This window comes from Virgisporangium ochraceum (assembly GCF_016863655.1).
In the GTDB taxonomy this organism is placed as follows: Bacteria; Actinomycetota; Actinomycetes; order Mycobacteriales; family Micromonosporaceae; genus Virgisporangium; species Virgisporangium ochraceum.
This window is the reverse complement of the sequence record NZ_BOPH01000110.1, coordinates 1-46,837: the sequence shown is the minus strand read 5'-3', so window position 1 is coordinate 46,837 and position 46,837 is coordinate 1. Positions and strand designations below refer to the sequence as shown.

Annotated in this window: 40 protein-coding genes; 19 read left to right on the top strand and 21 right to left on the bottom strand. The window is 72.7% G+C overall.

Features of this window, described 5'->3' with window-relative positions; genetic code table 11:
* The first annotated feature begins 128 nt into the window (after nt 1-128).
* The 3 genes from Voc01_RS40400 (at nt 129) to Voc01_RS40390 (ending at nt 2,796) form a co-directional block, all read left to right on the top strand.
* A complete protein-coding gene (locus Voc01_RS40400) occupies nt 129-1,031 on the top strand; it encodes a hypothetical protein (protein WP_203932997.1) in 903 nt (300 codons plus the stop codon).
* Between the two features lie 81 nt (nt 1,032-1,112).
* A complete protein-coding gene (locus Voc01_RS40395; protein WP_203932996.1) occupies nt 1,113-1,670 on the top strand; it encodes a sigma-70 family RNA polymerase sigma factor in 558 nt (185 codons plus the stop codon).
* Complete coding sequence (locus Voc01_RS40390; RefSeq protein ID WP_203932995.1) at nt 1,654-2,796, top strand: hypothetical protein; 1,143 nt, start codon at nt 1,654-1,656, stop codon at nt 2,794-2,796. The genes Voc01_RS40395 and Voc01_RS40390 overlap by 17 nt, the downstream gene beginning before the upstream one ends.
* 75 nt (nt 2,797-2,871) lie before the next feature.
* Here Voc01_RS40390 and Voc01_RS40385 read toward each other — a convergent pair whose 3' ends face one another.
* Together Voc01_RS40385 and Voc01_RS40380 are read right to left on the bottom strand one after the other, a co-directional pair.
* The gene (locus Voc01_RS40385; protein WP_203932994.1) at nt 2,872-5,859 is read right to left on the bottom strand and encodes a 3-keto-alpha-glucoside-1,2-lyase-like domain-containing protein; all 2,988 of its coding nucleotides are present in this window, start codon (nt 5,857-5,859) and stop codon (nt 2,872-2,874) included.
* A 191-nt stretch (nt 5,860-6,050) separates the two neighbouring features.
* Nucleotides 6,051-8,471 carry a tetratricopeptide repeat protein gene (locus tag Voc01_RS40380; RefSeq protein WP_203932993.1) on the bottom strand — a complete coding sequence of 807 codons (2,421 nt, stop codon included), beginning with the start codon at nt 8,469-8,471 and terminating at the stop codon, nt 6,051-6,053.
* Nucleotides 8,472-8,691: 220 nt separating this feature from the next.
* Between Voc01_RS40380 and Voc01_RS40375 the strand changes: the two genes are divergently transcribed.
* Nucleotides 8,692-9,819: a HesA/MoeB/ThiF family protein gene (locus tag Voc01_RS40375; protein WP_203932992.1), complete on the top strand. Its 1,128-nt coding sequence runs from the start codon at nt 8,692-8,694 to the stop codon at nt 9,817-9,819.
* Nucleotides 9,812-10,981, top strand: coding sequence for a hypothetical protein (locus Voc01_RS40370; RefSeq protein ID WP_203932991.1), 1,170 nt, complete (start codon nt 9,812-9,814; stop codon nt 10,979-10,981). The genes Voc01_RS40375 and Voc01_RS40370 overlap by 8 nt, the downstream gene beginning before the upstream one ends.
* Here the strand turns inward: Voc01_RS40370 and Voc01_RS40365 are convergent.
* Together Voc01_RS40365 and Voc01_RS40360 are read right to left on the bottom strand one after the other, a co-directional pair.
* Complete coding sequence (locus Voc01_RS40365; protein ID WP_203932990.1) at nt 10,967-11,398, bottom strand: EVE domain-containing protein; 432 nt, start codon at nt 11,396-11,398, stop codon at nt 10,967-10,969. The genes Voc01_RS40370 and Voc01_RS40365 overlap by 15 nt on opposite strands.
* The gene (locus tag Voc01_RS40360; RefSeq protein WP_203932989.1) at nt 11,395-12,864 is read right to left on the bottom strand and encodes a DNA polymerase domain-containing protein; all 1,470 of its coding nucleotides are present in this window, start codon (nt 12,862-12,864) and stop codon (nt 11,395-11,397) included. Before Voc01_RS40360 ends, Voc01_RS40365 begins: the two co-directional genes overlap by 4 nt.
* Nucleotides 12,865-13,064: 200 nt before the next feature.
* Between Voc01_RS40360 and Voc01_RS54300 the strand changes: the two genes are divergently transcribed.
* Genes Voc01_RS54300 through Voc01_RS40350 form a run of 3 tightly spaced genes read left to right on the top strand, consistent with a single transcriptional unit; the run spans nt 13,065 to nt 16,817 of the window.
* Nucleotides 13,065-13,193 carry a hypothetical protein gene (locus Voc01_RS54300; protein WP_275423808.1) on the top strand — a complete coding sequence of 43 codons (129 nt, stop codon included), beginning with the start codon at nt 13,065-13,067 and terminating at the stop codon, nt 13,191-13,193.
* Nucleotides 13,194-13,197: 4 nt separating this feature from the next.
* Nucleotides 13,198-15,363 (top strand): glycoside hydrolase family 3 N-terminal domain-containing protein, encoded by a 2,166-nt coding sequence (locus Voc01_RS40355; protein ID WP_203932988.1) that lies wholly within the window; start codon nt 13,198-13,200, stop codon nt 15,361-15,363.
* Nucleotides 15,360-16,817: an MFS transporter gene (locus tag Voc01_RS40350; protein WP_239160843.1), complete on the top strand. Its 1,458-nt coding sequence runs from the start codon at nt 15,360-15,362 to the stop codon at nt 16,815-16,817. Before Voc01_RS40355 ends, Voc01_RS40350 begins: the two co-directional genes overlap by 4 nt.
* A gap of 162 nt (nt 16,818-16,979) precedes the next feature.
* Here the strand turns inward: Voc01_RS40350 and Voc01_RS40345 are convergent, their stop codons facing one another.
* Together Voc01_RS40345 and Voc01_RS40340 are read right to left on the bottom strand one after the other, a co-directional pair.
* The gene (locus Voc01_RS40345) at nt 16,980-18,422 is read right to left on the bottom strand and encodes an MFS transporter (protein ID WP_239160842.1); all 1,443 of its coding nucleotides are present in this window, start codon (nt 18,420-18,422) and stop codon (nt 16,980-16,982) included.
* Nucleotides 18,423-18,459: 37 nt separating this feature from the next.
* Complete coding sequence (locus Voc01_RS40340) at nt 18,460-19,002, bottom strand: TetR/AcrR family transcriptional regulator (RefSeq protein WP_203932987.1); 543 nt, start codon at nt 19,000-19,002, stop codon at nt 18,460-18,462.
* Nucleotides 19,003-19,106: 104 nt separating this feature from the next.
* Between Voc01_RS40340 and Voc01_RS40335 the strand changes: the two genes are divergently transcribed.
* The 4 genes from Voc01_RS40335 to Voc01_RS40320 all read left to right on the top strand — a co-directional run bounded on the left by Voc01_RS40335 (nt 19,107) and on the right by Voc01_RS40320 (nt 22,035).
* A complete protein-coding gene (locus Voc01_RS40335) occupies nt 19,107-19,694 on the top strand; it encodes a sigma-70 family RNA polymerase sigma factor (RefSeq protein WP_203932986.1) in 588 nt (195 codons plus the stop codon).
* A complete protein-coding gene (locus tag Voc01_RS40330) occupies nt 19,657-20,805 on the top strand; it encodes a hypothetical protein (RefSeq protein WP_203932985.1) in 1,149 nt (382 codons plus the stop codon). Before Voc01_RS40335 ends, Voc01_RS40330 begins: the two co-directional genes overlap by 38 nt.
* Nucleotides 20,806-21,018: 213 nt before the next feature.
* On the top strand, nt 21,019-21,363 hold the full coding sequence (locus Voc01_RS40325) for a hypothetical protein (RefSeq protein ID WP_203932984.1): 345 nt from the start codon (nt 21,019-21,021) through the stop codon (nt 21,361-21,363).
* 114 nt (nt 21,364-21,477) lie between these two features.
* Nucleotides 21,478-22,035 carry a hypothetical protein gene (locus tag Voc01_RS40320; RefSeq protein ID WP_203932983.1) on the top strand — a complete coding sequence of 186 codons (558 nt, stop codon included), beginning with the start codon at nt 21,478-21,480 and terminating at the stop codon, nt 22,033-22,035.
* Here the strand turns inward: Voc01_RS40320 and Voc01_RS40315 are convergent.
* Complete coding sequence (locus Voc01_RS40315) at nt 22,018-23,400, bottom strand: dihydrolipoamide acetyltransferase family protein (protein WP_239160841.1); 1,383 nt, start codon at nt 23,398-23,400, stop codon at nt 22,018-22,020. The genes Voc01_RS40320 and Voc01_RS40315 overlap by 18 nt on opposite strands.
* Nucleotides 23,393-25,558, bottom strand: coding sequence for an alpha-ketoacid dehydrogenase subunit alpha/beta (locus Voc01_RS40310; RefSeq protein ID WP_203932982.1), 2,166 nt, complete (start codon nt 25,556-25,558; stop codon nt 23,393-23,395). Before Voc01_RS40310 ends, Voc01_RS40315 begins: the two co-directional genes overlap by 8 nt.
* Before the next feature lie 109 nt (nt 25,559-25,667).
* Here Voc01_RS40310 and Voc01_RS40305 point away from each other — a divergent pair, with 109 nt between their 5' ends.
* Both Voc01_RS40305 and Voc01_RS40300 read left to right on the top strand, forming a co-directional pair.
* Nucleotides 25,668-26,150, top strand: coding sequence for a VOC family protein (locus Voc01_RS40305; protein ID WP_203932981.1), 483 nt, complete (start codon nt 25,668-25,670; stop codon nt 26,148-26,150).
* The gene (locus Voc01_RS40300) at nt 26,143-26,781 is read left to right on the top strand and encodes a GntR family transcriptional regulator (RefSeq protein WP_203932980.1); all 639 of its coding nucleotides are present in this window, start codon (nt 26,143-26,145) and stop codon (nt 26,779-26,781) included. The genes Voc01_RS40305 and Voc01_RS40300 overlap by 8 nt, the downstream gene beginning before the upstream one ends.
* On the opposite strand, the gene Voc01_RS40295 is transcribed toward Voc01_RS40300, so the two are convergent.
* The 11 genes from Voc01_RS40295 to Voc01_RS40245 form a co-directional block, all read right to left on the bottom strand.
* Nucleotides 26,771-28,147, bottom strand: a complete 1,377-nt coding sequence (locus Voc01_RS40295; protein WP_203932979.1) for an NADP-dependent succinic semialdehyde dehydrogenase — start codon at nt 28,145-28,147, stop codon at nt 26,771-26,773. The two genes, Voc01_RS40300 and Voc01_RS40295, sit on opposite strands and share 11 nt — an antisense overlap.
* Nucleotide 28,148: 1 nt before the next feature.
* Nucleotides 28,149-29,498: a M24 family metallopeptidase gene (locus Voc01_RS40290; protein ID WP_203932978.1), complete on the bottom strand. Its 1,350-nt coding sequence runs from the start codon at nt 29,496-29,498 to the stop codon at nt 28,149-28,151.
* Between the two features lie 21 nt (nt 29,499-29,519).
* Nucleotides 29,520-30,632, bottom strand: a complete 1,113-nt coding sequence (locus tag Voc01_RS40285) for a zinc-dependent alcohol dehydrogenase (RefSeq protein ID WP_203932977.1) — start codon at nt 30,630-30,632, stop codon at nt 29,520-29,522.
* Nucleotides 30,629-31,498: an NAD(P)-dependent oxidoreductase gene (locus Voc01_RS40280; protein ID WP_203932976.1), complete on the bottom strand. Its 870-nt coding sequence runs from the start codon at nt 31,496-31,498 to the stop codon at nt 30,629-30,631. Before Voc01_RS40280 ends, Voc01_RS40285 begins: the two co-directional genes overlap by 4 nt.
* A complete protein-coding gene (locus Voc01_RS40275) occupies nt 31,495-32,421 on the bottom strand; it encodes a cupin domain-containing protein (protein WP_203932975.1) in 927 nt (308 codons plus the stop codon). The genes Voc01_RS40280 and Voc01_RS40275 overlap by 4 nt, the downstream gene beginning before the upstream one ends.
* A 471-nt stretch (nt 32,422-32,892) precedes the next feature.
* Entirely contained in the window at nt 32,893-35,370 is a 2,478-nt protein-coding gene (locus Voc01_RS40270) for an ATP-binding cassette domain-containing protein (protein ID WP_203932974.1), read from the bottom strand.
* A complete protein-coding gene (locus tag Voc01_RS40265) occupies nt 35,370-36,527 on the bottom strand; it encodes a substrate-binding domain-containing protein (protein WP_203932973.1) in 1,158 nt (385 codons plus the stop codon). Before Voc01_RS40265 ends, Voc01_RS40270 begins: the two co-directional genes overlap by 1 nt.
* Nucleotides 36,528-36,598: 71 nt before the next feature.
* Nucleotides 36,599-37,606, bottom strand: a complete 1,008-nt coding sequence (locus tag Voc01_RS40260; RefSeq protein WP_203932972.1) for an ABC transporter permease — start codon at nt 37,604-37,606, stop codon at nt 36,599-36,601.
* Nucleotides 37,603-38,988, bottom strand: a complete 1,386-nt coding sequence (locus Voc01_RS40255) for an amidohydrolase family protein (RefSeq protein WP_203932971.1) — start codon at nt 38,986-38,988, stop codon at nt 37,603-37,605. Before Voc01_RS40255 ends, Voc01_RS40260 begins: the two co-directional genes overlap by 4 nt.
* A gap of 209 nt (nt 38,989-39,197) precedes the next feature.
* Complete coding sequence (locus Voc01_RS40250; RefSeq protein ID WP_239160844.1) at nt 39,198-39,884, bottom strand: helix-turn-helix domain-containing protein; 687 nt, start codon at nt 39,882-39,884, stop codon at nt 39,198-39,200.
* A 111-nt stretch (nt 39,885-39,995) separates the two neighbouring features.
* Nucleotides 39,996-40,157 (bottom strand): hypothetical protein, encoded by a 162-nt coding sequence (locus Voc01_RS40245; protein ID WP_203932969.1) that lies wholly within the window; start codon nt 40,155-40,157, stop codon nt 39,996-39,998.
* A 53-nt stretch (nt 40,158-40,210) separates the two neighbouring features.
* Between Voc01_RS40245 and Voc01_RS40240 the strand changes: the two genes are divergently transcribed.
* A complete protein-coding gene (locus Voc01_RS40240; protein WP_203932968.1) occupies nt 40,211-40,396 on the top strand; it encodes an antibiotic biosynthesis monooxygenase family protein in 186 nt (61 codons plus the stop codon).
* Nucleotides 40,397-40,435: 39 nt separating this feature from the next.
* Here Voc01_RS40240 and Voc01_RS40235 read toward each other — a convergent pair whose 3' ends face one another.
* Nucleotides 40,436-43,513, bottom strand: a complete 3,078-nt coding sequence (locus Voc01_RS40235) for an AfsR/SARP family transcriptional regulator (RefSeq protein ID WP_203932967.1) — start codon at nt 43,511-43,513, stop codon at nt 40,436-40,438.
* Nucleotides 43,514-43,829: 316 nt separating this feature from the next.
* Between Voc01_RS40235 and Voc01_RS40230 the strand changes: the two genes are divergently transcribed.
* Together Voc01_RS40230 and Voc01_RS40225 are read left to right on the top strand one after the other, a co-directional pair.
* Entirely contained in the window at nt 43,830-44,297 is a 468-nt protein-coding gene (locus Voc01_RS40230; protein WP_203932966.1) for a hypothetical protein, read from the top strand.
* Nucleotides 44,298-44,379: 82 nt separating this feature from the next.
* Entirely contained in the window at nt 44,380-44,604 is a 225-nt protein-coding gene (locus tag Voc01_RS40225) for a CDGSH iron-sulfur domain-containing protein (RefSeq protein WP_203932965.1), read from the top strand.
* A 59-nt stretch (nt 44,605-44,663) separates the two neighbouring features.
* Here Voc01_RS40225 and Voc01_RS40220 read toward each other — a convergent pair whose 3' ends face one another.
* Nucleotides 44,664-45,656 (bottom strand): iron-containing redox enzyme family protein, encoded by a 993-nt coding sequence (locus Voc01_RS40220; protein ID WP_203932964.1) that lies wholly within the window; start codon nt 45,654-45,656, stop codon nt 44,664-44,666.
* Between the two features lie 141 nt (nt 45,657-45,797).
* Between Voc01_RS40220 and Voc01_RS40215 the strand changes: the two genes are divergently transcribed.
* Both Voc01_RS40215 and Voc01_RS40210 read left to right on the top strand, forming a co-directional pair.
* Nucleotides 45,798-46,544 carry a hypothetical protein gene (locus Voc01_RS40215; RefSeq protein WP_203932963.1) on the top strand — a complete coding sequence of 249 codons (747 nt, stop codon included), beginning with the start codon at nt 45,798-45,800 and terminating at the stop codon, nt 46,542-46,544.
* A 26-nt stretch (nt 46,545-46,570) separates the two neighbouring features.
* Complete coding sequence (locus tag Voc01_RS40210) at nt 46,571-46,744, top strand: hypothetical protein (protein WP_203932962.1); 174 nt, start codon at nt 46,571-46,573, stop codon at nt 46,742-46,744.
* Nucleotides 46,745-46,837: the final 93 nt, after the last annotated feature.

The window sequence follows — 46,837 nt, the reverse complement described above, 5'->3', positions numbered from 1 at the left end:
AACGATCGACAGACACCACTTGTGAAACACGGCCTGGCCATCCACCGGAAAGAATCTCGACCTCCCGTGCAACCCCGTCGGGCGCTGCGGTGTGTAGGGCGCGTCCATCGACGAACGGGGAGGAAACAGTGATCCGAGTCAGCAGGGTGATCGCGGTCGGCGGTGCCGTCGCGGCACTCACGCTCGCGGGGGCGGCACCGGCCGTCGCCGACCAGCCTTCGCTGTCGGTCGGTACCGGCACCGCGGTCCTGACGCCGGCGGCCGGGGGTGGGTACGCGGGCCAGCTCGCGGTCCGGATCCGGGCCACCGGCGGCGACGTGTCCGGGGTGTCGGTCACGATCGTGCAGCCCGCCGGGCTGCGGTTCGCGGGCGAACGGAACGGCCAGTTGCACACGTGCGTCCCGGCTCCGGCCGTGGCGCCGCGGGCGCTGGAGTGCTACCTGCCGGTGACGATCGCCGCCGGACGTCACCACGACCTGTCCATCACCCTCACCTCGTTGGCCGGGCCGCAGCGGCGCTCGCGGTTCAGCGAGGAGGGGGCGGTCACGGTCGGGTCCGGGTCCGCGACGGCCACCGCGCGGTTCCGGGCGCTGCTGGTCGGCACCGGTCCCGGCGTCGACCCGGCGCCGTACCGGCCGGCGACCGAGCCCGACCTCGCCGTGACGGCCGGCCCGGCCGCGTTCGTCGACAACGGCGACGGCACGTGGAGCGGGCGACTGCCGGTGACGCTGAACGCCGCCACCGACGCCGAGCACGACGAGGTGGGGCTGACGGTCACCGGGCTGCCGGCGGGCAGTGGCGTCAAGGTGGAGGGCCAGCCGATCGGCTGCATGTACGGCGAGTGGGCGTGCCGGCTCGACGCCGTCGCGCAGGGTGCCCGGCGCACCTCGACCCTCCTGGTGTGGACCACCGAGCCGCCGCTCACGGGCTCGCCGCTCACGGTCGCGGTCGTTCCGGTGCGCGCCCTCCAGCCGGTCGCCGACGTGAACCCGGTGGACAACACCACCACGACCACCGTCACCATCAGCTGAACCGATACGTCGGAGCGGCGGCGGGCGTCTGCCCGTCGCCGCTGCGGCGTCCGATGCCTTACGGGGGAAGGTAGTGCTGACGTGTCACCGCCGCTGAGAGACCGGGGGACGCTCGAACCCGTGCCGGCGACCGGCACGACGGCGTCCGCCGGTTTCGACGAGTTCTACGCCGCGACCTTCGACAGCCTCACGCTGCAGCTGTGCGCGTACACCGGCGACCTCGCGTTCGCGCAGGACCTGGTGCAGGAGGCGTTCTGCCGGGCGCTGCCGCGGTGGCAGACGATCTCGATGTACGACAACCCGACCGCGTGGGTGCGCCGCGTCGCCTGGAACCTGGCCAAGAACCGGTTCCGGCAGGCGCGGCGCGCGCTCGCGGCCGCCGCACGGATGCGTCCGGCCACAGTGGACGCACCGACCGCCGACCGGGTCGACCTCGTGCGCGCCCTGTCGAAGGTGCCGGCGCGTTCGCGGCGGGTGTTCATCCTGTACCACATCGCCGACATGTCCATCGCGGACATCGCCGTGCAGGAGCAGGCGGCCGAGAACACCGTCAAGTCGTGGCTGCGCCGCGCGCGGCTGGTGCTGGCCGACGAGTTGGCGGAGAAACGGACGGAGGACGACGGTGCCGGATCACGATGAGCCGCGCCACCTCCGGGTCGCGCTGGACGACTTCCACTCCCGGGTCGCGCCGCGGATCGTCCGCCCGGGGGCGGCGCAGGTGCACCGGACCGTGCGCCGAAGGCGCCGCGTGCGCGCGGCCGCCGCTGTGGCCGCCGCCGTCGCCGTCGTCGCGGGGGCGGTGGCCCTGCTCGGCGGGCCGGTTCAACCGCCCGACACGGGAACTCCCGCGGAAACACCGGCGACGACTCCGACCGGGGCGCCCACCGCATCGGCGTCACATATGCCTTCGAGCCCGGGCCCGACGGCGGCCGCGCCCATGAGCGGAGCGGAACTGGCGGCGGCGACCGTCGACCTTCCGGCGTGGACGCAGCGCGCCTGCCCGACGGGCCGCCACACGATCGGTGGCGGCGGCGCGGTGACCATCGGCGCACTTGCACACGTCGATGTCGACCGCGACGGCGCCGCGGAGACCGCCGCGGTGCTCACCTGCCAGGGCGACGCCCAGGTGGTGGTGTTCGACCGCGGCGCGGCCGGTGCGGTGACGACCGTGGGCCAGGTGGTGCGCACCGGCGGCGCCATCAGGGCGGTGTACGGCGTCGTGGCGGCCGGTTCCCGCGTGCGGGTGGAGGTCGGCGACGCGGCCCGGCCGCCGCAGCGGCAGTGGCGCGGCTACGACTGGACCGGCGGCGCCTTCCAGCAGGCGGAGGGGCCGACGTCGTTCCCGCCCGACCCGAACGTCGCCGACCTGTCGGTGTCGGCGACCGACCTCGTGTGGGGCCCCGACGACGGCGGTGTCCAGTACGGCACCGTCACCGTGACGGTCCGCAACGACGGGCCGGGCACGCCGGCGCGGGTGGCCCTGTCGTTCGCCCTGGGCGGCGACACCTACCTCTACCAGGAGACCCTGCACGAACTCGACGGCTGGAACGGCTGCACCGTCGGTTCCGAGAACACGAAGGCCACCTGCCCGGTGACCGTGCCGCCGCCGGGACAGTCGCGCACGCTGACGTTCGAGCTCCGGCACGGGACCATCCACGGCACCGGCTTCACGTCGACGGTGCGGGTGACCGCCCTGCTGCCGGACGGCTCACCCGCCACCGACCCCGACGGCGGTGACAACGCCACGACGTTCACGACCCGCTGAACACCGCGCGACCGCGCCGTCGACGCGCCGCGCGGGTCAGGCTGCGTCCGGACAGCCTGACCCGCGACGGTCGCATCAGTTCAGCGGCTCGACCCAGACGTTGCGGTACTGGACCGGGTTTCCGTGGTCCTGCAGGCGGATCGAGCCCGTCGCCGGGCCCTCCGGGATGTTGCCACCGGTCGGGCCGGTGATGGCGAACCGGTCGTGCACCCGCTTGCCGTTCCACACCAGGGTCACCTGGGCGTTCTCGGTCTTGTTGCCCGCGGCGTCGTACCGGGCCGCGCGATACCAGATGTCGTAGGTCTGCCAGGTCTCCGGCGGCCGGGAGGCGTTGATGTCGGGCGCCTTCAGCGTGTAGATGGCGCCGGCCTCGTTGGTGTCGTTGGTGGGATCGCCGTAGGAGTCCAGGATCTGGATCTCGTAGCGCTCCTGGAGGTAGACACCGCTGTTGCCGCGGTTCTGGCCGGTGACCTCCGGTGGCAGCAACGGAACCTTGAACTCCACGTGCAGCCGGAAGTCGCCGAACGCCTGCTTCGTGCGCAGGTCCCCGCCGAAGACCTCCATGGCGTTGCCCGGCCTGCGCTGCCAGCTCGCCGGACGCCCGTCGGTGTGCTGCCACTCCGCGAGGTCGCCGCCGTCGAACAGGTCGATGCGCTGGCCCGGTCTCCGGACGGTGACGAGGTCGAGGTTGACGTTTCCGGTGTCCTCGGCGTCGAACCGGTACTGGATGGTGTTGTGGCCCGCCTTCAGGCGCAGCCGTTCGTTCTTCGTGGCCCACTCGTCCCAGGTGATCGTCGAGGGCAGCGCGCTCTGCGTCACCTTCGCGCCGTTGACGTAGACGCTCACCGTCTTGGTGCCCTGGAACGGGTTGGGGCCGTTGCTGTACCGCAGACCCACGTCGTACTCGCCGCCGTGGCGGACATCGACCTTGATCGTCGTGGACGCGTTCGGGTTCCAGTACCCGGCGACGAACCCGACGCCGCCGTAGCCGCGGTGGTCGGTCGCGATGGTGGCGCCGTTCTCCCGCTGGCCGGCCTCGGCCTCGTAGAAGACCTCGTCCCCGTGCTGGCCGGGGATGGCGTTGAGCGTGTACCAGGCCTCGGTGCTCCACAGTTCCTCACCGCCGCGGGCGGCGAAGGGACGCGGCGAGCGCAGATGCACCACGAACCCGGGCCGCAGCCCGTCCACCTTCAGCTCCACGGTCTTCCGGTCGCGCGAGACGCTCGCCTTCGTGACCGTCAGCTTCTCCTCGTCGACCTTCGGCCCGCCGTACTGCGGGGTCGCGACGTACCGCCACTGGGTGAGGCGGTACTTCTGCACCAGGTTCTCGATCGTCGCGTCGGACAACGGCTTGGTGTACTCGACCCGGAAGCCGTCCCTCGTGGCGCTCATCGACTTCATGTCGAACGCGGTGGTGCCGTTGGGCGTCAGCTTCTGCAGCCCGTGCCAGAGCTTGCCGGCCTGTCCCCAGTTGCCTTCCGCGCCGAGGCCGCCGATGTAGATCGCGCCGTCCGGCCCGATCGTGACCCGGTTGACGCCGGCCTCCAGGCCCTGCGTGTGCCGGAACACCGCGCCCTGGTACTCGCCGTCGACCTTCTCCAGGTACGCGCGCTGGAGCCCGCCGTAGGTGACGTCACCGATGAGCATCTGCCCCTTGAACGGCCCCTCCTTCAGCAGGACGGGCGTGCTCGGCGAGTTCGCGATCTCGTTCTGCGGCAGCCACAGCACGGGCTTCGTCACCGGGTTGGCGTCGAACGGACCGGTCGGGTTGGTGTAGTGGTTGAAGAACCGGTTCTGCTTGATGTGCACCAACTTCGACGAGGGCAGCCAGCCGCCCTGGTTGTCGGTCACGAAGAGCTCTCTGTCGGGACCCCAACCGAGGCCGTTCGGCGTGCGCAGCCCGCCCGCGACGTAGGTCACCTTGCCCGTGCGCCTGTTCACCACGACGCTCGTGCCGCGGTTCTCCGCCGGCTGCGGGTCGGTGGTGGCGCCACCGTAGTTGATCGACACCGACAGGTTCAGGTGGAAGTCGCCGTCGCGGTACAGCAGGCCGAACGCGAACTCGTGGAAGTTGCCGCCGAACGGCCACGTGGCGACCGTGCGGTACTCGTCGGCGACCTCGTCGCGGTTGGTGTCGCGCAGCTCGGTCAGCTCGTGCTTCTGCGAGACGAAGATGGTGCCGTCGACGACCGCCAGCCCCATCGGCTCCTTGAGCCCGCTGGCGACCTTCTTAGACCGCACGCGGCCGGCGTTGGTCTTCCCGGTGACGCGGTCGACGATGTAGACCTCGCCCTCGCTCTTGTTGCTGGCGCCCCACGTGGCGATGACGAGCCGGCCGTCGCGGGTCCAGTCCATCGCCGACACCTTCGGCTCGAACCCGTCGGGGCGCAGGTCGGTCAGCGTGTAGCCGGGGTTCACCGCGTCGAGCGGAAGGCCGTCGCCGGGGGCGTCGTTCACACCCTGGCACTGCTTGTAGCCGGGCGCGGTCACGCGGACGACGCCGGCGTCGGTGCTGAGGACCGAGTTCGGGACCACGACGAAGTCGGCCGCGCCCGGCGGCTGCCACGCCAACGTGAGCTGCTGGCCGCCGCCGGCCTCGAACATCTCCACGCGGACCGCGTGGTAGCCGGCGGTCAGCGTGGCGGAGCCGTCCTTGGAGGTGGCGCCGTGCAGCCCGTCGTGGTCGACGACGAGCGTGTCGTCGATGTACAGGCGGGAGCCGTCGTCACTGGTGAGCCGGAACGTGTAGGTGCCGTCGGCGGGAACGTCGAGGTTGGCGATCGCGTGGGTGAGGAAGTTGTCCTCGAGCCCGAAGTCGGCGTTGGACCAGTCGATCGTCGGCATCAGCTTGTCGACGTTGGGCGTCTGGCCGGGCTTGAGGGTGCAGATCGCTTCGAGCGGCACGCGGGTGTCGTACGTGCGCAACGTGACGCCGGGTTCCTGGGGCGGAAGCTCGGCGGCGTGCGCCGTGGCCGGTGCGGAGACGACGGCGGCGAGCGGGCCGAGGAGCGTGGCGCCGATCAGGGCCGCGAGGCGGCGCGTTCGTAACGGGCGGGGGGACATCCGGTCCTCCTTGGACGGTGCGCTGTCTGGGCGTGTCCGCGGGTGGGGGCGCGCGGGAACCGCTGTCGGGCCGGTGCTGGAGGGGTGGTAGCCCGGTGACGGCAGTGCGCAAATCATCGATGACATTCGTCCGCGGCGCTAGACCTTTCGAACGACGAATGCAAACTTTTGCCAGAATGAATAAAAGGGCCCTACGGCCGTCCGGCCGCGGTGACCGCGGCGTCCAGACCGGCCCGGGCGCGGGTGTTCTGGTCGCGGCAGTGGACGTCCGTCGCGGTGTCGAGGGCCGCGGTGAACCTGACGATGGCCGTCTCCGGGGTGCCCTGGGCGAGCGCGATGTCGCCCAGGGAGTTCAGCGTCCGGGCCTCGCCGGGCTGGTTGGCGACGGCGCGGAACAGGTGAAGGGCCCGGTCGAGCGCGGCGACCGCCCGCTCGTACCGGCCGAGCCTGGCGTGCAGGACACCCAGGCCCTCCAGGGCGTTGGCCTCGATGATCGGGTTGCCGGTCCGGCCGCTGAGGTCGACGGCGCGCTCGAGGTGGCGGGCGGCGCTGTCGTACCGCCCGAGGTCGCACTCGGCGGCGCCGAGGTTGGTCAGCGACCGGGTCTCGCCGGAGACGTGCCGGGTGTCGCGGTACCGGCGCAGGGCCTCCTCCAGGGGCGCGAGCGCGTCGGCGGGACGGCCGAGCCGGATGTTGATGTACCCGATGCTGTTCAGCGTGTTGGTCGCGCCGGGCTCGTTGCCGGCCCGCTCGAACACCGTCAGCGCCCGCTTCATGTACGTCAGGCCCGTGGCGAAGTCCTCGCGCCAGCAGGCGATGATGCCGAGGTTGGCCTGCGCCCGTGCCTGGCCCAGCCGGTCGCCGTACGCCTGGAAGAGGGTCAGCGCCCGGCGGACGTCGGTGGCGCCCTCGGCGTCGTGCCCCTGCTCGCACCGCGCGGCGCCCGATCCGAGGAGCGCGTACGCCTCGCCGACCGCGTCGCCGGCGTGCCGGGCCGCCTCGCGGGCCGCCGTGTGCGCCTCGAGCGCGTCGGAGGGGAAGTCGACCAGGTAGCGGTAGAACACGGTCGACAGGTCGACAGCGTGCCGCGGCCACCCGTGACCCGCGGCGACCCCCGTCGCCGCCACGATCGCCGGCCGTTCGACGTCGAGCCACGCCCGGGCCGCCAGCACGTCGTCGAAGGGCGGCGTCGGCATCACGGGCGGGTCGAGCGGCGGGCGGAGATGGACGTCGGTCGGGTGCAGGTGCCGCATCGCGGCGGTGCCCGCGCGGAGGTAGTAGTCGAACAGCCGGGTGGACGCGTCGTGCCGCGCCGTCTCGCTGTCCTCGTCGACGCCGCGTTCGAGGACGAACGCGCGGACGAGGTCGTGCAGCAGGAACCGGTCGGGCGCCGCCGGCCGCAGGAGATGGTCGTGGACCAGGTGGTCGAGGATCGTCCCCGCCGTGTCGGGGTCGGTGCCGGCCATGGCGGCCGCGGCGTAGCGGTCGATGTCGGGTCCGGGGTGCAGCGCCAGCAGCCGCAGCAGGCGCCGCCGTTCCGGCGACAGGTGCTGGTACGACAGGGCCAGCGCGGTCTCCACGTCGGAGTCCAGCCGGCGCGTGTCGTGTCGGCGGTCGAGCCGGTCGGCGTGGTCGGTCAGCGTCCACTCGGGCGCGCGTCGCATGTGTCCGGTGACCAGGCTGAGGGCCAGCGCCAGCCCGCCGCACCGCTGGACGATCCGCGCCACGGCGGCCGGGTCGGCGCCGGCCGCGACGTCGGGGTTCGCGCGGGCCAGGTACTCCCGCGCCTCGTCGACGGTGAAGACGTCGACGGCGACGTTCACCGCCGGCAGACCCGCCAGCCGGCGCCGGCCGGTGACGAGGGTGACCACGCCCGGCACGGCGGCCACCAGCGGCCGGACCTGCTCGAGGTCGGCCGCGTCGTCGAGCACGACCAGCGCGCGGGTGCCGGCCAGCCGGGTCCGGAACGCGACCGACCGCTCGGCGAGACCGAGCGGGATCCGGTGCGCGGGCACGCCGAGCAGCCGCAGGAAACCCTCGAGCACAGCGCCCGGATCGGCCGGTGGCTGGTGCGGGTCGGGATGGAACCCGCGCAGGTTGACGAACAGCACGGTGGCGAACGGCTGCCGCCGGGCCAGGAGGTGCCCCAGGTGGACGGCGAACTGGGTCTTGCCGGCACCGGCCATGCCCTCGATCGCCACCACGAGGCCCGCCGCGCCCTCGGACGCGGCGACCACCCGCTCGATCTGGGCGTGCCGGCCGGTGAACTCGGCGAGGTCGCGCGGCAGCGCGTCCATCACCCGGACCTGTGAGGCCGCCGTGGCCCGGCGGCCGACGACGCGCAGCGCCTGCTGCCACTGCGCGACATAGCCGGGGTCGTCGTGCAGCGCGCGGACGATGGACGTCAGCAGTTCGGCGTCCAGGCGGCGCCGGCCGGCCTTGAAGCAGTCCACGACCGTTCCCCGCCGCACCGTCACGCCGGCGGCCCGGTTGATCCGGGCGCAGATCACCGTGAACGAGGGGTCGCCGGCCCAGACCTTCAGGGCCCGCAGGTGACCGGTGAGCTCGTCGACGGTGACAGCCGTGCCCGGGTCGGGAATTGTCGCGTCCACCGGGCCCTCCGTCCTCTGTCGGGGCCCGAGCGTACATCGACGTATGGGATCGTTTGGAATTCGCGACCCACCCGCGTCGCTGCTGCAGGATCGTCTCCGCCGGCGCGGACGTGCCGGCGGACGGTCCTGACAGAGGGGAGTCACGAGATGACGATCGAGGTCGAAGAGATCGAGCCGGTGAAGACGACCGACATCGTGTGGTGCTGACCGGCGCCACCGGATGAACAGGCACGCCGGCGTGCCGCTCGCCACCGGCCGCTCCGTGGTTCTCAAGGAGTGCTCCTGGCGGCGGGTCGGCACGTCGCTGCTGGTGATGTTCGACCCTGCCCGCACGGTGCGCCTCGCCGACCCGGACGGCCGGGTCGAGCGGCTGCTGGAGGAGCTGGCGGCCGGGCGGCGCCAGCTCTCCGCGGTGCACGCGGCGCTCGTCGAACGGGGGGATGTCGCGGCCGACGAGAGCATCGACGCCGCGATCGCGACGCTCGACGGGCTCGGGCTCGTGGAGGACGGCGCGACGGCGTCGCTGGAGCCCGGTGAGGACCCCGAGCGCCACGCCAGCACGCTCGCGTTCTTCTCGTCGTTCGCGTCGCTGGAGCGGGGACGGGCCGACTTCGTCCGACGGTTGCGCGGCGCGCACGTCCTGCAGCTGGGTGCCGGCGGCATCGGGTCGGCGGTCGTGCAGGCACTGTGCGGGATGGGAGTGGGCGGCGTCACGATCGTCGACCACGACACGGTCGCCGTCGGCAACCTGGCCCGGCAGTTCCTGTACCGGCGCGCGGACCTCGGGCGTCCCAAGGTCGAGCGGGCCGTGGAGTGGATCGACGAGGTCCACCCGACCACGACGGCGAACGGGGTGATGCGCCGGGTGCGCTGCGCCGACGACGTCGCCGACCTGCTCGACGGCGTCGACGTGGTGGTCTGCGCCATCGACGTGCCGTCGGACGTGGGGCTGCGGGTCGGCGAGGCAGCGACGCCGCGCCGGGTGCCGTCGGTGCACGCGGGTGTCGGTCCGTTCGGCGTCCGGTACGGGTCGGTGCTGCCGGGACGCTCGGCGTGCCTGTCGTGTGTCGACAGTGGACTGCGCCGCCGCCAGCCACCGGACCGGGCGTCGGCCGAGTACGACCTCGCCGCGCGGCTGCACCGGCCCAACCCGTCCACGGCGTCGCTGGTGATGCTGGCGGGTTCGCTGGTGAGCCTGGAGGTGGTCCGGTTGCTCACCGGGTTCCAGGCGCCGCAGGCGGCCGGTGCCCGGGTGACCGTCCGGCTCGACGACGGGCTCGTGCCGCACGTGGACCGCTTCGACCGCGACGCCGGATGCCCGGTCTGCGGCGGGCTCGGCGATGGATAGTTCGACGGTCGCGCTCAAGGAGCTGAGCTTCCTGGAGGAGGGCGGGCGCGTCGTCGTCGGCGACCCGGCCGTCGGGCGGTTCATCGCGGTCCCACCGGTCGGCGCCGTGGTGATCCGCGCGCTCCGCGACGGCGCGACGGTGGGCGAGGCCGCCGCCGCGGCCGAGCGCGTCGCGGGCGAACCGGTCGACGTCGCCGCGTTCGTGGAGACGCTGCGGAAGGTCGGCTTCGTCGACGACGAGAGTCCGGAAGGGGGGCACCGTACGGCGGCCGTGCACCTGTCCGGGTGGCGCAGCGGGCCGCTGTTCCGCCCGCTCTTCGGGCGCGTCGCCTGGACCTGCTACGGCCTGTCCTACGTGGCCGTCGCCGTCGCGTTCGCGTGGGATCCGGGACTGATGCCCCGGCCGTCGGACGCCTTCGTGTCCGACGACGTGGGTCTCAGCCTGGTCGTGTTCCTGGCCCTGACGACGCTGTCGACCGCCGTCCACGAGTGCTGGCACTGGCTGGCCGCGGCCGCCGCCGGCGTGCCCGCCCGCTTCGGCGTCGACCGCCGCCTCTACTTCGTGGTGTTCGAGACCGACCTCAGTCAGCTCTGGCGCCTGCCCCGGCGCGGGCGCTACGGTCCGGTGCTCGCCGGCCTCGCCGTCGACGGCGTCGTGCTCGCCGCGTTGACCGGCGCGCTGGCGGCCGCGGGCGCGGGCCTGTGGGCACCCTCGCCGTGGGTGCTCGCGCTCGTCCGGGGACTGCTGCTGGCCAAGCTGCTGACCGTCGGCTGGCAGGCGATGGTGTTCCTGCGCACCGACCTGTACGCGGTGCTGGTGATCGCCACGGGAACGCTGAACCTGTGGCGGGTCAAGACGCTGCTGCTGCGCCGCGCGTTGCGCCGCTTGGACGCCGACGGGCGCGCCGAGCTCGACCGCGCGAACCCGCGCGACCTGGCGGTAGGTGCCTGGTTCCGGTGGGTGTGGCTGGCCGGGTTCGCCGTGGCCGCCGCCTATCTCGTCGGCTTCTACGTACCGGCGGCGGCCGTCGTCGTGCGGTACGTGCTCGACGGTCTCGCGGCCGGTCCCGGCGCACCGTCGTTCTGGTACGCGGCGGTGGTCGCGGCGCTCGTGCTGTGGCCGCACGTCGCCGTCGTCGTCGCGCCCCTACGGAGACGGTGACAGGTGCGCGCGGATCGCCTCGTACTCCGCGCGGGTGGCGACGGACGGGTTGGCCGCCATCGGCTGGCGGAGCACCTCGAGGTCGCCCAGGCGCGGGTCGGTCCGTAGCGCGTCACGGGGGACGGGTTCCTCGAGCCACCGCAGGGCCACCGGGACGTGCTGCCGCCGACCGTCCCCTGTGGACACCCGACCGGTGAGCGTCCCGACGGCCCAGACGCCCGGTGTGACCCGGCGGCTGCCGCTGACCCACAGCAGCACCGGCTGCCCGGGCGCCATGAGGGCGGTGCGGTAGGAGCGCTGGACGCACCACCGTGCCACGTCGTCGCGGCGGGCGGCCCGCTCCGCGACGTCGGAGTGGTCGCCGTTGGCCTTCAGCAGCCAGGCGCCGAGGTCGTCGAGGGACACGCGCGCGGTCATGTCAGGGCCGGCAGGCGTTGCGGGTGGGTGAGGAGGTCGGCGAACAGGTCGCCGCGCTCGGCGACGCGCGCGGGGAGGGTCCGGATGGTGAAAGCGTCGGGGCGCAGGTCGGGGTCGTCGAGCTCGTCCCAGTCGATGGGCGCGGAGACGGGCGCGCCGGCGGCAGCCCGCGGGCTGTAGGGCGCGACGAGGGTCTTGTTGACGGCGTTCTGCGTGTAGTCCAGGCGCGCGCGGCCACCGCGCTCGTTCACCTGCCACTTCCAGCTCACCAGTTCGGGGACCACCGCGCCGACGGTACGCGAGAGCTGCTCCACCCACGCCCGGGTGGCGGCGAAGTCCGGACCGGGCCGGATCGGCACCCAGATCTGGATGCCGCGGCGGCCGGTCACCTTGGCCCGGGCGCACAGCCCGAGGTGTTCGAACGCGGTGCGGTGCAGGCGCGCCAGGGTCAGCAGGTCCTGCCAGTCGGTGCCGCCGCCCGGGTCCAGGTCGATGAGCGCGTACGTCGGACGGTCCGGCGCGTCGACCCGGGACGTCCACGCGTGCCACTCCAGCGCCCCGAAGTTGGCCGCCCACACCAGTGCGGCCGGCTCGTCGACGACGAGGTACGTGTGGGTCCCGTCGGGATCGGTCCACCGGGGCAGCCACTCCGGCGCGTGGGTCGGCACCTCCCGGTGCCAGAAGCCCTTGGCCTGCGCGCCCTGCGGGAACCGGTGCATGTTCAGCGCGCGCCGGGTCAGGTACGGCAGCACGGTCGGCGCGATCCGCGCGGCGTACCGCAGGAGGTCGCGCTTGGTGACGCCGCCGGGGAACAGCACCTTGTCGAGGTTGGTCACCGCCAGCTCGCGGCCGAAGACCCGCCACGTGCCCCGCGTGCGCAGCGCGTCCAGGTGTCCCAGCTCCTCGGGCGAGGCCGCGACCGGCGACGGCTTGAGCGGAACCGACGCCCGCGCCGCCGGGAGGTCCGACCGCCACAGACGGTCGGGGTCGGCCTTGACCTCGTCGCTGGTGCGTCCACTGAGGACGGAGCGGGGATGGTCCTCGGCGTCCCACCCGTCGACGGCGAATCCGTCGTTCTTGTGCAGCAGCAGCCAGTCCTCCCGACGGGACGACCGTCCGGATGAACCGCGGCCGGTGCGCACGAGCACGAACCGGCCGCGCAGCTTCTCTCCGAACAGGTCCACGTGGTACTCGCCGTCGGTGGGCGGTCTCGCCGGCTCCCACGTGCCGGCGTCCCAGACGATGACGTCGCCGCCGCCGTAGGTGCCGGCCGGGATGACGCCCTCGAAGTCGATGTACTCCAGGGGATGGTCGTCGACCTTGTACGCGGCCCGCCGCACCGACGGGTCGAGCGTCGGGCCCTTCGGCACCGCCCAGCTCACGAGGACACCGTCGACCTCCAACCGGAAGTCGTAGTGCAACCGACGCGCCCGGTGCCGTTGCACCACGAACCGCGGGGTCGACATGCCAACCCCGATACCCAGCGACACCGGCGGATAACGCCACGGTGGTGGAGTAGGGCGTATCGACCGAATCGCCGGGCCGCGCGGTCAGCTGATGACCGGATGATCGAAAGTGCTGGCGACTTTCTGCTGTTTCGGGCGAGGGGCGGACCGCGAAAAGTCGCCACCACTTTCGATCTTGGTCGGGTTCCGGGTCGGCCCCCGTGATCGGCACGGCACCGCTGGCGGTTTCGAGCGCCGGCAACCAGAATTACGATCTTCTGCTCTACAGCGCCGGCGTGGCGGCGCTGATCGGCGCGCTCGTCGTGCTCCCGATCAGGAAGGTGAGGTGACGGCGTGGACATCGAGGAGCTCCTCGGCCGGATGACGCCAGCGGAGAAGGCCGGCCAGCTGACGCAGTACTTCTACTTCACGCTCCCGGACACCGGTGACACCGAGCCGGCGCCCGGCGTCGACCGCGAGGAGCAGCCGCACGCGGTGGAGGCGGCACTCGCCCGCGGCGGGGCGGGCTCGCTCCTGTTCGTCACCGACCCGGCCGAGACGAACCGGTTGCAGCGCCTGGCCCTGGAGGGCGGCGGGGTGCCGCTGCTGTTCGGGTTCGACGTCATCCACGGGCTGCGCACCATCTTCCCGGTGCCGATCGCGATGGCCGCGTCGTGGGACACCGACCTCATCGAGCGCGGCCAGGCCGTCGCCGCCCGCGAGGCCCGCGCGGTCGGCATCCACCTGACGTTCGCGCCGATGGTCGACATCGCCCGCGACCCCCGGTGGGGCCGCATCATCGAGGGCGCGGGGGAGGACCCGTTCCTGGGCGCGGCCGTCGCGGCCGCTCAGGTCCGCGGTTTCCAGCGGGACCTCATCGCGGGACCCAAGCACTTCGCCGGCTACGGCGCCGCGGTCGGTGGCCGCGACTACGACGAGGCGAACATCTCCGAGTACGAGCTGTGGAACGTCTACTTCGAGCCGTTCCGGGCGGCGGTCGAGGCCGGCGCCGGGAACATCATGACCGCGTACATGGACCTCAACGGCGTCCCCGCGTCGGGCAGCCACTGGCTGTTCACCACCGTGCTGCGGGACACGTGGGGTTTCCGGGGCTTCGTGGTCAGCGACGCCAACGCGGTCCGCAACCTGGTGACGCACGGCTTCGCGAAGGACCTGCCCGACGCCGCCGCGCGGGCCGTGACCGCCGGCGTCGACCTGGAGATGGCGATCTCCGACCCGGCCTACGACCACCTGCCCGACACCGACGTGCCCGCCGACGTCATCGACACGGCCGTCCGGCGGATCCTGGAGGCGAAGCAGCGCCTGGGCCTGTTCGACAACCCGTACGTCGACGAGGACCTCGCCCGCGTGACGCTCGCCGACCCCGCACACCGCGAGGCGGCCCGCGAGGCCGCGCAACGGTCGGCCGTGCTGCTGCGCAACGAGGGCGGCCTCCTGCCGCTGGCGCCCGACCGGTCGGTCGCGGTGATCGGGCCGCTGGCGGACTCGAAACGCGACACCCTCGGTCCCTGGGTCTTCGACTTCGACCTCGACGAGACGGTGACCGTTCTCGACGGCATCCGGCGGGTCGCCGGAGACCGGGTGACGTACGCGCGCGGGATCCCGGTCGCGCAACGGGTCTTCCCGTCGATGTTCGACATGTTCGGCGGCAACCGGCCCGAGGACCCGGAGGGCTTCGACGCCGACGCCGCCTTCGCCGAGGCGGTCGAGGTCGCCACGGCGGCCGACGTCGCGGTCGTCGTGCTCGGCGAGTGGCAGAACATGATCGGCGAGGCGGCGTCGCGGTCGTCGCTCGACCCGCCCGGCCGGCAGCTGGACCTGTTGAAGGCGGTCGTCGCGACCGGCACGCCCACCGTGCTGCTGCTGATGAACGGACGCCCGCTCGACCTGCGCTGGGCCGCCGCGCACGTGCCGGCGATCCTCGACATCTGGTACCCCGGCACCCAGGGCGGCAACGCCGTCGCCGACCTGCTGTTCGGCGCCGTGTCCCCGGGCGGGAAGCTGCCGTTCAGCTGGCCCCGTACCGTCGGCCAGATTCCGATGACGTACTCGCATACGGTCTCGCACGAGCCGCAGAACCAGGCGCGCCGCTACTGGGACGAGGAGAGCACGCCGTTGTTCCCGTTCGGCCACGGGCTGAGCTACGGCCGGTTCGGCTACTCCGACCTGACGGCCACCGTCGACGGCGACGACGTGCGGGTGTCGGTGACGGTCACCAACACCTCCGGCGTCACGGCGCCCGAGGTCGTGCAGCTGTACCTGCACCAGCGCCACGGCCGGGCGTCACGCCCGGTCCGCGAGCTGAAGGGCTTCCGGCGCGTCGTTCTCGACGGCGGCGCCTCCGAACGCGTGGAGTTCGCCGTGACCCCGGAGCACCGGAGCTACTGGCACGCCGCCGTCCGCGACCGGGTCCTCGACGACTCCGTCTTCGACGTCTACGTCGGCGGCGACTCCACGGCGTCGCTCGCGACGACGTTCGAGATCACCACGCCCGGGTGAGACGGCGGTGGCACGCGTTGTCGGTCGCGCTCGTCGCGGCGTTCACGACGCTGCTGGACGTCAGCATCGTGAACATCGCGCTGCCGGCCATCCGCGCCGACCTCGACCTCAGCCCGGGCGAGATCCAGTGGGTGCTGTCGGGCTACGCGCTGACCTTCGGTCTGCTGCTGGTGCCGGCCGGCCGGATCGGGGACGCCCGCGGCCGGCGCGGCGTGTTCGTGGTCGGGGTGGCCGCGTTCACGGTCGCCAGCGCGGCCGCCGGCCTCGCGACGGGCCCACTGTGGCTGGTCGTGGCGCGCCTCGTGCAGGGAGCCGCGGCCGGCATCGTCAACCCGCAGGTGTCGGGCCTCATCCAGCAGCTGTTCCGGCCCGAGGAGCGGGGCCGGCCGTTCGGTCTGCTGGGCGCGACCATCGGCGTGTCCGCGGCCGTGGGCCCGTTGCTCGGAGGTCTGCTCATCGCGGTGTTCGGCGCCGAGGACGGGTGGCGCTGGGTGTTCTACATCAACGTGCCGATCGGGGTCGCGGCGATCGTCCTCGGGTACCGGTGGATGCCGGCGTCGCGCACCCGGGAGTCGGCGGTCCGCGGCTCCGCGCCGGCCGGTCACCGTCGGGAGTCGCTCGATCCGGTCGGGGTCCTCCTTCTCGGGACCGGCGTGCTGCTGCTCCTTCTCCCGCTCGTGCAGGAGCGGGAGTGGCCCGGTACGGACAAGTGGCTGCTGGTCCCGGCCGCGGCCGTGGTGCTGGCCGGTTTCGTCGCGTGGGAGCGGCGCTTCGCGTGGCGGGGCACGGCGCTCGTGGACCTGAACCTGCTCGCCGTGCGCTCCTACGGGCTGGGCGCGTTGATCGGGCTGCTCTACTTCGCCGGGTTCACCACGCTGTTCTTCGTCTACACGCTGTACCTGCAGAGCGGACTGGGCTACTCGGCGCTGGCCGCGGGCGTGTCGGTGACGCCGTTCGCGGCCGGCTCGGCGGTCGCCGCCGCCGTGAGTGGCCGCTTCGTCGGCCGGTTGGGGCGGTCGCTCGTCGCGGCCGGTCTGGTCGCGGTGACGGTCGGCTTCGTCGCGACGTACGTGGCGGTGACGCTCGTTCCCGGTCACCGCGCCGGCTGGGCCACGGCGGTCCCGCTGCTGGTGGCCGGCCTCGGCAGCGGCCTGGTCGTGAGCCCGAACCAGACGTTGACGCTGTCGGAGGTGCCGGTGCGCCGCGCCGGAAGCGCCGGTGCCGTCCTGCAGACCGGTCAACGCGTGGGCACGGCGACCGGCATCGCCGCGGTGGGCGCGGTCTTCTTCAACCGCCTGACCGCCAACGGCGGCGACTACGCCGCCGCGTTCCGCGCCGCCCTCCTGGTGACGACGGCATTCGTGGTGGTGGCGCTGGCGGCCGCCCTGTGGGACGTCCGCGGCGGCCGGCGGCAGGTGCCCGAGCACGTCGCCGCCCACCGCGCCCCGGCGTAGCACCTCCCGTACCTTCGCCTTTGCCCAGCGCCGCCCAGCGCCGTGGTGCGTGGAGTGGTTGTGGCAGTGCCCGTGCGCGGTGCGCGTGGGCGTGGGGCGGGTGGGCGTGGGCGTGGGTGCGCGGTGCGTGGGTGCCGGGCGTGGGGCGTGTGGGTGGGCGGTCTAGCGGGTCGGGTCGAGGTCGCGGTCGACCAGGGTGAAGACCACGACGGCCACGACGAGCATGATGAGGCCCGCCACCAGGCTGGTGTCGGCCATCGCCGTCACGAAGGCGTCGCGGGCCCGCTCGGCCAGGGCCGGTTGCCCGGTCTGTGCGGCGATCTCCACCGCCGCGCCGAGGGACTCGCCGGCACCGGGGGCGGCGGCCCCGAGTCCATCGCGGTAGAGGGAGGCGGCCACGCTGCCCAGCACCGCGACGCCGATCACGTTGCCCAGGTCGTAGGCGGTCTCCTCGACGGCGGCGGCGTTGCCGGCGCGTTCCGGGGGTGTCCCGCCCATGATCATCGCCGAGGCGATGGCCAGGGCGCCGGTGCCGGCGCCGACCAGGAACATGGCGACCGCCACCACCGGGTAGCGCGTCGACACCGGGACCAGCAGCAGCCCGGCCCCGCCCACGGCCAGCCCTCCGGCGAGCACGGCGCGGGCGCCGATCCGGGCGGCGAGGGCCGGCGCCAGCGGCGACCCGACGAGCCCACCCGCGGCCACCGGCAGCAGGTGCACGCCCGACTCCAGCGGCGACTGTCCCAGCACGAGTTGCAGCCACTGGGCGAGCAGCAGCAGGGCCGCCGCGAGCGCGGCCGTGGACCCGAACGCCGCGACGACGCCCGCGGTGAACGGTCGGTTCCGGAACAGCCGGACGTCGAGGAGCGGGTCGGTGCGCCGCAGGCACCGCAGCACGAACCGCCCGAGCAGCGCTAGCCCGGCCACGAAAGCGGCCACCCCGGCCGGGTCGCCGATGTGCTTGACCGCCCAGACCACCAGCACCATCCCGGCGATCGACAGGGCGGTGCCCACGAGGTCCCATCGACCCGGACGCGGATCGCGCGCCTCCGGCAGCACCAGCGCCCCGGCGACCAGCGCGACCACCATGCACGGCACGTTGACCAGGAACGCCGCCCGCCACCCCGAGTGCTCGAGCAGCAGCCCGCCGACGATCGGTCCGACAGCCGCGCCCAGGGCGGCGACGGCCGACCACACGCCGAGCGCGGTCGCCCGTTCGCGCGGGTCGGTGAAGACGCTGCGGATCAGCGACAGCGTCGTCGGCATGATCATCGCGCCGCCGACGCCGAGCAGCGCCCGCACGGCGACCACCACCTCGGCCGATCGCGCGACCAGCACCAGCGCGGACGCGCCGCCGAACACGACGAACCCGGCGAGCAGCATGCGCCGGCGGCCCCAGCGGTCGGCGAGCGCGCTCACCGTCACCAGCAGTCCGGCGAGCACGAGCGAGTAGCTGTCGATGATCCACAGCTGCTGTGTGGCGGAGGGCCGCAGGTCGGCGGCCAGGTCGGGCAGGGCGATGGTGAGGATGGTCAGGTCCATGACCACGACGAGCAGGCTCGCCGACAGCACGGCCAGCGCGCCCCACCGCCGGGCCGCGCTCACGCGCGTCCCCGTGGCGCGCTCCCCGCGAGGGCCGCGCTCACGCCGGTCCCCACAGAAGGGTGACCGTCGCGGTGAGCCGGTCGAGGTCCATCGGTGCGCCGTCGAGCACCGCGTGCAGGGTCGCGCCGTCGAGGAACACGGCGACCGCGCGCGCGGTGGCGGGGTCGGTGTGCCGCGACAGCATCGCCACGAAGCCGTCGAACCAGCGCCGGACCAGCGGTCGCAGCGCCGGGTCGCGGATGGCGGCGGTGTAGAGGACGGTCTCCAGCCGCACGAGGTCGCCGGTGGACATCCACTCGTGCACCAGCCGGGCGATCATCTCCGCCGGCGAGTCGGCCGTGTCCAGCGCGAGCCCGATCCGGCCCAGTTCGGCGTCGTACCCCTCGACGAGGATGGCCAGCGCCGCCTCGCGGAGGTCGTCCAACGTCGCGTAGTACTGCGTGGTCGACCCGAGCGGCACCTCCGCCCGCCGGGCCACCTGCCGATGGGTCACCGTGCTCGTTCCGGTCTCCATGATCAGCTCTGCCGCCGCCTCGGCGATGCGGCGCCGCCGCCCCTCCGGGTCCCGTCGCGCTCTCACGCTCTTAATGTACTTGCGTACATGTACAAACGTACAGGAGGACCGGTGCATCGTTTGTGGGGTGCTGCACCGTCCTATCCCCGGCGGAGCGGAGGGAGCCCGGTTTGACACCAGATGACCAGGAACGCTTCCGGGAGTTCGTGGCGTCGCGGATGGCGTCGTTGCGCAACCTGGCGTTCGTGACCTGTGGAAACTGGCACGCCGCGGAGGACGCGGTGGCCAACACCCTGGCGAAGCTGTACCCGCGGTGGCACAAGCTCGACCGGCCCGACCTGTACGCGCAGACGATGGTCGTGCGCGCGGCGATCGACGAGACCCGCCGGCCGTGGTGGCGGCGGGAACGGTCGGCCGGCGACACCATGCCCGACGTCGAGCTGGCCGACCCGAGCGGCGCCACCGACGAGCGGCTGCGGGTGCGGGCCGCGCTGCAGTCCGTGCCGGCCCGCCAACGCGCGGTGCTGGTGCTGCGGTACTACCTCGGCATGTCGGGTGAGGAGGCCGCCGAGGCCCTGGGTGTGCGCGCGGCGACCGTCAGGAGCCAGACCAGCCGCGGTCTGGACAGTCTTCGGGCGGCACTGGCCGCGGGAGGTGTGGTGCTGGATGAGCAGGAACTTGGAGGAGCGATCAATGCGGATGCGGGACGTGGTGGACACGGTGACGCAAGACCCACCGCCGCTGCGGTACGGCGTTGACGACATAGTCGCGTCGGGCGAGCGGGCGCAGCGGCGCCGGCGGTTCGTCCGCGCGGGGGCGGGCGCGGCGTCCGTCGTGGTCGCGCTCGGTGTCGCGGCCGCGGTGGTGGTCCCGTCACTGTCGGCAGGACCCGATGGGACCGGCGTGAGCACGCCGGATGCCCCGGCCGCACCGGCCGCGGCCCCGGCCGGCCCGGCGGCGCCCTTCACGTTCACCTTCACCGCCTACCAGGTGGGTCGGTTGTCGGTGGCGGCGCCGATCACGGTGTCGACCTCGTACCAGCTGGCGTCCGTCTACGCCGAGGGGCTCGTGTCGAACGACAAGCCGGTCGAGCCGTCCACCGAGGAACCGTCGGGACCGCAGAAGGGTGACCCCGGCTACCGGCCCGACCCGAACCCGACGAAGCAGCTGTCGGCCTACCTCGCCGTCTACCGTCCCGGCGCCTACGACGCCACGAAGCTGGCCGGCGCCACGCCGGTGACGGTCGCCGGCCGGCCCGGCCTCGAGGCGACCTCCACCGGCGGCAGCTGGGACATGGAGCGCACCCTCGCCTGGCAGTACGCCGACGACGCCTGGGCGGTGATCTCGTCACTGTCCGACGACGTGAACCACCCGTCGGCCGACGCCCTGCGGCAGCTGGCCGCCGGGCTGCGCACCGAGCTCCGCACGCCGGCGAAGCTGCCGGTCAAGCTGTCCTACGTGCCGGCCGGCTACGGCCTGACCGAGGTCGGCATGAAGGCCACCACCGGTCTGAACGGTGTGGTGTCGGCCCGCAGCGGCGACTTCGGCGGCCTGCTGTTCAGCAAGCCCGCCCTGCCGACGACCGGCCTGACCGGTCCGTACACCGGCCCCGACGGCGGCAACCCGGCCGGCAGCTTCGCGATGTACATCGTGCCGGCGCGCAACTCCAACCAGCAGCCGGCGCCGGGCATCACGTGCCTCAACGGCTTCTGCAACCGCTGGTTCGCCGGCAACACGGTGAAGGTGCAGGTGTCGAGCGAGGGCCTGCTCCCCAACGCCGAGATGCGGCGGATCCTGGAGGGCGTCACGCTGGCCGACGTCCAGAACGTGACCACCTGGACCGAGGCCACCGCGTCGATCCCGGCGTGAGCGCCGCGGCGGCCGCCCGCACCCCCGTCGGGCGGCCGCCGCGGTAACGGCTCCCATCGGCCCGGGGCGGCACCGGGCGCGGGGGACCGATGCCGCATCCTCCGATCGGCTGGCCTGGGCCGACTAAAGCATTGTTTGGAGCGTTTTGGGTAGTTTAGGGCTCCTCATGGCGGAACATACTCTGTGTAGTTGAAACATCACGGAGGGGAAATCATGAGGACGATGCAGCGCGCGATCGCCATGGTCGGGCTCACTCTGATGACGGGGGGCATGCTCGGCGTCACCGCGACCGCGGCGTCCGCCGCACCCACGCAGGAGAAGGCCACCCAGAGCGTCGAGCGGCACCGCGACCACGACGGAGACCGGGACCGCTGGCGTCACCGCGACCGCCGGGTCTTCAAGGGCATCTACCCGAGCGAGCGGATGTGCCGGTTCATCGGCCGGACCGGCGACTGGGAGGGCCGGTGGGACGACCCGGAGTGCGTGCAGGTCGGACGCCGCGCCTGGGCGCTGTGGGTCGAGCCGGACAACGACCGTCGCTGGCGTGGTCACCGCTAGGGGCATAGCGGGGGAGTAGAGCGGGTGGCGCGACGCGCCACCCGCTTTTCCGTGGTGTGCGGTTGAATGCTCCGGGACCAGAGTGCGATCGACCCGCGACCAGGGAGCTGACCCGTGACCGATCCCGTTCCGACCGAACCCGTCCCGCCGTCCGATCCGGTGTCGACCGACGGGCGGCACTGGAACCGGCAGTACCTCATCGCTGTCGCGCTGCTCGTCGCGTTCGCCGGTTTCGTCGTCGTGATGGTGGTGCTTGCCGACCGGTCCTCCGACCAGGTGTGGCAGCGGCGCATCTACCTGTTCAGCGCCGTCGAGGCGATCGTGTTCACCGCCGTCGGCTGGCTGTTCGGCCGGGAGGTGAACCGTACGGCCGTCGAGTCGGCGCGGCAGGACGCCACGGCGGCCCGGCAGACCGCAGCCGTGGCGCGCGAGGAGGCGCGGCGCAGCGCGGAGGACGCCGCGGCCGCCGAGCAGCGTGCCGCGGCCGAGCGCGCCCGCGGTGAGACGGTCGCGGCGGTCGTCGAGCACTCGCGTCCGACCGGCGACGACCGCGACGCCGGCCCCCGACCGGCCGGCGCCGGCCTGCCGGGGACGGGCGGCACCGGCACCGTCGTGGACCTGCGTGCCCTGATGCGGGACCTGTACGGGCGGCGGTCAGATCAGGATTCGTAGCGGGTGCTCGAGCAGGTCGAGGAACGCCCGCATCCAGCGGGCGGCCAGCGCGCCGTCGATCGCACGGTGGTCGACCGACAGCGTGACCCGCAGGACGGTGGCCGCGGCGAGGCCGCCGTCGGCGGTGACGACCGGCTCGCGGCGGGCGGCGCCGACCGCGAGGATCATCGACTGCGGCGGGTTGATGATCGCGGTGAACTCCTCGGTGCCGTACATGCCGAGGTTGGTGACGGTGGCGCTGCCGCCCTCGAGCTCGTCCTGGCGCAGGGCGCCGCGCCGGGCCCGGTCGGCGAGGTCGCCGGTGGCGGCGGCGACCTGGCTGACCGGCAGGCGGTCGACACCGCGCACCACCGGGGTGACGAGCCCGCCGTCGGTCGCCACCGCCACGCCGATGTCGACCGTGTCGAACCGCCGCATGCCGTCGTCGGTCCAGACGACGTTCGTCTCCGGGACGGCGCGGTGCGCGGCGGCGACGGCCTTGACGACGAGGTCGTTGACCGAGATCTTCGCGGCGGTGCCGGCGGCGTTGATGTCGGCGCGTAGCGCCAGGAGGGCGTCGACGGTGGCGCTGCCGCGCAGGTAGAAGTGCGGCACCGTCGCCTTGCTCGCGGTGAGCCGTCGGGCGATGGCCCTGCGCAGCCGGGAGTGCGGCACGAGGTCGGACCGTCCACTGTCGACCGGCACGGCTGCCGGTGGAGAGGCCGGCGCGGTGGCCGGTGGGGCGGCCGGTGGGGCGGCCGGTGCTGCGGACGGTGCTGCGGACGGTGCCGGCTGGACCTCCGGTTCGGTGGTGGCGCGGTCGGCGATCGCGGCCTCCACGTCGGCGCGGACGATGCGGCCGTGTGGTCCGGTGCCGGTGAGGGTCTCGAACGGGATGCCGGCCTCGCGGGCCAGCTTCCGGGCGAGCGGGCTCGCGAAGACGCGGCCGTTGGCCGGTCCGCCGGACGCCACCGCAGCCGACGGCTCGCCGGCACCCGCAGCCGACGGCTCGACGGCACCCGGAGCCGGTGGCGTACCGGCGGCCGGCGTCGGCGGCGTGTCGACAGCCGGTGTGCCCGCGGCCTGCGTCGGTGCGGGGCCGACGCCCAGGCCCGCCAGGGCTCCGTCCACATCGGACACCTGCTCGCCCTCGGCGCCGAGCAGCGCGATCGGGTCGCCGACCTGCACGGTCGTGCCCTCGGGCACCAGCACCCGCAGGATCACCCCGGCCGACGGGGCCTCCACGTCGACGTTGGCCTTGGCCGTCTCCACCGTGGCGATGACGTCGCCGGCGGCGAACGGGGCGCCGGCGGCGACCGGCCAGCCCGACAGCACGACCTCCTCGTCGCCGGCGGCGATTCCCGGCATCCGCAGCAGCTCAGGCATCGGAGCCTCCGGCGAGGGCGCGGGCCACGTCGTCGGCGTTGGCGATGGCGGCGTGTTCCAGCACCTTGCTGATGCTGGGCGACGCGACCCCGCCGGTGACGCGTTCGATGGGGGCGTCGAGCCAGTCGAAGAGGCGCCGCTGGAGCTCGTCGGCGAGCCAGCCGCCGTACGAGGTACCCAGTGCTCCCTGTTCGGCGATCAACACGCGGTTGGTCTTCCGCACGCTCGCGGAGATCGTGTCCCAGTCGAGGCTGGCCCGGTCGAGCCAGCGCAGGTCGATGACCTCGGCGTCGACGCCGGTCCGCTCGACGGCGTCGAGCACGCGTGAGGTCATCGCCAGGTAGGTGAGGACCGTGACGGCCGCGCCGGAGCGGCGTACGGCCGCGCGGCCGACGGGAAGGCAGAAGTCCCAGTCGTCGCCGGGGCCCTCGCCGGTGGACGCGTACAGGTCGACGTGCTCGAGCACCAGCACCGGGTCCTGGCAGCGCAGCGCGCTGTTCATCAGCCCGACGTAGTCGCGTGGCGTGGACGGCGCGACGATGCGCCACCCGGCGGCGGTGGCGAAGACGCCCGCCGGGTCCATCGAGTGCTGCGAGCCGTACCCGGTGCCCATCGCGACCTTCGACCGCAGCACCAGCGGCACCGGGTCGTCGCCGCCGAACATGTGGCGGGCCTTGCCGATCTGGTTGAACAGCTGGTCGGCCGCGACCCACATGAAGTCGGCGTACATGAACTCGACGACGGGCCGGTACCGGCCGTCGAGGGCCATGCCGCCGCCGAGACCGGCGAACGCGTTCTCGCTGATGGGCGTGCCGAGCACGCGGTCGGGGAAGGCGTCCTTGAGCCCTTTCGTGGCACCGTTCGTGCCGCCGCCGAGCCGGTGGATGTCCTCACCGAGGACCACGATGCTGTCGTCCGCGGCCATGCGGCGTTCCATCACGCGGGCAACCGCCTCGATGAACCTGATCGGCTCACCCGGTGACGACGGTTCCGCAGCGGCGTCGGAGAACTCGGAGAGATCGCCGCGCACACCCACGTCGACGAACGCGGGATCGGGCCACTCCGACGGCTTGATGCGGCGCTCCTGCGGCTTGCCGCCGGGTGCCGGTTCGAGGAGCGCGTCGCAGGTGTCGGCCATCAGCTTGTCGACGCGCGCGACGGCCGCCTTCCGGTCCACTGTGGACAGGATGCCGCGGCGCTCGAGGTGGCTCTCCAGCTGCGTGATCGGATCACGGGCGCGCCAGGAGTCCTCCTCCTCGCGGGTGCGGTACTTGAACGCGCTGCCGGGGAACGGGCCGTTCTGGTGGTAATAGCGGTACACGTCGGCCTCGACGAGCGTCGGCCCGTTGCCCGCGCGCATCGACGCGACCGCCTCGGCCATCGCGAGGTGCACGGCGAGCACGTTCATTCCGTCGACCCGCCAGCTCGGGATGCCGAACCCGGGGCCGCGCGCCGACAGGCGCGGCTCGGCCGTGGACTCGTCGACGGTGGTGGAGACCGCGTAGTGGTTGTTCTCCACGAAGAAGCACAGCGGCAGCTTCCAGGCGGCGGCGAGGTTGAACGTCTCCAACGTGGACCCGATGTTCGTGGCGCCGTCGCCGAAGTACGTCACCGCCACCGCGTCGGTCCCCGCATGCCGGTGCGCCCAGGCGGACCCGGCGGCCAACGGCACGCCGCCACCGACGATCGCGTTGGTGCCGATGGCACCGGCCTGCTTCCACTGCAGGTGCATCGACCCGCCGCGGCCGTGGCTCCACCCGCGGTCGAGGCCGCAGATTTCGGCGAGTGTGCGCAGCACGATCTCGCGGACCTCGGGGGAGTGGTCGGTCAGCGGGTCGATGCCCTTCGGCTCGACGTGCGCGAGCACCTTGGCGAGGAACTGGTGGTGGCCGCGGTGCGAGCCGTTCACGGTGTCGCCCGGCCGCAGGGCGAGCACCGAGCCGACCGCGCCGCCCTCCTGGCCGATGCTGGAGTGCGCGGGACCGTGCACCAGGTTCTCCGACGCGAGCTTCAGCACGGTCTGCTCGAACGCCCGGATGAGGATCAGCTGCGTGTACATCGACGTCAGTAGCTCGGGAGCGGCGGCGTCCCAGTCGGCGTCGGTGACGGTGAGCTCGACCCACGGCTGGTCGGGGGCGAGCCGGCGGTGCTCAGGCATGTGAGCCAGTCTCGCAGCGATTGGATCCAATCACAAGAGATCTTCCGCTCCGAACTGCGACGATGCATGCTGTGATCGTAAGATTGGATCCAAAGAAGGGCCCTATCCCATGCTTCCCGGACTCGCCGGCGTCGACCACATCGGCTTCACCGTTCCCGACCTCGAGCAGGCGAAGAGCTTTCTCGTGGACGTGCTGGGCTGCGAGTACCTGTACTCGCTCGGCCCGTTCGACCGCGGCGACGACTGGATGCGCGAGCACCTGAACGTCGGCCCCGGCACGGTCATGCGCGAGCTGCACTTCTTCCGCTGCGGGAAGCAGGCCGTCTTCGAGGTCTTCCACTACGAGGCGCCCGACCGCAACCCGGTGCCGCCACGCAACAGCGACGTCGGCGGTCATCACGTGGCGCTCTACGTCGACGACCTCGACGCCGCCGTGGACCACCTGAAGAAGCACGGCGTGACCGTGCTCGGCGCGCCGACCGCCAGCGGTGGCCCCAGCGCGGGGCAGCGGTGGGTGTACTTTCTAGCCCCGTGGGGCATGCAGTTCGAGCTGGTTTCGTACCCGGGCGGCAAGGCGTTCGAGCGTGAATGAGAGCCTGCGGATCGCCGCGTCGCTCCGGCAGTCGATCCTCGACGGGGAGCTCCGGCCCGGGCAGCGCCTGCGGCAGGAGGAGATCGCCGAACGCCTCGGGGTCAGCCGGCTTCCCGTCCGCGACGCGCTGCGCATCCTCACGGCCGAAGGGCTCACCGAGCACGAGCCGAACAAGGGCGCGCGGGTCCCGTTGCTCAGCGCCCGCGAGGTCGACGTGCTGTACCAGATGCGCGAGAAGCTCGAACCGCTCGCGCTCGCCGAGAGCCTGCCCCTCCTCGACGACGCCGTCCTGGCGGAGCTCGACGCGGTGCAGGACGCGATCGAGCGCCACACCGACGTCACCGAGTTCCTCCGCCTCGACCGCGAGTTCCACCTCCTCACCTACTCGCGGTGCGACGTGGAACCGTTGGCGGGCACGGTCGTACGGATGTGGAACTCCACCCAGTACTACCGACGGCTGTTCATGACGCTCAGCGGCGAGCCGCGGCGGTGGGTCGTCGACGCCGAGCACCGGCTGCTGCTCGACGCGCTGCGCCGGCGTGACGCGGTCGACGCCGGCCGGGTGCTGGAAGGCCACATCCGCCGCACGCGGGTGGAGCTGTCCCAGCACCCGTCCATCTTCAGCTCTTGACCCACACGGCTTTCAGGTTGCAGAACTCGCGGATGCCCGCGGCGGACAGCTCGCGACCGTAGCCGCTGCGCTTCACGCCGCCGAACGGGAGCGCCGGGTACGACACGGTCATGCCGTTGATGGTCACCGCTCCGGACGCCAGCTCGGCGACGCACCGCTCCTGCTCGGCCTCGTCGCGGGTCCAGGCGACCGCGCCGAGCCCGAACGCGGTGGCGTTCGCGACCTCGATGGCCGCGTCGAGATCGGCCGCCCGGTACACGACCGCGACCGGTCCGAACGTCTCCTCGTGGTAGAGCCGCATCGACGGGTCGACGTCGACGAGGACGGTCGGCGGGTAGAACCAGCCCGGCCCCTCGGGGACGTCGCCGCCGGTGAGCACCTTGGCGCCCTTCTCCACCGCGTCGGCCACGAGCTCGACGAGGTCGGTGCGGCCCTGTTCCGTCGCCACCGGTCCCACATCCGTTCCCTCGGCCGCGGGATCGCCGACCTTCAGGTTCGCCATGCCGCGGGTGAACGCGTCGAGGAACTCGTCGTACACGTCGGCGTGGGCGATGAACCGCTTCGCGGCGATGCACGACTGGCCGTTGTTCTGGCACCGCGCGGTCACAGCGGTCTCGGCCGCCTTCGCCACGTCGGCGCTCGGCAGCACCAGGAACGGGTCGGACCCGCCGAGCTCCAGCACGGTCTTCTTCAGCGCGTCGCCGGCGATCGCGGCGACCGAACGGCCCGCGCCCTCGCTGCCGGTGAGCGTGGCCGCGGCGACCCGGTCGTCGCGCAGCACCTTCTCCACGCCGGCCGACCCGATGCGCAGGTTCGCGAACGAGCCGGCGGGGAAGCCCGCCCGCTCGAAGAGCGTGCCGAGGTACTCGGCGGTCTGCGGCACGTTGGAGGCGTGCTTGAGCAGACCCACGTTGCCCGCCATGAGCGCCGGCGCGGCGAACCGCAGCACCTGCCACACCGGGAAGTTCCACGGCATCACCGCGAGCACCACGCCGAGCGGCTGGTAGACCGAGTACGCCCGGTCGGCGCCGACCGCGTCCGGGTCGACCGGCTCGGGTGCGAGGAAGGACTCCGCGTGCTCCGCGTAGAACCGGCATCCCGTGGCCGACTTGCGTACCTCCGCCTCAGCGGACTTCACGGTCTTGCCCATCTCGCGCGTCATCGTCTTCGCGAGCTCACCCGCGTCGGCGTCGAGCAGGTCGGCCGCGGCCCGCATCCACTCCGCCCGCTGGGCGAACGTGGTGCGGCGCAACGCCGTCACCGCACCGGCCGCCGCCGCGAGCGCGGCCTCGACCTCGGCGTCGGACATCGGGGTGAACTCGCGCTCGACGGCACCGGTGGCCGGGTTGACCGTCGCTATGGCCATCTCAGCTCTCCTTCTCACTCCGGTTGTTGATGTGGGACTGGGCGTGACGCTGGGTCGGCAGCGGGCCGGCGGTGGTGTAGTAGCGCCGGCCGGCGACGAGCAGCTCCTCGGCCGGGAACTTCGTGATGACCTCGGCGCCGTCGGCGGTCACGACCAGCTCCTCCTCGATCCGTGCCGCGCCGACCCCGTCGGCCGACGGCCAGTAGGTCTCCAACGCGAACACCATGCCCTCCTCCAGTACCTCCGGGTGGTCGAGGGAAACCAACCGGCTGAAGATCGGCTTCTCCCAGATGGAGAGGCCCACCCCGTGACCGTACTGCAGCGCGAACGCCGCCTCCTCGTCCGCGAAGCCGAACTCGCGTGCGGTCGGCCACACACTGACGATGTCGGCGGTGGTGGCGCCCGGCCGCACCAGCTCGATGGCCCGGTCCATGTACTCGCGGCAGCGCTTGTACGCGTCGACCTGCGCGCGCGAGGCGCTACCGACCGCGAACGTGCGGTAGTAGCAGGTGCGGTAGCCCATGAAGCTGTGCAGGATGTCGAAGAACGCCGGGTCGCCGGGCCTGATGAGCCGGTCGCTGAACACGTGCGGGTGCGGCGAGCAGCGCTCACCGGAGATCGCGTTGACGCCCTCGACGTGCTCTGACCCGAGGTCGTACAGGCGCTTGGCGACCAGTCCCACGGTCTCGTTCTCCCGCACGCCCGGGCGCAGGAACCCGTACAGGTCGTCGTAGGCGGCGTCGACCATCGAGGCGGCGGTGGTGAGCAACGAGATCTCGTCCGGCGTCTTGATGCGGCGGGCCTCCAGGAACACCTGCTGCCCGTCGACCACCTCGATGCCCTTGGCCCGCAGCGCGTTGAGGATCGGCAGCTCCAGCAGGTCTACGCCGAGCGGCTCGTTCTGCAGCCCGTAACGCTCCAGCTCCTCGTAGATCTTCTGGGCCACGTTCTCCGCCACCGACGAGTCGGGGTGGAACGCCCCGCGCAGCACCGAGATGCCGGCGCGTGCGCCGCTCGTGCCGCGGGCCCTGTCCGCCACGCCCGCGGCGTCGCGGTAGTCGAGCCACGGCGCGTAGAGCTGGTGGTGACGGGCCGCCGAGCCGAAGTCCCACAGCACCGGCTCGCCGCCGCGGGGCAGGAGGGCGAAGCGGATCAGCTTGTCCATCGCCCAGGTGCCGATGTGCGTGGCTGTCATGTAACGGATGTTGTGGAAGTCGAAGGTGAGCAGCGCGCCCACCTCGGAGTCCGCCAGGTGCTTCTTCAGCCGCGACAACCGGTCGGTGCGCAGCCGGTCCATGTCGACCCGCGCCTCCCAGTCGACGACGTTCATCCCGAAGGTGGCTGTGCTCATATGGTGTCTCGCTCTCTTGTGTTACTTCGCGTCGCGACCGTCGACCGGATGAACATGGCGGTTCTCCCTGTGGTGTTCGGCCGGGCGGGGTGCGTCGGCGGAGGGGTCGAAGAGCGTCTTGATCTGACGGGCCGGCCCCGGGGCCAGGCCTTCGGTCACGAGGTCGGCCAGCGGGTACACGGTGCCCGCGATGTCGTCCCAGGACGGGCGGCCGGCGAGGACGTCGAGGGCCGCGGGCAGGTCGGTGGCGCAGGTGTGCGCGACGGTGCCGACGACGTCGACCTCCTGGAGCGTCCAGCGGGCGAGGTGGGCACCGTCGAGGGCGGCGGGCACGTTCTTCTGGATGCCGACCAGCACGAGCCGCCCGCCGGGTGGGGTGGCCGCCGCGGCCGCGTGCAGCCCGGGCACGATTCCGGTCACCTCGTACACGACGTCGGCGCGCAGGCCCGCGTCGGCGAGGGCCGCGGCCGGGTCACCCTGGATCGTGTGTTCCGCGCCGAGGGACCGGGCCAGCGCGAGCCGGTCGTCGGCGACGTCGACGGCCCACACGCGCAGCCCGGCGGCGACGCACGCGTAGGTGAGGAACGCACCGATGCCACCGACGCCCACGACGACCGCGAGGTCGCCGGGTGCGGCGGCGCCGCGGTCACGGGCGTGCACGGCCACGGCCATCGGTTGGGCGAGCGCGGCGGTGTCGGCGGTGAGGCCGCGGTCGTCGGCGCGCACGCAGATCCCGGCCGGTGCCGTGACGTGGTCCGCGAGGCCGCCGTCGCGGTGGAACCCGATCGTGTGGTACCGGACGCACAGGTTCGTGCGCCCGCGCCGGCACGCGGCGCAGTCACCGCAGCTGATCCCGGCGCCGCACGCGACCAGTTCACCGATCCGGCCCGGATCGACGCCGGCGCCGACCGCGACGACTTCACCGGCGAACTCGTGGCCCAGCACCACGGGCGTCGTCGCCCGCGTGCCGTCGCCGGGGACGAGCGTCGGGGTGTGCCGGTACTCCGCCGCGTCGCTGCCGCAGACGCCGGCGGCACCGACCCGCACGAGCACCTCGCCGGCTGCCGGCTCGGGGACCGGGCGCGACTCCATCCGCACGTCGCCCACGCCGTGGTACACCGCCGCCCGCATCATGTGTGGAGCCCCGACGCGTCGGCCTGCAACCGGTACAGGGCGAGCAGGTCGAGGTCGCCCAGCCCGCGGCCGACGGCGGTCTGCACGACCTGGTGGGTCAGCCCGGCGACGGGCATCGGCACCTCGTGTTCCCGTGCGGCGGCCAGGCCGAGGTCGAGGTCCTTGCGCAGCAACGTGTTCGTGAACGTCGGGGTGAAGTCGCCGGCGGCCAGGGCGCCCGCCCGCCGGCGGACCCAGTCGGAGCCGACGACGGTCCGGCCGAGGAACTCGAGGAACGCGGCCCGGTCGGCTCCGCTCTTCTCGGCGAGCGCGGTGACCTCGGCCAGCGCCTGCACCATGATGCCCAGGTACAGGTTGTGGCACAGCTTCACCAGGCGGCTCTGCTCGCCGTCACCGACGCGCACCGCGGCCTTCACCACCGTGCGCAGCAACGGTTCCACGGCCGCGAACTGCTCCTCCGGCGCCGAGGCGACGAACACCGCGTCGCCGGCCGCGACGACGTCCGGGTTCCCGCTGACCGGGCACGCCACGAAGCCCGCGCCGGCCCTGGCGGCGACCGCGCGCGCCGTCGCCGACGCCTGCTCCGACACCGTGGAGACGTCGACGACCACCCGTGGCCTCTCCGGGCCGGCGAGCAGCCGGTCGAGCACCGCCAGGAGGTCGTCGGGTCCGGACACCACCACGAACACGACGTCGCGGGTGGCGAGGTCCACAATGGACTCCGCGACCGCGGCACCGGCGTCGGCGAGCGGCCGGGTCTTCTCCGGGGTGCGGTTCCAGACGGTCAGGTCCGCGCCGCCGGCGAGCAGCCGGTGACCGATCGCCGAACCCATCCGGCCGGTGCCCACGAGTCCGACGGTGGTCATCGGGTGGGCTCCACCTTCGTGCCGGCGCACAGCTGCTCGCCGAGGTAGTCCCAGTCGCGGCTGAACCGGTACGAGTGCTGGGCCGGCGGCTGCGGCGCCTGTGTCTCGACCCACCGCGTCCGCCCGTCGGTGCGGTTGTAGAAGGCGTGCTCGCAGCCCGACCCGGTCCACAGCACGTCGCCGGGGCGCAGCACGAGGTGGTCGCCCTCGACGACCGCCTCGGTCTCGCCCTCGGTGAAGACGTACGCCTCCTCGAAGGGATGGTCGTGCGGGTGTGCCGCGGCGGTCGGCTGGTACTCGACCATGAACATGGTGTGCAGCTGCGCCTGGATCCGCTGGTCGGCCAGCATCCGGATGCCGATCCCGCTGTAGGCGAGCATCGCCGTCGCCATGCTCGCCGACACCTCCGGCGCGGCGGGGTCGCTGCCCCGGGCCAGCTTCCGCAGGTCCATCGACCCGTCGTCGAACCGGAAGACGGTGCGGTTGCGCGGGTCGCGCAGGTCGACGTCCGCGGCGGCGTCGGCGACCAGGTCGTCGGCGAGGAAGAACGTGTCCCGGCGGCGGTTGTCGAGCAGCAGCCGCACCGGCGCCGACATCTCCAGCCAGCGCGCCCCCTCGGCGCCGGTGGTGAGCTGGTGCGCCACGGCCACCGGTACGACCGCGCAGTCGTTGCGCCGCAATGTGACCGTCTGGCCCAGCATGGTCAGCGTCAACGCGCCGTCGAGGAGCCACAGGCTCTTCTCGTACGAGTGGACGGTCGCGTCGATGCGGCCACCGGGGTCGAGCGTCGACGCGCTCATCGTCATGTGGTGCGAGCCGAACTCGCGCCCGATGACGTCCTGCCGGCGGAAGCCCGTGCTGTGCCCGCGGTAGTCCTCGGGCAGCGTGGCCCGCGACCCCTCGATCCGGTCGACGTGGTACATGGAGTTCCCTTTCGTTTCTTGCGCACTACGTACTGCCTCTGTGCCGCCCTGCGAGCGATCCCTGCGAGCCCTGCGAGCCGCCCTGCGGAGCCCTGCCTCCCGCCCCCTGCGGAGCCCTGCCTCCCGCCTTGCGCGGCCCTCTGCAGGCCGCCCTGCCTGCGTGCCCTGCCTGCCCGCCCTGCCCGCCGCCCTGCGCGTCCTCTGCGCCGATCTTGCAGTTGTGGCCGCCCTTGTGTCCTGATTGCTGATGTTTCGTCCCGGCCATAACTGCAAGATCGGCGCGGGGAGTCGGGCGGCGCGGGGTCGGACGGGTCGGGAGTCGGGCGGCGCGGGGGTTGGACGGGTCGTGTGGCGCGGTCGTGTGGTGCGGGCGTGTGGCGCGGGCAGGTGGTGCGGGCAGGTGGTGCGGGCGGGTGGTGCGGGCGGGTGGTGCGGTCGTGTGGCGCGGGCGGGTGGTGCGGGCCGCAGCGGTCAGGCGGTGGTCAGGGCCACCACCGCTCGCCGGCGTCGGCGGCTGCGGATCAGCGGGACCAGCGCCGCGGCGACGACGAGGATGCCCTGGATCCAGTACTGCCAGGCGAGGCTGAACGACAGGAAGCTCAACGAGCTCGTGATGGTCTGCAGGAACAGGGCGGTGCACAGGGTGGCGAGCGCCGACCCCGTGCCGCCGAAGATGCTGGCTCCCGCCAGCACCACCGCGGTGACGCTCGCCAGCGTCAGTGCCTGCCCCACCGAGGCGTCGCCGACCCCGGTCTGCGCGTACAGCGCGATGCCGCCACCGGCCGCCAGCGCACCGGCCACCACGTAGGCGAGCAGTTGCGCCGGCCGGGTCGCCACCCCCATGCGGGCGGCGGAGACCTTGTCGGAACCGGTCGCCCGCAACGCCCGTCCCATCTGGGCCCTGCGAACGAGCGCATGGCCTGCGACCGCGACCAGAACGACCACGACGAACACCATCGGCACTCCCGCGACCGTCGTGCCGAGCGCGGCGAGCAGCGTGTCGCCGGCCTGGCCGCCGGGCAACGGGCGCAACAGCTGCGCGACGCCGAGCGCGCCGATCGACGTGACGAGCGTGGCGACCACCGGTGGCAGGCTCACGCGCGTCACCAGAAGTCCGTTCACCAGACCGACGACAGCGCCGACCGCGAGCGCCGCGACCACGCCGAGCCCGAACAGCGCCGGCGCGCCGGTGGCGAAGAACGACGCGGTGACCACCGACAGCGCGACCACGGAACCGACCGACAGGTCGATGCCGCCGGTCATCACGACGACGAGCTGGCCGAGGCTCACGAGCGCGAGCGAAGCCGTTGCCAGCAACAGCAGTCCGAGGTTCAGCGAGCTGAGGAACGGCGGCGAGTGCACCGCGGTGGCGCCGCCGATGAGCAGCGTCAGCACGAACACGAGCGCCGCGTGGGTCTCGCCGCCGAGGAGCCGTCGCCGGCCGCGCCGGCCGCTGACCGGTGGCGCGGCAACGGTTTCCTCGGTCGCGAGCACCGCGGCGCCGGTGATGTCCTTTTCGGACAGTGACGTCGACGTCAGCTCGGCCTGGATGCGGCCACGCGAGAACACGAGGACGCGGTCGCACAGGCCTTCCAGTTCGACGGCGTCGGTCGACAGGACGACCACGGCGGTGCCGCGTCCGGCCAGTTCCCGCAGCACGCGGTAGATCTCCAGCCGGGCACCGGCGTCGACGCCCTGGGTCGGGTCCTCGACGAGGAGGACGGTCGGCTCACCGAGGCTGGCGCGGGCCAGCAGCACCTTCTGCTGGTTGCCGCCGGACAGCGTTCCCACCGGCGTCTCGAGGCTGGCGGCCTTGACCCGCAACGCCTCCACGGCCGGCGCGACGAGCGCCCGCTCCCGGGCTCCGGTGAGGACGGTGCGGAGCACCGACATCCGCGACAGCTGCAACGCGCCGACATTCTCCCGGACACTCAGGTCGCCGAAGACTGCCTCCTGCAACCGTTTCCCGGACAGGAACGCGACGCCGTGCCGCGCGGCGGCCGCGGGGCCCGAGATCTCCCGGCCCCGCACCGTGACCCGCCCGTGCGAGCGGACCAGCCCGGCCAGTGCCCGCAGCGCCTGCCGCTGGCCGTTGCCCTCCACACCGGCGAAGCCGACGATCTCGCCGGCGACGACCGACACGGTGATGCCGTCGAACCCGTCCCCGCCGAGGGAGTCCACGGTCAGTACGGGCGCGGCCGCGCTGAGGTCGGGCTTGTCGGGGAACGTGGTGTCCAGCGACCGGCCGACGATGAGCTCGACGATCTGCTCGTCGGTGTGGTCGGCCACCGCACCCGTGCCGACGACCCGGCCGTCGCGCATCACGGTCATCCGCTGCGCGATCTGGCGCAGCTCGGGGATGCGGTGCGTGATGTAGACGACCGCCGTGCCGTTGGCGGCGAGGGCCCGGATCCGCTCGAACAGCCACGCGGTCTCGTCCGGGCCGAGCGCCTCGGTCGGCTCGTCGAGCACGAGCACCTTCGGGTCGGTCGCGAGCGCGGCCGCGATCTCGACCAGGTGCGCCTCGCGCACCGTGAGCTCGCTGACGAGGAGCTCCGGGTCGATGTCGAGACCGAGCCTGGTGAGGTGCTCCGCGGTCCACGCCGACGCCGCGCCGACCGTCGGCCGCACCTGCTCCGGCAGCAGCAGGAGCATCGACTCCGCGACCGTCAGGCTGCCCGCGAGCGCCGGCGTCTGGTACACCAGCGCCAGCCCGTGCTCGCGGGCTACCGCGGGCGTCATCGCCGGGTACTCCCGGCCCAGGACCGCGATGCGCCCCTCGTCGGGGGTGACCGACCCGGCGGCCACCCCGACGAGAGTCGACTTGCCGGCGCCGTTCTCGCCGAGCACCGCGTGCACTTCGCCCGCGTCGACGGTCAGGTCGACCCCGTCGAGGGCGCGCACACCGGGGTAGCGCTTGACGATCCCGGTCAGCTGGAGGGCGCTCATCAGCTGGTGAACAGCTTTCCGAGCTGGTCGGCCGACAGCTGCGACGAGGGCGGCGCGTCGTTCGGCAGGCCCTGCTTGCACGCCTTGTTCGGCGCGATCGCGCCGGCGGCCTTGCCGGCCGAGTCCTCGTACAGGTCCAGCTGCAGCAGCGACGGCTCCGCGTTCGCCTTGCCGTTCTTCACCGCGACGGCCTTGCGCAGCCCCACGCGGCCGATCCAGGTCCGCGAGGACACCGACGCGAACTCGTACGCCGGGTTGGCGCCCTTCAACGCGTCGAAGCCGCAGCTGAGCTCGTTGTCGTCGGTGGTGGCGATCGGCACCAGCGGCCGGTTGGCGGCCTGGAACGCGCGGACGACACCGGTGGTGGCGGCGCCGTAGTCGCTGATGATGCCGTCGATCTGGGGGTACTTGGCCAGCAGCCCGCTCATCGCCTGCTGCGCCTGTGCCGGGTCCCAGTTCGTGGTGACCGGCTCGTCGGTGAGCAGCTTGATCTGGGACGCGCCGGCGAACACCTTCTTGATACCGGTCATCTCGGCGGCCGAGACCGCGTTGCCGGCCGGCCCGCCGAGCACGACGACGTTGCCGCCCTTGCTGCCCAGCCGGTCGACCATCCACCTGGCCCAGACCTCGCCGGAGTACGCGGTGTCCCAGTCGACGTAGTCGAAGTAGTCCGAGCCGGCCTGGCCGGTCGGGTCGGCGGCGATGGGGATGACCGTCGCGCCGGCGTTCTTCGCCTGACGGATCGCGCTCAGGTGCGCCGCGCCGGGACCGGCGTCGGGGATCACGAGCAGCACGTCGACGCCCTTGCTGGCGAGGCCGGTGATGCCGGCCAGCGTGGCCTGCAGGTCACCGCGTCCGGCCACGTACTCGACGCTCGTGATCGCCTTGCACTTCTTCGCCTCGTCCTCCACCTCGGCGCGCACGATCTTCGACCACGAGTTGGTGCCGAGGCCGTCGACGAGGCCGACCTTGATGGGCTTGTCGCCGCAGACGCTGTCCATGGCGACCTGCGCGGAGACCGGTCCGCGGTTGCCGACGGAGACCTGCGCGGCGGCGGCGTCGTCGCCGGCGCTGTCGTCGCCGGTCTTGTTGGTGGTGGAGCAGGCGGCGAGCGCGAGGACGGCGGCGACCGCCAACGCGCTTCGGAGGTGGGACATGGTGGAGCTCCGTTTCCAGGCAGGGGTGATCGGCGGACCGCGCTGTCGCGTCCGCTGTTCGTTGCGGGGTTCTAGGTGGGGTTGCGACGGGTGGCCCGTCGCCGCAGCCGCGACGCGAGGTTCAGCTGAACCACGATCCCGAGGCCGATGATGAGCGCCTGCACGATGTTCTGCACGGCGGTTGTCTGCGTGTAGGTCTGCACCAGCTGGTTGAGCTGGCCGAGGAACAGGGCACCGAGTGCGGTGCCGGTGAGGCTGCCGCGTCCGCCGCTCAGCGCTGTGCCGCCGAGCACGACCGCGGCGACCGACGGCAGCAGGTACGCGTCGCCGGCCGAAAGCGTCGTGGTGCGCAGGAATCCGGCGAGCAGCACGCCGGTGAGCCCGGCCAGAGCCGCCGACAGGACGTAGGCGGAGACGGTGTAGCGGGCGGTCCGGATGCCCGCCGCGTGCGCCGCCTGCCGGTTCGCGCCGACCAGTTCGAACCGGCGGCCGACGACGGTCACCTTCAGCACGAGCTGTGCGACGGCGATGACGACGAGCGCCACCCACACCAGGTTCGGGACGCCGAGCGTCCGCCCGACCGCGAAGTCGGTGAGCAGAGCCGGCGCCTGGGCGCTGTAGCCGCCGGACAGGAACTGCACGAGTCCGATGAGGACGGCGTTGACGGCGATGGTCACCACGAGCGGCGGCAGGCCGAACCCGGTCACCACGAGACCACTGACGAGGCCGGCGAACACCGCGGCCGCGATCGCGACGGCGATCGCGAGCGCGGCGCCGAGCTGCTGCGGCCCGCCGTACTTCGCCACGATCAGCGCGCCGAGCGAGATGCCGCCGGCGACCGACAGGTCGAGCCCCGCCTGCTGCACCACGAGCGTCTGCCCCGCCGCCACGATCGCGGTGAGCGCCGCGAACGGCAGCATCGCCAGCAGCGCCGTCCTGCCGACGCTCGCGGTCGACAGCGCCGCGCTGACCGCGAACAGCACCACGACGGCCGCCGCCGCCCGACTGGTCGGCCAGCCGATGAGGCGCTGGCCGACCGGGTCCTTGGTGCGGGGCAGGGCAGCGGCGAGTACGGTCACGCCAGGTTCAGCTTCGGCTCGGGCTGCCAGCGTCCGCCGATCTCGGCCCCTTCGAGCGACCCGATGACGTGGTCGCGGGACGCCTCGGCGAGGCCGCGCAACCGGTCGAGGTCGACGCCGACGAGCGAGCCGTCGCGCTTGACGAACCGGCCGTCGACGAGCACATCCTTTACCAGACCGGGATGCGCGGCGTACACGATGGAGCCGTACGGGTTGTTGACGGGCGTCAGCGCGAGAGAATCCTTCGACAGCACCACGATGTCGGCGGCCTTGCCCACCTCGAGCGAGCCGGTGACGTGGTCGAGCCCGTTCGCCTTCGCGCCCTCGATGGTCGCGAAGCGCAGCACGTCCTCGCACGACAGCTTGACCCGTTCCGGCGCCTCGTTCCGCGCGACGGCGTCGGAGTTGTCGGTGGCCCGCTGCACGGCGATCGTGGTGCGCATCGTGGTGAACATGTCGCCGCCGATGGAGCTGCAGACGTCGACCGACAACGACGGCGTGATGCCGACCGCGAGCAGCCGTCCGGTCGCCGGCCACCCGTGTCCCATCTGCATCTCCACGTCGGTGGCGACGCTCGCGGTGCCGCCGGTGTCGGCGATCAGCCGCAGCTCGTCCTCGGACAGGCTGTTGCAGTGGACGTACGTGGTGGTGTCGGCGAGCAGGCCTTCGCCGTTCATCTGGTGGATCGGCTTGATCTTCCCCCAGTGGCCGTCGCCGACGTGCACGGAGACGCGGAGGCCGAGCTCGCGGGCGAGTAGGAAGTCGTGCCTGGTGACGTCGAGCGTCGAGAACTGCGGTCCGCGCGCCGCGACGCCGAGCGTGACCCGCCCGTCGTTCGACGAGAAGCGCCCGTTCCGGAGGCGACGCACGTCGTCGGCCGGGTGCGGCACCGGCGACGGCATCACGCCGCCCCACTGCTCGGCCCCGCCGCCGTGCGAGAACACGGCGCGCAGGCCCGCCTCTTCGAGCGCGTCGATGGCGGCGTCGGCGTGCTGCGGGGTGAAGAGATTGTGGGACCAGTCCAGCAGCGTCGTGATGCCCGAGTCCAACGCCTCCAGGGCGCCGATGAGGTTGCCCGCGTAGGTGTCCTCGGGGCGGAAGTAGCGGCTGAGGCCGGCGTGCAGGCCGACGAGGTACTGGTCGAGCGTCCAGTCGGAGGCGATGTTGCGCACGACCGACTGCCAGGTGTGCCGGTGCGTGTCGACGAGGCCGGGCATCACGATGCGGCCGCTGACGTCGATCCGCTCGGCGTCGTCGACCTGCAGGTCACGGCCGATGGCGGCGATGCGGCCGTCGCGGATCAGGATGTCGCCGGGCCAGAGCACCTCGTGCTTGTTGGCACAGGTGACGACGATGCCACCGGCGAGAAGCAGGTTGGACATATTGGAGGAACCTCCACAGACGGCGCCAGGAGTGTCGTTTCCGATCCGGATGGCGGAAGGAGATGCGGCGGGGATCGGTTGTGTGGCACTCATCATGGGAGGCAAGATCAGGCGTGTCAAGCCTCACTTGACACTCGTTCACCGAGGTTCACGCCCAACGCCAACGCCCCACGGCCGCGCCCCACGGCCGCCTATCGTCTACGGTCGGCCTAGCGCGGGCGGCGGGCCATGGCCGCGATGTTCGGGAGGTGGCGGGCGAGGTGCTCGGCCGTCGCACCGTCGACGTTCTCCGACCCGCGGTGGCGCAGCACCAGCCACACCGCGCGCATCGCGACGGTGCCGTTGTTCTCCAGCAGGTGCGGCCGCGACGAGTCGAACGTGATGCTGTCGCCCTCGTGCAGCGTGACCTCCTCGAAGCCGACCTTGCAGGTCAGCTCGCCCTGCACCACGTGCGCGCACTCGAGACTGTTGTGCCGCTGGTACCGGCCGGAGTCGCTGGACCTCGCGCCCGGGGGATAGGTGACCAGCATGAACTCGACCCCGTCGTCGTCGTTGTGGCCCAACTGCTCCCACACGACGCCGGTCTCCATCTCGATGCGCCGCCGGTGGTCGGCGCGCACGACGACCATCTCCGACCCGCCCGGTGGGCGCCCGGCCGGCACCGCCACCGGCGCCACCGGCACGGGAACCCCCTCGCGGTCGCCGGTGAACAGGGTGTTCATCGACATGTCGAGGGCCTCGACGATCGCGTACAACGTGGGGATCGAGGAGCGCGAACGACCGGTCTCGATGAGAGACAGCATGCTGGCCGAGACGCCGACCTTCTCCGCGAGCGCGCGCAGGGACATACCCTGTGCCTGGCGCGCGGCGCGGATCCGGCTGCCGACGGCGTCCATATCGGTCACGTTCGGTTGCCCCTTCACCCTGTCCGGCCGTATTCCGGCGAGGTACGGCACCAGCCTACGCGCGCCTCCGGCGGGGCCTCCGTGTTGAATATGGTTGTACGGTCACTTAACAAACTTGTCAACCAGCACGTGCGGACCCGGCCGCAGCTCGTGACGCCCGATCCGGCGGGCGACGTCGAGGATCGCCGCGTTGACCGGTGTGCCGCCGGGCTTGACCCGCAGACCGTTGCGGCGCATCGCCTCCACCACCGCGATCCGCGTCATCGGCCCTGCCTTCTCTGTTGAATGTGGCTCACCATACTCGTACAGTGCCGGTCATGATCGCTCACGTCGTGATCTGGACCTTCCGGCCGGGCGTCACGCCCGCCGACGTCGACGCGCTGGTCGGCGAGCTGCGCGACCACCCCGGCCACCAACGGATCGCCACCGAGATACTGGCCCCGATGACCGCGACGAGGATCGCGGTGCAGTTCGAGGTCCCGCCGACGTTCGTCGGCCTCTGACGCACCGCCGAAGTCAGCCTCCGACGCACCACGGACCGGTCAGTCGCGCAGGCGCACCAGTTCCGCCCGGCCGACGCGCCAGCCCGTCTCGTCCTGGACACGCAACGCGTCCGCGGCCAGCACCGCCGCACCCGCGTCGTCGCCGCGGTCGGCGCTGATCCGGGCCAGCGCCGCGACCGCCTGACCCTCCAGGATGCGGTAGCCCACCGCGCGCGCCCCCGCCAGCGCCCGCCGCAGCGAGATGTCCGCGGTCGGCTCGCCCATGCGGTGCTCGGCGGTCGCCAGTCCGATCAGGGACTGGATCTCCTCGTGCCGGTCGCCGACGGTGGCGGCGAACATGTGGGCGATGCGGTGGTGGGCGACGGCCTGTTCCAGGTTGCCCGAGCGTTCGTGGACCGCGGCGAACGTCCGGTGCACCTCGCGGGCGAGGGCCTGGTCGCCGGGCAGGCGCAGCAGTGCCTGCGCCTGGGCCGCGAAGGTCACGTCGCCGCTGAGGCGCGACCGCAGCAGGAGCGCGCAGATGTCGGTGGTCCGCTGGCCGAACCCGGCGGCGATCCGCACCGCCTCGCCGATGACCTCCCGCTCGGAGGAGCGGTCGTCCATGAAGGACAGTACGTCCGACAGGTTCGCCAGCGTGAAGATGAGACCGGGGAGGAAACCCTCCGCACGCAACAGGTCCACGGCCCCACGCATCGCGTCGCGGGCCGGTACCAGCCGACCCTGCCACGCCGACGTCATACCGAGATGGGCCAGCGCCACGGCTTCCTGGAGGCGCTGGCCCGCGCGGCGGTGCACCTCGAGCGCGGTCTCCTGGTACCCCACCGCCCGGTCCAGCCGGCCCAGCGCTCCGTGCACCTTGCCGGCGCTGCTGAGGATCGTCCCCTCCGCCTCCGACCACCCGGCCTCGCGGCTCAGCCGCAGCGCGTCCTCGAAGTGCCGGGCCGACGCCTCCAGGTCGCCGGCCTCGTACCGGTAGCGACCGAGGCTGATCGCCGCCGACGCCTGCGCCTTCGGGTCGCCGGCCGCGGCCGCCGCGCGGTGCGCCGCGCCGGCCATCCGGACCCAGTCGGTGAGGTTGCGGTGCAGCCAGCAGTATCCGGTCATCGCGTCGGAGATCAGCCACGCCGCGGCCGCCGGGCCGTGCTCGGCGGCGTACTCACAGGCGGCCACCAGGTTCTGCAGTTCCGCTTCGCACCAGGCTTGCGCGGCGTCGCGGTCCAGCTCGATACGAGACGCACGTTCCGACGTCAAGAGCCGCAACGTGACGGGAACCAGCGCCCGGGCCGCGGCGTCGCCGGCCTGGACGTACCCGGTGAACAACCGGTCGAGAGCGGCCGCGCGGTCGGCCGGGTCGTCGGCCAGGCCCCGGGAGCGGGCGTACTCGCGGAGCAGGTCGTGCATGGAGTAGCGGTCACCGTCGCCGTGCCGCAGCAGGTGCGCGGCGGCGAGCCGGTCGAGACAGTCGCGGACCCGGTCGACGTCCCACCCGGCGAGCGCCGCGGCGGCCGGCGGCGCGATGTCGTGTCCCGGCACGAGCCCGACGAGGCGGAACAACCGTTGCTGGTCGGCGGTCAGCGCCGCGTAGGAAAGGTCGAACGCGGCCCGCACCGCGAGGTGCTCGTCGCCGTCGACGCGCAGCGCGTCGAGCCGGTTGCGGCCGCGCAGGTCGGCCAGGTGCTCGGCGAGGCTCCGGTCGGGGTTCTCCGCGACGTTGGCCGCGGCGATGCGCATCGCCAGCGGCAGGTTGCCGCACGCCCGCGCCAGGTCGGTCGCCGCGGCCGGTTCGGTGTGGACCAGCGACGGCGCCAACGCGTGCCGCAGCAGGTCCAGCGCGCCCTCGGCCGACAGCGGGTCGAGCGCGAGCTGCGCCGCGGCGTTGTGGGCGACCAGCCCCGCCATCCGGTTGCGGCTGGTGACGAGCACGACGCAGTCGGGGTTGCCGGGCAGCAGCGGCCGCACCTGCTCGGCCGACAGCGCGTTGTCGAGCACGATCAGGGCCCGGCGACGGGCCACCGCCGAGCGGAACATCGCGGCCGCCTCGTCGATCGACGGTGGCATCAGGCTGGGCTCGGCGTCGAAGGCCCGCAGCAGCCGGGCGAGGCACTCCTCGAGCCGCAGCGGCGTGCCGGGGTGGAACCCGCGCAGGTCCAGGAACACCTGACCGTCGGGGAAGCGGTCGATCGCCCGGTGTGCCCACTCGACCGCGAGCGCGCTCTTGCCCACACCGGCGATCCCGACGATCGCCAGGACCGGCGCGGTGGCCCGGTCGAGCCAGGCCAGCTCCGCGTCGCGTCCCGCGAAACCGCTGACCGTCGCGGGAAGCTCGGCCGGCACCGCCCGTGCGGCGACGACCGGCGCCGCGACCGCCGGCCGTTCGAGCCACGGCTCGCGGCGCAGGATGGCCTGTTCGGTCCCGCGTAGCTGGTCGCGCGGCTCGACGCCGAGCTCGTCGATGAACAGGTCACGGGCGCGGCGGTAGGCGGCCAGCGCGTCGGCCTGCCGGCCGGACCGGTACAGCGCCACCATCAGCAGCTCGTGGAGGCGTTCCCGGTACGGGTAGCGGCGGGTCAGCTCGTCCAGTTCGGGCACGACCTCGCCGGCGAGGCCGCACTGCAGGTCGGCGTCGATGCGCCCCTCCAGGGCCGCGAGCCGCTGCTCCTCCAGCCGGGCGCTCTCGGCGACCAGCTCCTTCGTGGGCTCGATGTCGGCGAACGGCGGCCCGTGCCACAGGGCGAGCGCGTGGTGCAGGAGGTTGCGCGCGGCCGCCGGGTCACCCAGCCGCAGCGCGGTCGCGCCGTCGCGCACGGACCGGGAGAACTCGACGGCGTCGACGTGGAACGGGTCCACCATCAACGCGTAGCCCGTTCGGCGTTGCCCCACCACGATGTCCGGGCCGAGCGCGGTGCGCAGCCCGCGGACGTAGGCGCGCAGGTTCTCACCGGCCGACGGCGGCGGCGTGTCGCCCCACATCGCGTCGACGAGCTCGAAGGTCTGGATGGTCTCGCTCGGCCGGCGGGCGAGCGTGGTCAGCAGGAGCCGTTGCTTGTGGGGCCCGAGCGCGACCACCCGTCCGTCGCCGTCGACCGCCCGGACGGTGCCCAGGACCCTGATCCGCATACGCGGCAACCCCCGTCTCGGCCACGACGCCCCCGGCTGGCCGTTCCCCCGTAAATGCACCACGCAAGGTACGACAGATCGACAACTCTGTCCAAAGCATCACGTCGATACGGTCGCTATCCGGTCCGCCATACGGTGCCGCACTACCGTCGCTCAACGTCATTGGGGGATCTTCAACTTTTTCGGAGGAACAATGTCGACGTACGGATCACCCGTCGCGACGAACCATCAATACCAGAACCAGCACCAGCAGTATCAGAACCAGCAGTATCAGAATCAGGCGGCCCCGGGGCGGCCCGCGTCGGGGGAGCGGCCGGTGGTGCTGACCGCCGCCGTGGGCGCGGCCCTGGGCGTGGCGGTGCTGAACATCGTCGGTGCCGTGCTGATGCTGGCCTCGGTCACCGACATGGTGCGGGAGCAGATCGCCGGCAGCCCCGACTTCGGTGCGGAGGCGGTGACCCCGGACCAGGTCGACATGACGACCGACCGCGCACAGGGTCTGGAGACCATCTTCTCGTCGCTGGCCTACAACACCATCTTCTGGATGCTGGTCCTGGTGCCGCTGGCCATCTTCGCGGCGCGTGGTGGCCGGGCGACCCGGATCATCTCGGCGATCATCCTGGTGGTGACCGCGCTGTTCACCGGTGTGAACCTGCTCCTGCCGGTCGGTGGGGCGGTGATGGCCGTCGGCGGCCTGGTGTCGCTGCTGGCGATCGCGGCCGTGGTGCTGTTCTTCCTGCCGGCGTCCAACGCGTACGGCCGGCAGCGGCGCGCGTCCCGCTAGTTCCGTGAGGTGACGCCGGGCGGCCGCACCGTGGCCGCCCGGCGTCAGGCGTAATCCGGCCCCGACGGGGAAGTACCGGTCGATGATCGACGACGACGCCCCGCACGCCACCGTGACCCCGTACGAGGACGGCCCGCTCCTCATCCGCGGTGACTTCGAGCTCCGCACCCAGGACGGCGCCCGCATCGACGCGCGCCGCGGCACCGTGGCGCTGTGCCGGTGCGGGAAGTCGGCGATCCGCCCGTTCTGCGACGGCACCCACAAGCTCATCGGCTTCCGCGCCCCGAGCGGCCGCGAAGGCACCTGAACGCCGCGCCGGCCCGGGAAAGCCGGGAAGGCGCGACAGCGCCTTCCCGACCCCGCGTCTCACGCGGCGACGGCCGCCGCCTCCACCCGCAGCGACGGGCGCCCGGCCTGCCAGCATCCGAGGACGTGCCCGGCGAACAGGCGGTCCAGCGCCAGCGCGGCCGCCGCGCCGAACAGAACGTCGCCGACCCGGTCGGGCTCGTCGGCGCAGAAGCCGCCGCACATGTCGTGGGCCGCGATCTGCTCGTGGACCGCGTCGGCCTCGACGTGCTCGTCGTAGAACCGGGTGACGTCCGCGTCGAAACCCAGCCGCCGCAATCCGTTGCCGTACCGGCGGTTCGGGACCGACGACGTCATCTCGTACGCCGCGAGGTGACCCAGCAGCGCCCCCCGTAGCCGCCGGTGCAGCCCGAACATCGAGATGAGGTTGCTGATCGCGAGCGTCACGGCGGGCACCGCGTCGATGTGGTCGCCGTACCCGTCGGACAGGTCCAGCCCGACCAGCGCCCCGCGGAACAGCTCCGAGTGCATCCGGGCCAGCTGGCCGCCGCCGTACTCGTCCACCTGGATCTCCACGAGCGCGGCCTTCGCGCGCCCGCCGAGCCGAGGGATCGCCCAGGTGTGCGGGTCGGCCTCCTTCAGCTGGTAGATCGACCGGTGGACGGCGAACTCGCGGAACTGCGCCAGGGTGGCCCGCCGCTCCAGGTACCGGGCCAGCGACGGTCCGTCGTCGGCCGCCACGAGGTCCACCAGTGTCCGGCCCACCGCGTCCGCCGGCACCGACGGAAGCCCGCCCACGACGGCACGGACCTCGCGTTCGAACCGCTCCTCCGCCGCGGCCCGCAGCCGCAGCAGGCCGGGGTCCCACTCCCAGCGCTCGTCGACGCCGTCGAACCCGCGGTAGTGCAGTTCGTAGCAGATGAAGAGCGTGATCTGGAGGTCCTCGGCGCAGTTCGGCACGACCGTCGGCAGGGGTGTGACCGACCCGGCCGGACGCCGGAGGACGTCGACCAGTCGCCGCGACACCGGTCCGCGGGCAGCCGGCAGCTTCATGTGTGTACTCCTTACGACAGCACCTGGCGGGGCTTGCGGGAAATGCCCACTTTTGGCGGGCGCAAACTACCGAACCGGGCCGTGACCTGGTGGTTTCCGCCGGCTACGCTCGGCGGCTGATCAACTCAGGTGAGGTGGAGCATGGAGCCGTGGCTCATCGCGGTGGTCGTCGTCGTGGTGATGGTGGTGTCGGGGGCCGTGATGCTCGCGGTGGTCTCGCGGAAGGTCTTCCGGTCGGCCGCCCCCGACGGCGTCGCCGCCGGGTTCGGGCTCTTCCCGGGCGAGGCCCTGCTGAGCGGACTGGCCGTGGGCTGGGAGCAGGACCGCGCCGCGATGGCCGGCGTGCTGCGTGAGGACCTGGCGACGCTGCGCGGCCGGCTGGCGCACGGCACCGCCGGAGCGGGCGCCGACGCCGACCTGCGCGCCGCCGAGCAGGCGACCGAGCGGTTCGCCGCCAACGAGAACTGGGCCGACAACCTGCGGGCCGCCACCGCGGCGATGGCCCGCGCGAACGGCGGGTCCAACGGTGACCGGCCGCCGTGCCTCTTCAACCCGGTGCACGGACCGTCGGCCGCCGAGGTGGAGTGGGCGCCCGGTGGCGGCGCGCGGCGGCGGGTGCCGGTGTGCGCCGACGACGCCGCCCGGCTGCGTGACGGCGGCGCGCCGCTCGTGCGCACCGTGCCGACCGAGGAGGGCGTGGTGCCGTACTTCTCCGCGCACGGCCGCTACGTCGACTGGGTGCTCGGCTGGTACGACGGCTTCGACCCGTACCTCACCGCCCGCCTGCTCGCCGGCACCCCGATCGGCAGCCACCTGCCCGGCCGGATCCGCGCGATCCACGGCACCTCGAGCGACCCGCTGGGCGAGTTCGGCCGCATCCACGACTGACCGCGAGCGGCGGTCGATGTGTGATGATGCGTCGATGTCCGCTCCGCAGCGCGGCCGACAGGTTCACGCGGGGCACCGAGAACACGATGTTCGACGAGGTGCTCAGCGCCGTCGAGTTCCTGGAGACCCGGGGCTGGGAGCTGGTGAACATGGACCAGGGCTTCGTCGCGTGCATGCGGCGGGTGCACCCACGTCCCTAGTGTTCTGAGTCGTTGATTCGTATGCAGTTGTGGTGTGTCACTGTGCGTTCGGACGCTCTGTCTTCGCAGGGGTTCGGGTGTGTGTTGATCGTT

What these genes read in the sequence shown, in the direction of transcription:
- Voc01_RS40385 (WP_203932994.1), bottom strand. Translation starts at nt 5,859, where the DNA reads ATGTCCCCCCGCCCGTTACGAACGCGCCGCCTCGCGGCCCTGATCGGC.
- Voc01_RS40375 (WP_203932992.1), top strand. Translation starts at nt 8,692, where the DNA reads ATGAACAGGCACGCCGGCGTGCCGCTCGCCACCGGCCGCTCCGTGGTT.
- Voc01_RS40370 (WP_203932991.1), top strand. Translation starts at nt 9,812, where the DNA reads ATGGATAGTTCGACGGTCGCGCTCAAGGAGCTGAGCTTCCTGGAGGAG.
- Voc01_RS40365 (WP_203932990.1), bottom strand. Translation starts at nt 11,398, where the DNA reads ATGACCGCGCGCGTGTCCCTCGACGACCTCGGCGCCTGGCTGCTGAAG.
- Voc01_RS40360 (WP_203932989.1), bottom strand. Translation starts at nt 12,864, where the DNA reads ATGTCGACCCCGCGGTTCGTGGTGCAACGGCACCGGGCGCGTCGGTTG.
- Voc01_RS40325 (WP_203932984.1), top strand. Translation starts at nt 21,019, where the DNA reads ATGAGGACGATGCAGCGCGCGATCGCCATGGTCGGGCTCACTCTGATG.
- Voc01_RS40315 (WP_239160841.1), bottom strand. Translation starts at nt 23,400, where the DNA reads ATGCCTGAGCTGCTGCGGATGCCGGGAATCGCCGCCGGCGACGAGGAG.
- Voc01_RS40310 (WP_203932982.1), bottom strand. Translation starts at nt 25,558, where the DNA reads ATGCCTGAGCACCGCCGGCTCGCCCCCGACCAGCCGTGGGTCGAGCTC.
- Voc01_RS40305 (WP_203932981.1), top strand. Translation starts at nt 25,668, where the DNA reads ATGCTTCCCGGACTCGCCGGCGTCGACCACATCGGCTTCACCGTTCCC.
- Voc01_RS40295 (WP_203932979.1), bottom strand. Translation starts at nt 28,147, where the DNA reads ATGGCCATAGCGACGGTCAACCCGGCCACCGGTGCCGTCGAGCGCGAG.
- Voc01_RS40290 (WP_203932978.1), bottom strand. Translation starts at nt 29,498, where the DNA reads ATGAGCACAGCCACCTTCGGGATGAACGTCGTCGACTGGGAGGCGCGG.
- Voc01_RS40285 (WP_203932977.1), bottom strand. Translation starts at nt 30,632, where the DNA reads ATGATGCGGGCGGCGGTGTACCACGGCGTGGGCGACGTGCGGATGGAG.
- Voc01_RS40280 (WP_203932976.1), bottom strand. Translation starts at nt 31,498, where the DNA reads ATGACCACCGTCGGACTCGTGGGCACCGGCCGGATGGGTTCGGCGATC.
- Voc01_RS40275 (WP_203932975.1), bottom strand. Translation starts at nt 32,421, where the DNA reads ATGTACCACGTCGACCGGATCGAGGGGTCGCGGGCCACGCTGCCCGAG.
- Voc01_RS40270 (WP_203932974.1), bottom strand. Translation starts at nt 35,370, where the DNA reads ATGAGCGCCCTCCAGCTGACCGGGATCGTCAAGCGCTACCCCGGTGTG.
- Voc01_RS40265 (WP_203932973.1), bottom strand. Translation starts at nt 36,527, where the DNA reads ATGTCCCACCTCCGAAGCGCGTTGGCGGTCGCCGCCGTCCTCGCGCTC.
- Voc01_RS40255 (WP_203932971.1), bottom strand. Translation starts at nt 38,988, where the DNA reads ATGTCCAACCTGCTTCTCGCCGGTGGCATCGTCGTCACCTGTGCCAAC.
- Voc01_RS40250 (WP_239160844.1), bottom strand. Translation starts at nt 39,884, where the DNA reads ATGGACGCCGTCGGCAGCCGGATCCGCGCCGCGCGCCAGGCACAGGGT.
- Voc01_RS40245 (WP_203932969.1), bottom strand. Translation starts at nt 40,157, where the DNA reads ATGACGCGGATCGCGGTGGTGGAGGCGATGCGCCGCAACGGTCTGCGG.
- Voc01_RS40240 (WP_203932968.1), top strand. Translation starts at nt 40,211, where the DNA reads ATGATCGCTCACGTCGTGATCTGGACCTTCCGGCCGGGCGTCACGCCC.
- Voc01_RS40235 (WP_203932967.1), bottom strand. Translation starts at nt 43,513, where the DNA reads ATGCGGATCAGGGTCCTGGGCACCGTCCGGGCGGTCGACGGCGACGGA.
- Voc01_RS40225 (WP_203932965.1), top strand. Translation starts at nt 44,380, where the DNA reads ATGATCGACGACGACGCCCCGCACGCCACCGTGACCCCGTACGAGGAC.
- Voc01_RS40220 (WP_203932964.1), bottom strand. Translation starts at nt 45,656, where the DNA reads ATGAAGCTGCCGGCTGCCCGCGGACCGGTGTCGCGGCGACTGGTCGAC.
- Voc01_RS40215 (WP_203932963.1), top strand. Translation starts at nt 45,798, where the DNA reads ATGGAGCCGTGGCTCATCGCGGTGGTCGTCGTCGTGGTGATGGTGGTG.
- Voc01_RS40210 (WP_203932962.1), top strand. Translation starts at nt 46,571, where the DNA reads ATGCGTCGATGTCCGCTCCGCAGCGCGGCCGACAGGTTCACGCGGGGC.